Raw genomic sequence first — 52,700 nt, 5'->3', positions numbered from 1 at the left:
ATTCCTCGGGGAGCCTGTGCGTGGCGATCGTCGCCAGGGCGACGATCGCCGCTCACGAGGGGCGGGCGGGGAGCAGGTTCGCGGTGGATCTCGGGGGATCCCCCGCGACGGGGCGCGGTCGGGGCCGGGTGGGGAGCCCGGCCGGGTGGGCTAGCGGAATCGGTGCCGACCGGGGCCCGCGGTGGGCCCGGACGGCGGTCGGGTGGTGATCGGGGAACCGAGCGGAGGTTCGGGGGCCTCCGGGTTCTCGGGGTTCCGGGGGTGCGCGGGGGCCTGGGGGGCGTCGAGCCGCGGGATGGTCTGCGTCGGCGCCTCGGCGGCGGGAGCGCTGTAGGGGCTGGCTCCGACGGCGGTGGCGCGCTGCGGGGTCTCCGGCTGCTGCGACCGCAGGATGGCCTCCTGCGCGGCGGGCGGCAGGGTGTGCATCATGTCCCGCACCCGCGCCTGCCTGCGCTGCACCGCCTTGCGCTCCGGCAGCCCCGCCGTCGCCTCCAGCTGCGGCTTGACCGGCGGCAGGCCCTCCAGCTCCTCGATCTCGGCCATCTCCCGGGCCGCCTGCGCGGTGTCCTTCTCCTCCGACATCCCGATCGGACCCTGCCGACGGCCGTTGAGGAACTGCGCGACCACCGGGTCCTCGCTGGTCAGCAGCACCTCGCGCGGGCCGAACATGGCCAGGTGCTTGCGGTAGAGCATGCCGATGTTGTCCGGCACGGTCTGCGCGGTGTTGATGTCGTGGGTGACGATCAGGAACGTCGAGTCGGTCTGCGCGTTCAGGTCGATGATCAACTGGTTCAGGTACGCCGTGCGGACCGGGTCCAGACCGGAGTCCGGCTCGTCGAACAGGATGATCTCCGGGTCCAGCACCAGCGCCCGGGCCAACCCGGCCCGCTTGCGCATCCCGCCGGAGATCTCCCCCGGCAGCTTCCCCTCGTCGCCCTTGAGGCCCACCATGTCCATCTTCTCCGCCACGATGTCGCGGATCTGTGCCTCGGACTTCTTGGTGTGCTCCCGCAGCGGGAACGCGATGTTGTCGTAGAGGTTCATCGAGCCGAACAGCGCGCCGTCCTGGAACAGCACCCCGAACAGCTTGCGGATCTCGTACAGCTTCGACTCGCTGCACCGCACCAGGTCGGTGTCGTGGATGACGATCGAGCCCCGCTCGGGCTTGAGCAGCCCGATCAGCGACTTCAAGAACACCGACTTCCCGGTGCCCGACGGGCCGAGCAGCACGCTGACCTCACCCGGCGGCAGCGTCAGCGTGACGTCCGACCAGATGTTGGCGCGCCCGAAGGACTTGGTCAGCCCCTCGACCTTCACCTCGACACCAGGCACGTCGCCTCCTTGCGCGTTCCGGGCGCCCGACCGTGGGCGCACCCGTCCTGGAGCGTCCAACGACGCCGACCCAGTCTGGTTACTCCTCGGTATCCCCGTCTCACCAGGGGGTCGGTTCGCGACCTGAGAACGCCGGCGACGGGCCGTGACGGCGACGCGGCGGTCCGTCGCCGTGTGCGCACGCAACGACCCGTCGCTACTCCGTCCGGCCCCATGCCGGTACAACCGGGTTCTCAGGTTGCGGATGGAGTGACAGGGCTCGAGTTCACTCGATCGGAGTACGTGTCGTGCGGGACCGGGCAGCCCCGCGGGAAGGTCCCGAGCTGTCGGACGTCGTAGCCGTTCGGGTAGCTCCGGATGTTCGGCGAGTCCTTCACGAAGTGGGGACGGGTGCGGACCGGGAACCGGCGCAGCAGCCGACCGCGCGCCCGCAGCGCGCCCCGCGACAGTGCCTGGAACCACCGCGGCGGAGCCGGGTAGCGGAACGCCTCGCGCAGCGGGGCGTCCATCAGGGACCGGGAGAAGGCGTCGATCAGCGCCGCGGGCGCCTTGTCGTTCGGCGGGAACGTGCAGAGCAGCGCCAGGGTGGAGTCCGCGACGGCGCGCCCGCCCGGGTCGAACGCGAAGTGCGCGCGCTCGTACTCGTCGTGGATCGTGCAGAACTCCTGCCAGGTGTCCGGGATGCCCTTGATCCCCATGTGCCTGCCGAGCTCGCGGTAGTAGTTCGCGCTCGCGACCTTCTCGGTCTCGGAGAAGGGCCGCCAGCCGTAGGCGTCCATCCAGCGGATGGGGCTCACGACGAACGTGGACAGGGTGTAGAGCAGGTCCCCGTTGCTGATCGGGTAGCTGCGGTGCATCTGGTTCATGCGCCGGATGGCGTCGGTCCCGGTGCCCTGGAAGCCGTGCTCGAGCACGGCCTCGAGGATCAGCCCGGTGTCGTCGTAGCGCTTCTGCACGCGCTCGGTGAACTCGCCGGTCTCCGCCAGCAGCTTCCCGATCGTGGGCACGGCGTACGTGCGGAACAGCGCGAAGGACAGCGCCTGGTTGATGTCCCACGGGAACTCGTAGAGGGTCATCAGGCGGTTGATCTCGACGTAGTCGGTGTGCGGGTCGAGCTGCTCGATCTCCCGCAGCCGGGCGTAGCGGGAGCTCATACCGCCGCCAGCTCCTTCTGGTCCTCGGCGTGGAAGCGCTCCTCCAGGGCCTCCGGCGAGGCGTCGACGTCGATCGCGAGGAGGTCGGCTCCGCGGGCCGACTCGATGGCGCCGAGCCTGCGGCCCAGCTTGTCCATCGCGTACTCGGCCATCTCCGAGATGTCGATGCCGAAGGGCGCGGTGTCGGACTGCTCGAAGGTCGCGGTGACGACCCCCATCGCCGGGACGAGGAGCTCCTGCATGCGCTCGTCGACGGCGTCGAACAGGCTGTCGTCGGCGGCGACGTGGCGGCGGCAGGTGAAGGTGCCCCACGCCATGTGGCGGCGCTCGTCGTCTCCGATGTGCTTGATCACCTGCTGGATGCCGGGCAGGATGCCGCGGCTCGCACAGACCTTCTGCCAGGCGAAGTAGCCGGTCAGCGCCAGGGTGCCCTCGACGATGTGGTTGTAGGTGACCGAGGCCCGGATCTGGTTGCGCGGGCTCGGGTCGTGCGCGAGGGCGTAGAGCGAGTCCGGGAGCTGCTTGGTGAAGATCTCCAGGTACGCGTCGTTGAACGAGATGAACTCGTGGAGATCGGTGGTCATGCCGACGGCGTCGAACCAGAGCCGGAAGGCCTGCGTGTGCTTGGCCTCCTCGTAGACGAACTGGGTCAGGTACATCTCGTCGGCGAACCGGCCCTCGGCCGCCATCGCGGCGACGAAGGGCTGCAGGTCCTGGGTCACCGACTCCTCGCCCGCGAGGAACTGGGCGGCCAGCGCGCAGGTCCACCACCGCTCGTCGTCGGTCATGGCCGCGAAGTCCTCGGCGTCCTGGCTGAAGTCGATGCTCGCCGGGTCCCAGTGCTTCCCGTTCCCCTTGCGGAACAACCGCATCGGGAACGACTCGTGCTTCAGGCCGCCTGCTGACAAGCTGGCGAACCCCTGACGGTTTCCGTGTTCGATCATGTCGGCTCCCTTGCCGTCAGAATCGGATGAGGCCTCGGATGTTGCGTCCGGCCCGCATGTCCGCATACCCCTCGTTCACCTGGTCGAGGGTGTACTCCCTGGTGATCAGCTCGCGGAGCTTGAGCCTGCCGAGGTTGTGCAGCTCGAGCAGGCGCGGCACGTCGTGCTGGCCGTTCGAGCTGCCGAACAGCGCACCCCGGATCTGCTTCTCGTAGAGGGTCAGCTCGAGCAGGGACAGGCTCGCGGTCTCCTGCTCGGCCTTGCCCAGCGCGGTCACGACCACCCGCCCCCGCTTGCCGACGAGCTGCAGCGCAGGCTGGAGGTCGTCTCCCTCGGCGACGCCCGTGGTGAGGATGGCGGCGTCCGCCAGCTGACCCCGGGTCAGCTCGGAGACGATCGGCCAGGCCTCGTCGATGCTGCGCGCCACGTGGGTGGCGCCGAGCTCGATCGCCTTGTCCCGCTTGAACTCCACCGGGTCCACGGCCACCACGTACCGGCAGCCCGCGTTCACCGCACCCTGGATCGCGTTGGCCCCGATCCCGCCGATCCCGATGACGACGCACGCGTCCCCCGCCCGCAGGTCGGCCGTGCGGACCGCGGAGCCGAACCCGGTGGTGACGCCGCAGCCGACGAGCGCGGCGAGGTCGAGCGGGAAGCCCTCGTCGATCTTCACCACCGACTTCACCGGCACCACGGTGTGCTGCGCGAACGTCCCCAGCAGGCACATCTGCCCGATGTCCTCGCCGCGGGCGTGCACCCGGTAGGTCCCGTCCAGCTGGGGGCCGAGGGTGGCGCCGGCCCCGTCGTCGCAGAGCGAGGTCATGCCGCGCACGCAGTACGAGCAGCGGCCGCAGCTGGGCAGGAAGGTCATCACGACGGGGTCGCCGACGGCCACCTCGGTCACGCCGGGGCCCACCTCACGGACGCGGCCCGCGCCCTCGTGCCCGCCCACCATGGGGTAGGCGACCGGGAGGTCGCCGGTCACGAGGTGCTCGTCGGAATGGCACAGGCCGGAGGCCGTCAGCTCGACGAGGACCTCACCGGGGCCGGGTGGGTCGAGCTCGACCTCCTCGACCTCCCACTTGCCGCCGAGTTCCCACAGCACCGCTGCTCGGGTCTTCATGGACGCCGAGCATGACGGCGATCACGTCCCGGGGCACCGGCCCACGGGTTCCGCGCCTGACCCGCGGGGGCCGGCCCGTCAGGCGGGATCGAGCGGGAGCGTCAGGTGGGCGACCAGGCCGCCGCCCGCGCGCGGCCGCAGCTCGAGCTCGCCGTTCATGGCCCCGACCAGCGCCTCCACGATCCACAGCCCGAGCCCGGCGGTGCCGCGGCGTTCCCCGATGGCCACCCCCTTCGACGTCACCACCCCCTCCTGGCCCGGCGGCAGACCGGGCCCGCGGTCGCGCACCTGCGCGGTCAGGATCCCGTCCACGTGGGACAGGGCCAGCTCGACGGGCGCGTCCCCACTGTGGCGCGCGGCGTTCTCGGCCAGGTTCGTCAGCACCCGGCGGAGCCGCTGGGGGTCGCAGCGGACCACGGCGCCCGCGGGCTCCACCGTGATCCGTCTGCGTGCGGGGGCGACCGCGGCCGCGTCGAGCACCGCTTCGGCCAGCTCGGCCAGTACCACCGGCCGGTCGGTGACCCGGCCGAGGGGGCTGCCGTCCCGCACCGCGAGGTCGGCCAGCCCCTCCAACATGTCCCGCAGGTGCACGGCGTGCTCGGCCAGCAGCCGGATCGCGGAGTCCGCGGCGGACGGCGAGAGCTTGCCCGCGGCGAGGTCCGCGGTGAGCGCGGTGAGGGAGGCGACGGGCGTCCGGAACTCGTGCAGGACCACGCGGACACCGTCGAGCCGGGCCCGCTGCGCGGCGACCAGACGCGCCCGCAGCTCCCGCTCCGACACCAGCTTCTCGTGCTCGGCCACCGCCCGGGCCCGCGACTCCGCCGCGACGACGAGCTGGCGCTCGAGCATCCGCGCCAACACCCCGACCAGCACCGCCGCCGCCACGAGGAACCCGCTCCACCACGCCCCGGTGAGGAGCCGCTCGGCCGGCGGGACGTCCGCGTCCGAGCCGACCACGCACGCGACCGTGAACCCGAGCCCGACGCCGAGCGCCCCCAGCCTGCCGACCACCGGGCCCGCCCGCAGCGACATCGCGATGGCGATCAGGGGCAGCACCGCCACGAAGATGCTGTCCGCTCCCCCGGTCAGCCCGCAGGCGACCAGGACCAGCAGGCCGTCGATGACGGTGAGCACCGCGGGCCGCACGGGCAACGGGCGCTCGGCCCACTCGGTGACCAGCAGGGCCGCGGCGTAGAGCGCGGTGCCGGCGACGATCGTCCACACCACCCCCGGCCGACCCCGCGCCAGCTCCGGCCCGATGACCAGCGCCAACCCGACGGCCGCCACCACGGCCGCCCGGATGACCACCGCCGCGCGCTCCTCGGCCGAGTCCGACCGGCGGGTCCAGGGCCCGTAGACCTCCACGCGACTCCCTCCACCGCACCGACGGCACCGCACGGACAGCACCGCAGGCGCCGATGCGGGCAGGGTAGCCGGCCCGCGCGCCCGTTCCCGCTCCGGCGGACGGCGCGAGAGTGATCGCCGGCGCGCCCCAGCGGGGGGTGACGGCACGGCACCGCCTACGCTCGCCCCGTGCCGGAGGGCCCCTACACCGTCGTCATCGTGGACGACCACGCCCTGTTCGCCCAGGGTCTCGCCCTGCTGCTGGAGTCCCGGGCCGGTGAGACCTTCCAGGTCGCGGGCTCGACGACCGCGGGCGAGGAGGCCGTGGCACTCGTCGGGAAGAACCGGGCGGACGTCGCCGTCGTCGATCTCGCCCTGCCGCCGCTCGGCGGGGTGGAGACGATCCGGCGGATCAAGGCGGCCTACCCGACCACGCGGGTACTCGCCCTGTCCGGGACCGAGGACCTGGACCTCGCCGCCGCCGCGCTGCGCGCCGGTGCGGACGGCTACCTGGCCAAGTCCGCCGACCCGGAGGTCCTGGTCGCGCCGCTGCTGTCGGTGCTCGCCGGGGTCCGCGTGGTGCGCGCCGAACTGCTCGACGCGCTGCTCGTGTCCGCCGACCGCACCGCCGACGGGCTGCTGGACCGGCTCTCCGAACGAGACGTCGAGCTGTGGCGGCTGCTCGCCCGCGGGCTCGAGACCAGCGAGATCGCCCGGCCGATGCTGGTCAGTGAGCGGACCGCCAAGCGGATGATCGCCTCGTTGCTGCACAAGCTCGGCGCGGCCAACCGGATCGAGGCCGCCGCCCTCGCCGGGCGGGCCGGGCTGCTCGACTGAGCCCGAGCGGCTCGCGGGGCTCGAGGGGTTTCCGGGCGGGTGTCACCCGTGGGCCGGCCGTGGCCCCCTCGGAGAGTCGCCCCGCAGGCCCGGGCGGGCCAGACTCGGCCGCAACCGAGCGGAGAGGGGCTGCATCGTGGCGGCATTCACGGGCGAGGCCGAGGTGTACGAGTACCTGGGCGGGGTGTTCCGGATGGGCATGGAGGACACCGCGCTCGTCGAGAAGCTCAAGCCGTCCGGGGTGGTCCTGCGGATCACCTACACCGATCCGGACGCGGTGCTCACCGTGGACATGCCGAACTCGCAGATCTTCGAGGGCGCGGGCAACGGGCCGGACCCGAACGTCGAGCTGTTCATGACCGCGGACACCGGCAACCGGTTCTGGCTGGGCAAGGTCGTGCTGCCGGTCGCTCTGGCGAAGGGCCAGGTCCGCGCGAAGGGTCCGGTCGCGAAGCTGCTCAAGGTGCTCCCGCTCGCCAAGGGACTCTTCGGGCCGTACAAGGCGAGCCTGGAGGAGAAGGGGCGCACCGACCTGCTGGCCGCCTGATCGGGTGATCCCGCAGGCGACCGAACGGGCGTGAGCTGATACTCCGTCCGTGGACCTGCCGGAGACCGTGACCATCGACGTGCAGATGTGGACGTCGTTGCGCGGGCGGCTGCACGACTTCACCGTCGTCGTCGCGGACACCCCGGATCCGGCACCCCGCGACCCCGACGAGTGGCATCGGTGGACCGAGGCCGTGCTCGCCGATGTCGCGGACCGGGACGGGTGGCAGTCCGGCCGCTACTACTTCACGACCGAAGGGGACGGGCTCGGGACGCTGACCCGAGACCACTGGGAGTACCGGGCCTGAGTCGTGGTGGCCGTTCCGCCGCGGAGCGCAGCCGCGACCAGGCGGCCTGCACGTCGCCCCACGGGGTGTGGGCGCGGCGCGCGGCACCGTGGGGCGAGCGGCTGTCCACGCCGTAGCGCGGTGCCGCGAGGGCGATGAGGACGAGGACCGAGAGCAGGACCGTGGCTGTCATGACTCCAGTCTGCGTAAGATTGGCCCCTCCCGGGATAGCCAATCATGCAGAGGTGGATTGATGGCTCGTCGGATCGGCAGTGCGAGCTTCAGCCGGCTCCTCGGCACCTGGCGCCCGCCCGACGACCGCGGCCTGGCCGTGGCCCTCGCCGACCGCGTCCGCCTGCTCATCCTGGACGGCAGGCTGGCGCTCGGCACCCGGATTCCCGCGGAGCGGGAGCTCGCCGCCGCGCTCGACGTCAGCCGGACGACCGTCGCCGCCGCCTACGAGACGCTGCGCACCGACGGCTACCTCGACAGCAGGCGGGGGTCGGGCAGCGTCACGCGCGTCCCCACCCCCGCGGGCGGCGATCCGCTCGAACCGGAGACCCCCTTCTCCCCGCTGGTCGGCGGCACCCTGCTCGACCTGGCCCACGCGGCCCTCTCCGCGCCCACCGACGCCCTCCGCCGGGCCGCTGCGGACGCCGTCGTCGAGCTCGACGGCCATCTCGGCGGCCACGGCTACTCCCTCGCGGGGACCCCGGAGCTGCGCCGCGCCGTGGCGCACCGGTTCACCGCGCGCGGCGTGCCGACCACACCCGACCAGATCCTCGTCACCACCGGCGCGCAGAACGCGATCGCGCTGCTCATGAGCCTGTTCACCAACCCCGGCGACCGGGTGCTCGTGGAGCACCCGACCTATCCCAACGCCCTCGATGCGATCCGGGCCCGCGGCGCTCGCCCGGTCCCCGTGCCGCTCACGAGCACCGGCTGGGACCTGGAGCTGCTGCGCGAGACCGTCCGGGACGCCAACCCCGCGCTGATCTACCTGGTCCCGGACTTCCACAACCCGACGGGGGCGGTGATGGCCCCCGCCGACCGCGCCGCCGTCGTCGACCTCGCCCGGCGGACCCGCACCCCGCTCGTCGTCGACGAGACGCTCACCGAGCTCCCCCTCGACGTCCCCCCGCCGACGCCGGTGGCGGCGGGCGCCCCGGAGTCGCCGCTGGTGATCACCATCGGGTCCGCCAGCAAGGTGTTCTGGGGCGGCCTGCGGATCGGCTGGATCCGGGCCGCGGCGCCGCTCGTGCGCCGGTTGGCCGGGCTGCGCCCCGCCGTCGACCTGGGTGGGGCGGTGCTGGACCAGCTCGTGACCGCCCGCCTGCTCGACGACGTCGAGAGCGTGGTCGCCGAGCGGCAGCAGGATCTGCGCGCGGCGCGGGCGGACCTGCGCGCGGGCCTGGCCCGAGCCTTCCCCGACTGGCGGCCCAACCACCCGTCCGGCGGCCTGTCCCTCTGGGTCGACCTGGGCGAACCGGTCTCCAGCAGGCTGGCGGGCGCGGCGCGGCGGCACGGTCTGCTGCTCGCCGCCGGACCGCGGTTCGGGGTGGACGGCGCATTCGAACGCCACCTCCGGCTGCCGTTCACCCTGCGGCCCGACCGGATGGCCGAGGCGCTGGATCAGCTCACCGCGGCCTGGCAGGGTCTGGACCACCAGCCGGAGACGGGTGCCGACGAGGCCATCGCGGTCGCGTGACCCGCCCCGTACAGTACCGGCAGTACTGAACGATCGATCGATTATGCAAGGGTGGTACAGGTGGCACCTCGGAGCGGACCCCTCGCCGGCGTACGGGTCGTCGAGCTCGCCGGAATCGGGCCCGGCCCGCACGCGGCGATGATCTTGGGCGATCTCGGCGCCGAGGTCGTACGCATCGACCGGCCCGGCGGTCTGCAGATCGGCGGGCCCGTCGACCCGACGCTGCGCGGGCGGCGGCGGGTCGCGGCCGACCTCAAGACCGCGGAGGGCCGCGAGACCGTGCTGCGGCTGGTCGAGCAGGCCGACGTGCTGCTGGAGGGCTACCGCCCCGGCGTGACCGAGCGGCTCGGCGTGGGACCGGCGGAGTGCCACGCGCGCAACCCGAAGCTCGTCTACGGCCGGATGACCGGCTGGGGCCAGGACGGCCCGATGGCCGACCGCGCGGGCCACGACATCAACTACATCTCGCTGACCGGCGCGCTGCACGCGATCGGCCGCGGGAACGGCGAGCGCCCGGTGCCGCCGCTGAACCTGGTCGGCGACTTCGGCGGCGGCTCGATGCTGCTGGTCATCGGTGTCCTCGCCGCACTGTTCGAGGCGCGCGGGTCCGGCGAGGGCCAGGTCGTGGACGCCGCGATGGTCGACGGGGCCAGCCTGCTGGTGCAGATGGTGTGGTCGATGCTGAGCGTGGGCGCCTGGCAGGACGCGCCGGGTGCCAACCTGCTGGACGGGTACGCGCCGTTCTACGACACCTACGCCTGCGCGGACGGCGGGTTCATGGCCGTGGGGGCCATCGAGCCACAGTTCTACGCGCAGCTGCTCGAGGGCCTGCAGATCGACCCGGCCGACCTGCCCCCGCAGATGGACCCGACGTCCTGGCCGACGATCAAGGCGCGCTTCACCGAGGTCTTCGCCACGAAGTCTCGGGACGAGTGGGCCGCGATCTTCGACGGGACGGACGCCTGCACCACGCCGGTGCTGGCCTTCGGGGAGGTCGCGAACCACCCGCACATGGCCGCGCGGAGCACGATCGTCACGCAGGACGACGTGCCGCAGGCCGCACCCGCCCCGCGCTTCTCCCGGACGGCGACCCGGGTGCTGGGCAAGGCCTCGGAGCTCGAGTCGGTCGACGACGTGCTGGCCGACTGGACCTGAGCGTCCGACTCGCGTGGCCCGAGTGCGGGACTCGCGGGGCCGGTGCTCCCCGGAACGACGAACGCCCCCTCCCGGCCGGGAGGGGGCGTTCGGGTCGCGTCGAGACTCAGACGGTCTCGTCCACCAGCAGGTTGCGGGTGCGGTTCGGGTCGACCGGGATGCCCGGGCCCGTGGTCGTGGAGACCGTGATCTTCTTGATGTAGCGGCCCTTGGCGGCCGACGGCTTGGCCCGCAGGATCTCGTCCAGCGCGGCGCCGTAGTTCTCCACCAGCTTCTCGGTGTCGAACGAGGCCTTGCCGATGACCAGGTGCAGGTTGGCCTGCTTGTCGACCCGGAAGTTGATCTTGCCGCCCTTGATGTCGGCGACGGCGCGGGTCACGTCCGGGGTGACGGTGCCGGTCTTCGGGTTCGGCATCAGGCCACGCGGGCCCAGGATGCGCGCGATCCGACCGACCTTGGCCATCTGGTCCGGGGTGGCGATGGCGGCGTCGAAGTCCAGCCAGCCGCCCTGGATCCGCTCGATCAGGTCCTCGGCGCCGACGACGTCGGCACCCGCGGCCTCGGCCTCGGCGGCCTTGTCGCCGACGGCGAAGACGATGACCCGGGCGGTCTTACCGGTCCCGTGGGGCAGGTTCACGGTCCCGCGGACCATCTGGTCCGCCTTGCGGGGGTCGACGCCCAGCCGCATGGCGACCTCGACGGTCGCGTCCATCTTGGTGCTCGCGGTCTCCTTGGCCAGCGTGGCGGCCTGGAGGGGCGAGTACAGGGTGTCGCGGTCGATCTTGGCCGCGGCCTGCTCGTAGATCTTGCTGCGCTTTGCCATCTTCAGTCCTTCAGAAGAAGAGTCGTGGTCCGAGCCGCGCCCGGCTCTCCCACGCGAACGGTGGTCAGTTGACCGTGATGCCCATCGACCGGGCGGTGCCGGCGATGATCTTCGCGGCGCCGTCGAGGTCGTTGGCGTTGAGGTCGCGCATCTTGAGCTGCGCGATCTCCCGCACCTGGTCCATGGTCACGGACGCGACCTTGGTGGTGTGCGGGGTGCCGGAGCCCTTCTCGACGCCCGCCGCCTTGAGCAGCAGCTTCGCCGCGGGCGGGGTCTTGAGCTCGAAGGTGAACGAGCGGTCCTCGTACACCGAGATCTCGACCGGCACCACGTCGCCGCGCTGGGCCTCGGTGGCGGCGTTGTACGCCTTGCAGAACTCCATGATGTTCACGCCGTGCTGACCCAGCGCGGGGCCGACCGGCGGGGCGGGCGTCGCGGCGCCCGCCTTGATCTGGAGCTTGATGATCGCGGAGAGCTTCCGCTTCTTGGGAGGCATTCTGTGTTCCTTGAGTGTCGACTTCTCCCGCGCGGACCTGCCCCGCGCGTGAAGCTTAGATCTTGGAGACCTGGCTGAAGGCCAGCTCGACCGGCGTCTCTCGGCCGAAGATGCTGACCAGCACCTTCAGCTTCTGCGCGTCGACGTTGACCTCGTTGATCGTGGCCGGGAGGGTGGCGAACGGGCCGTCCATGACGGTGACCGACTCGCCGACCTCGAAGTCGACCTCGACCGCCGCGGAACCGCCGGACGACGACGTCGACGCGCCACCCCCGGCCGCCGCGGCCGCCTTCTCCTTGGGCGCCTCCTGCTTCGGCAGCAGGAACTTGAGCACCTCGTTCAGGGTCAGGGGCGACGGCTTGTTCGTCGCACCCACGAACCCGGTGACGCCCGGGGTGTTGCGGACGGCGCCCCACGACTGGTCGTTGAGCTCCATCCGGACCAGGATGTAGCCGGGCAGCACCTTGCGCTGCACCTGCTTGCGCTGGCCGTTCTTGATCTCGGTGACCTCCTCGGTGGGCACCTCGACCTGGAAGATGTAGTCCTCGACGTCCAGCGTCTGCACGCGCGTCTCGAGGTTGGTCTTGACCTTGTTCTCGTAGCCGGCGTAGGAGTGCACGACGTACCAGTCACCCGGTGCGCGGCGCAGGGCCTCGGTCATCGCGGCGACCGGGTCCTCCTCCTCGGCGGGCTCCTCGGCGAGTGCCTCGTCCGCCGCGGTCTCGTCCGCGATCTCGGCGACGGTCTCGTCGGTGTCGACGCCGTCGGCGTCCTCGAGGTCGGCGTCCTCGGCCGCGGACTGCGCCTCGAGCGTCTCGGCCGCGGCACCCGCGGTCTCGACGTCCTCGGGGTCGGTGTAGGAGTCGGACGCCGCGTCCTCGCCGTGGGCCAGCTCGACGTCGGTCTCCTGGACCGGCGTCTCGTCCTCGGCCGGGCGGCCGTCTGGGGAGGTCACGTGCTTCTCGCTTCCGTCGTCAGCTTCTCGGGTGGGTCCGGTACCCGGCTAGGCCCCGAACAGGGCCTCGACGCCCAGTCCGAACACCCAGTCCAGCAGCGACACCAGCGCGACCATGAAGGCGACGAACACCAGGACGACGATCGTGTAGGTGACCAGCTGCTTGCGCGTGGGCCAGATGACCTTGCGCAGCTCCGCCACGACCTCGCGGAGGAACCGGACCAGCCGCGCGAAGATCGACGCCTTCTTGGGCGCGCTCTCGCCGCGGGAGCGGGTGGGACGACCCTTGCCCGCCGTCACCGCACCGGAGGCTTCGGACCCGGATGACGACGCGCGGCGTCCGCGGCGGTCTGCCGCGGACCTGGGGCGCTCGCGCCCCGCCTCCTCGTCGCTCACCTGTTCGTCCTCACCGACGGGCGCACGCCCGCCTTCGCCTCACGTTCGGATGGTCCTGTCCCGGTGTGGCAGGGGTGACAGGACTTGAACCTGCAACCTGCGGTTTTGGAGACCGCTGCTCTGCCAGTTGAGCTACACCCCTTCGCCACTCCGCACCGCCCGGGGACGGGCGCGGAGCAGGCGCACCGAAAGATCCGGTGCGCCCGGCGGAACGAGTCTACGACACCCGCTGCGGTGCCCCGCACCGGGCCGGAAACCCACTCGCACGAGGGTACCCGTCGTGCGCGAGGATGAGGGCCATGTCCGCACCGACTGGATCTGCACAGACAGGATCGGCACCGAAGCCGCGGGTCTCCGCACGGATCGGCGGGATCGCCGAGTCCGCCACGCTCGCCGTCGACGCGAAGGCGAAGGCGCTCAAGGCCGAGGGCCGCCCGGTGATCGGCTTCGGCGCGGGCGAGCCGGACTTCCCGACGCCCCCGGCGATCGTCGAGGCGGCGCAGGCGGCCGCGGCCGACCCGAAGAACCACCGCTACTCCCCCGCGGGCGGGCTCCCCGAGCTCAAGGCCGCGATCGTCGCGAAGACCAAGCGGGACAGCGGCTACGAGATCGCCGCGAACCAGGTGCTCGTGACCAACGGCGGCAAGCAGGCCGTCTACCAGACCTTCGCCACCCTGCTGGACCCGGGCGACGAGGTCATCCTCCCGGCCCCGTACTGGACCACCTACCCGGAGGCGATCACCCTCGCGGGCGGCACCCCCGCGGTCGTGGTGACCGGGCCGGAGACCGACTACCTGCCCAGCGTCGAGCAGCTCGAGGCCGCGCGCACCGAGAAGACCAAGGTGCTGCTGTGGTGCTCGCCCTCGAACCCGACCGGCGCGGTCGCGTCCCGTGAGCTGACCGAGGCCGTGGGCCGCTGGGCCGTCGACAACGGCGTGTGGGTCGTCACCGACGAGATCTACGAGCACCTCACCTACGACGGCGCCGAGGCCGTCTCCATGCCCGTCGCCGTGCCCGAGCTCGCGGACACCTGCGTGGTGCTCAACGGCGTCGCGAAGACCTACGCGATGACCGGCTGGCGGGTGGGCTGGATGGTCGGCCCCACGGACGTCATCAAGGCGGCGACGAACCTGCAGAGCCACCTGTCGTCGAACGTGGCGAACGTGTCGCAGCGCGCCGCGATCGAGGCCCTCACCGGCTCGCTGGACGCGGTGGACGAGATGAAGCGCGCCTTCGACCGGCGCCGCCGGACGATCGTGGAGCTGCTGTCCGCGATCCCGGGCGTCGAGTGCCCCACCCCGAAGGGCGCGTTCTACGCCTACCCGGACGTGCGCGGCCTGCTGGGCAAGGAGATCCGCGGCCGGCACATCGAGACCAGCCTCGACCTCGCCGCCGTGGTGCTGGAGGAGGCCGAGGTCGCGGTGGTCCCGGGCGAGGCCTTCGGTACCCCCGGCTACTTCCGGCTCTCCTACGCCCTGAGCGACGACGACCTGAAGACCGGCGTCACGCGGATGGGTGAGCTGCTGGCCGAGGCGAAGTAGCGACCGCACGCGAAGGGCGGGCGACCCGAGGGTCGCCCGCCCTTCGGCGTTCTACTTGTCGGTGTCGGCGAGGTCCGCCAGTGCGGCGGCGCGCTTCGCGTACTTCCACTTCGCGAGGTCACCGACGGTCTTGATGCCGAAGGCGGCCAGCTGCTCGTCGTGCTTCTCGGTGAGGCCCTCGAGCGCGGACGGCGGCGCCTTGAGGATCTCGTCCGCGGTCTTCTCTTCCCAGGCCTTGTCCACGAGCTTGCCGAACTTCACCGTGCTGCTCCTCACGTCGACGGATCGTCGGGACGCAGACTGGCCCTCCCGCGCCATCGGAGCAACAGGACACACCTACTCGGGGAGCAGAACCTCGGCCTGCGCGCGCCCGAGAACGCCCTTGCCGTCGTAGACGGCCTTGATGTCCACTTTCGCGATCCCGTCGGAGACGCCGGTGACCCTCGCGGTGACGAGCACGGTGGCCCCCTCGTCGTCGTCCGGGACCAGGACGGGGCGGGTGAAGCGGGCGCCGTAGCTGCGGATCCGGGCGGGGTCGCCGACCCAGTCGGTGACGATCCGACCGGCGGCGCCGAGGGTCAACATGCCGTGCGCGATCACGCCCGGCAGGCCCGCGATCCCGGCGACGCGGTCGCTCCAGTGGATGGGGTTCAGGTCGCCGGAGGCGCCCGCGTAGCGGACGAGGTCCGCGCGGGTGAACCGCAGCTCCAGCGGCGGCAGCTCGGTGCCCGCGACGACGGGGTCCGGCTCGCTCATGCCTGGGTCACCAGCAGGCTCGTCGTCGTGGCGACGGGCTCGTCCGCGGTGGCCACCTCGCAGCGCAGGGTCAGCATGTGGCTGCCCGCGCGCGTGCTGAGGGAGTCCACGTGGATCGTGGTGAACAGCTCGTCTCCCGCGACGATGGGCCGGTGGAACACGATGCGCTGGTCGCCGTGGACCATGCGGGTGTAGTCCCAGCCGAACGCCGGGTCCTTCAGGAACGCCTCGATCAGCGGCATGGTGAAGGTCGTGGAGAACGTCGGGGGCGCCACGACATCACGATGCCCCGCTGCGCGCGCGACCTCGGGGTCGTGGCACAACGGGGACGTGTCACCGATCGCGGTGGCGAACTCGCGGACCTTCTCCCGGCCGACCTGGAAGGGGCCGGTGGTGGGGAGAGCCCGCCCGACGAAGGACTCGTCGGGCACGGATCAGCGGGTCTCGCGGTGCGCGCGGTGGGTGCCGCAGTTCGGGCAGAACTTCTTCACCTCGAGCCGGTCGGGGTCGTTCCGCCGGTTCTTCTTGGTGATGTAGTTGCGGTGCTTGCACTCCTCGCACGCAAGAGTGATCTTCGGACGGACGTCCGTCGCCTTGCCCATGGGAGTGCCTCTTCCTGCTGACCAGCTGTTGTTCGTCGAATGTGTAGCGGTGGCCGGACTTGAACCGGCGACACAGCGATTATGAGCCGCTTGCTCTACCACCTGAGCTACACCGCCTTGCGAGCCTCGTCACCGAGTCCCGCTCGGAGCCCCTTTACGGAATCGAACCGTAGACCTTCTCCTTACCATGGAGACGCTCTGCCGACTGAGCTAAAGGGGCGGCGCGGTCTTGCAGGGTTTCCCCTGCGAGCCGTGGAGAACTCTACACAACGCCGCGCGGGACCCCCTGCACGGGGGTCCCGCACCGCGTTCACCAGCTGGACTTGGTGACTCCCGGCAGCATCCCGGCGTGGGCGAGCTCGCGCAGCCGCACCCGCGAGACGCCGAACTTGCCGAGGTAGCCGCGCGGGCGGCCGTCGGTCGAGTCCCGGTTGCGGACGCGCGTGGCGCTCGCGTCCCGCGGCTGGCGGTTCAGCTCGCGCTGCGCCTCCGCGCGCCGCGCGGGATCGGTGCGGATGATCTCCTTGAGCTCGCGGCGGCGCTCGGCGTGGCGGGCCACGATCTTCTTGCGCCGCTCGTTCGCGGCGATCTTCGCCGTGCTCGCCATCAGACCTTCTCCCCCCGCGCGCGGATCCGGGCGACGGCCGCCTCGATCCCGATCTTGTCCACGGTCTTGATGCCCTTCGCCGAGAGCCGCAGCCGCACCCGCCGCCCCTCCGACGCCAACCAGTACGACTTGACCTGGACGTTCGGGTCCCAGCGCCGACTCGTGCGGACGTGCGAGTGCGAGACCTGCTTCCCGAAGCCCGGCTCGCGACCGGTGAGCTGACACCTCACCGGCCGGTCCCCGGGTAGGGCAGCAGCGCCATCTCGCGGGCGTTGCGGATGGCGACCGCGACCCGCTTCTGCTGCTGCGGGGTCAGCCCGGTCACCCGGCGCGCCCGGATCTTGCCCCGGTCGGAGATGAAGGTGCGCAGCAGTGCGGTGTCCTTCCAGTCGATCTCCTGACCCTTCTTGAGCGGGTTCCGCTTCTTGCGCACCGGGCGGTCGGGGCGCGGCATCAGCGCTCCTCCCTGAACTCGACGTGCGCGCGCACGCGCGGGTCGTACTTCTTGAGCACCAGCCGGTCCGGGTCGTTCCGGCGGTTCTTGCGGGTCACGTAGGTCGTGCCCGTTCCAGCGGTCGAACGCAGCTTCACGATCGGCCGCACGGCGGCGGACTTGCCTGCCACGCCACCCTCCTCTCGATATGGAAACGGTTGTCGTTTACAGTAACACCTCGCCCCCCGAACCCCTTCCCGAGGAGGAGCCGTGACCGAGCTGCTGGTCGTGACCGGTCTGGAACCCGTCGGCGTCGAGCGGGTGATCGACCGCGTCCGCACCGCCGACCCGGACGCCGTGGTGATCCACCACGCGCTCGACGACGTCGGGGCCGGGATCGTGCGCCGGCGCATCCGCGACCGGCACCGGGACGACCGGGAGACGCTGCGGCTCGCGCACGGCTGCGTGTCCTGCACGCTGCGCCTCGACCTGCTGCCGCTGGTGCGCTCCCTGGCCGGGCGGGTCGAGCGGATCGTGCTGCACCTCGACCCGGTGCTCGAACCCGAGCAGGTGTGCTGGGCGCTGCAGCACGTCGTGATCGGCGACGGCCCCCTCGCCGACGCGGTGGACGTCCGCGGCGTCGTCACCGCGCTCGACGCCCGGACCTGGCTGGACGACGCGAGCGGGGACGAGCAGGTCGGGGAGCGGGGGCTCGCCGACCTGCCGGACGACGACCGCACCGTCGCCCAGGTCGTCGTCGCGCAGGCGGAGTTCGCCGACCTGATCGTGCACACCGGCGCCGTCGACGCCTGGGAGCAGGCGCGCACCGACGCGGTGCTGGCCCGGCTGGCCCCGACCGCGATCCGGGCGCACCTGGCGGCCCTGGACGACGACCTGGTGCTGCTGCGCCGGGCCCACGCCGAGGCCCGCCGGGGCGACCCCGACGACGTGCACGCCTCCCTGCTGCGCGGCTCCCCGCCGCTGGAGGCGGACTGCGGCGTCCGGCTGCTGGCGTTCTCGGCGCGGCGACCGTTCCACCCCGACCGGCTCCACGCGGCGATCGACCTGCTGCTGGAGGGGATCGTGCGGGTGCGCGGACGGATCTGGCTGGCCACCCGGCCTGCGGAGGTCCTCTGGCTGGAGTCGGCGGGCGGCGGGCTGCGGATCGGCGGGGCGGGCACGTGGCTGGCCGAGCAGTCGCCGGACGCCTGGGAGTCCGTGCCGCCGGAGCGGGCGGCGATCGCCGCGCTCGGCTGGCACCCGCGCTTCGGCGACCGGGCACAGGACGTGGTGGTGCTGGCCCACGCCCTGGACGCCGAGGGCCTCGACGCCGTGCGGGCGGCCCTGGAGGGCGCCCTGCTGACCGATGCGGAGCTGGCGGGGCCGTGGGAGTTCCCCGACCCGTTCGGCTTCGCCCACACCGACCCGTGCGACGAGCGCGTCCGCGCCGACGACACGGTCGCCGAGTCCGGGCTCGCCCGGGGAGAGGAGCACTGACATGGCGGTGCCGAAGCGGAGGACGTCCCGGAGCAACACGCGATCGCGGCGGGCGCAGTGGAAGGCCCAGGCGCCGGACCTGGTGGAGATCACGGTCGACGGGCGCCGCCTGCGGGTGCCGCGCAGGCTGGTCCCGGCGTACCGGCGCGGCCTGCTGCGGGACTGAGGGCGGCCCTGACGTCGGCCCTGACGTCGGGACTGAGGTCTCACCCCTTACCCCGCACCCGGCCGCGGGCCCCAGGAGTACGTGATCGCCCGATGTCCGGGCGGGGGCCTCAGGCGGAGTGTTCTCGTCATGAGTACCGACGTGACCTTCCTGCAGACCCTGGTGGACGAGCGGCGCGGCGAGCTGCTGGCCGAGGCCCGCACCGCCCGCCTGGCGACCCTCGCCCGGCGGTGGCGGCGCAGCGAGCGGGCGCCCGCACCACCCGCACCACCCCACCCGCCCGAGTCCACACCGCCGCAGCGCCGGGTGCCCGCCGCCGCCCGCTGAGCCCGATCCCGCGGACCTGTGGACAACCCGGGCGGTGGGGCCGAGACGGGGCGGTTCCGTCGGGGGGCCGTGCGAGCATGACCACCATGCCGAGACCGGGAGTGGGGATCGGGCTGGTCGGCCGCCGGGCCGAGCGGTCCGTCCTCCTGGCCGCCCTGGAGCGGGCCAGGGCGGGTCGGGCGGGCGGCGTGCTGGTCTCCGGGGACGCGGGGGTCGGCAAGTCGCGGCTGGTCGCGGAGCTGACCGCCGCGGCGGGAGACGCGCTGGTGCTGGTCGGGCGTTGCCTCGACACGGCGGGGGCCGAGCTGCCCTACCTGCCGTTCACGGAGATCGTCGGCCAGCTCGGCCCCGAGCCGGTCGCCGCGCACCCCGGCCTGCGCAGGCTCACCCCGGACGGGTCGGACACCGAGCGCGGGGGGCGGGAGCTGGGCCAGCTCCAGGTCTTCGAGGCACTGCTCTCGGCGCTCGGCACCCTGGACCGGCCGGTGGTGGCGGTGGTCGAGGACCTGCACTGGGCGGACCGCTCCAGCCGGGACCTGCTGGTGTTCCTGCTGTCCCGGCTGGCCGAGCAGCGGCTCCTGGTGGTCGCGACCTACCGGGCGGACGACCTGCACCGCAGGCACCCGCTGCGGCCGGTGCTCGCCGAGCTCGTGCGGCTCCCGACGATCGAGCGGCTCGACCTCGCACCACTTCCACCCTCGGACGCGTTCGCGCTGGTCAGCTCGCTGGCCGCGGATCTGGGACTCGGTGAGGCGGAGCTCCGCGGCCTGGCCGAGCGCAGCGAGGGGAACGCGTTCTTCGCCGAGGAGCTGGTGTCGGCCGCGGGCGGCGGGGGGCTGCCGGAGGGGCTGGCGGACGTGTTGCTCACCCGCTTCGAGCGGCTGCCCGCCCCCGCGCGCCAGGTGCTGCGGGTGGCCGCGGTCGCCGGGCGCAGCGTCGCGGAGGACACCCTCGCCGAGGTGAGCGACCTGGATCCGGGCGCGTTCACCGACGCGGTGCGCGAGGCGGTGGCCCACCAGGTGCTGGTGGCGGACACCCACGGCGAGCTCGCCTTCCGCCACGCCCTGCTCCGGGAGGCGGTCTACGCCGATCTCCTGCCCGGCGAGCGGGGCCGCCTCCACGCCCGCTACGCCGACCTGATCACCGCGCGGATGGCCCGCCCGGGGGGCCGGGACACCCGGCTGGGGCCCTCGCCCGCCGCGGCGCTCGCACACCACGCCCTGGCCGCGCACGATCTGCCCCGCGCCCTGGCGGCGGGCGTGCAGGCCGCGCGGGACGCGGACCGCCTCGGCGCCCCCGCGGAGGTCCTGCGCCACGCCGAACGCGCGGTCGAGCTCTGGCCCGCCGTGCCGGACGCGGAGGCCGTGGCCGGCGTGGACGAGCTCACGGTCACGCTGTGGGCCGCCTGGTCGGCGAGCGCGACCGGGGACCCCGAGCGCGGTCTGGCCCTGAGCGGGCGTGCCCTCGAGCTGGCCGACGGGCTGGACGATCCCGAGCGCGCGGCGGACGTCCGGGTGCGCCACGCGATCCGGCTCCTCGAGCGCATGGACGGCGGAACGGGCGCGATCGCCGCCGCGCGCGAGGCGATCGCCCTGCTGGAGGGGCGACCGCCCGGGGCCGAGCTGGCCTGGGCGCACGCCATCCTCGCCCGGGCACTGTGGCGGACGGACGAGGTTGCGGGTCTGCGGGAGCACGGCGAGGAGGCGCTGCGCGTGGCCCGCGCCGCCCGCGAGGCGCTGCGCGGGTCGGCCGGAGTGGGGGCAGCGGTCGTCGGGGTCGTCGGGGTCGCCGGGGTGTGGGAGTCGGGTGCGGGCCGGGCGGACGTGGCGCTCACCGAGGCCCTGCAGGACGTGGCGGCGGTGGAGGCGGACGCGCTGATCAGCCTGGCGGTGCTCGAGGAGTTCGAGGGCAGGCCCACCCGCAGCCGGGAGCTGTTGACCGAGGCGCTGCCGCAGGCCCGCGGGTCCGGGAACACCGGCGTCGAGCTGCGGATCTTCTACAACCGCGGGATGTCGTTCCTGGAGGAGGGGTCGCTGGCCGAGGCGGCCGCGGAGTTCGCGGCGGGCGGCGCGCGGGCCACCGAGACGGGCACGACCTGGAGCGCCTACGGCATGGACATGCGGGTCGCCCAGCTCGTCAGCGAGTTCATGGCGGGGCAGTGGGCGGCCGCCGAACGCACGGCCCGGCTCGGCGGCGCCCGGGTGGGGCCCGCGATCGCGGGGCGGCTCGCCGCGGCCGGGCTGCTCGTGGCCGTGGGACGCGGGCGGCTGGCCGAGGCGGAGGCACGCTGGCATGCGCTGGACTCAAGGGACCAGCAGGACGACCAGGTCGTCCTGCTGCTGGGGCAGGCGGGCGCGGAGGCGGCCCGGCTGCGCGGGGACACCGCCGAGGCGATCCGCCGGGTGGAGACGGCACTCGCCGACCTGGACCGGCTGGTCCCGCACCACCTGGCCTCGATCTCGCTCGCCGCGCTCGGGATCGCCGCGCTGCCCGTCGGCGGGGCCGCGGGTCCCGCCGAGACCCTGCTCGGCACCGCCGAGGCGGCGGCGGCGCACGGCACCCCCCGCAGCGGGGTGGTCGGGGTGGAGGGCCGGGCCTGGCTCGCCCGGGCCCGCGCGGAGGCCGCCCGGGTGCGCGGGGAGGACGATCCGGCCGTCTGGAGCGAGGTCGTCGAGGCCTTCGGCTACGGCGAGGTGTACCGCCAGGCCGAGGCCCTGCTGCGCCGGGCCGAGGCGGCGCTGCGGCTCGCGGGCGGCCAGGTCGACCGGGGACGCACCGACCGGGCGCGGGTCGACCGGGCAGCGGCGGGCAGGCTGCGCGAGGAGGCCGCCGCGGACCTCGCGGCCGCACTGGAGATCGCCGACCGGATCGGCGCCGAGCCCCTCGCCGCCGCGGTGCGGGCCGCCGCCGAGCGGGCGGGCGCCGCGGTCGCGACCGCTCGGGCCCCGTCGGCGGGCGTCTCTGCGGCCGAGGCCGCGACCGGCGGGGCGAGCGGGGCGGGTCCGCTGACCCCGCGGGAGCACGCGGTGCTGAAGCTGGTCGCCGAGGGCCGCACCAACCGCCAGGTGGGCGAGGCGCTCTACATCTCCGAGAAGACCGTGTCGGTGCACCTGTCCCGGGTCATGGCCAAGCTCGGCGCCTCCAGCCGCACCGAGGCCGTGGCGATCGGGTACGAACGTGGCGTCATCCCTCCCCGAGCGACCGTTCAGTAACTAGACTGTTGTGGTGCCGGTCACCGTCGACCGGCAGGGAGGACCGCACGGATGCCGCTCACCCACCAGCGCCCGGACCTGTCGGACATCGAGGGCTTCTGGACCCGCCCCGTCGAGGAGCGGGCGGCCGCCTTCGCCTGGCTCCGCGACCACGATCCCGTCGCGTTCTACGCCGAGCCGGACTTCGGCTATCTGGCACCCGGGCCCGGCTTCTACGCGGTGACCCGCCTGGACGACGTCGTGACGGCCAGCCGGACCCCGCAGGTGTTCACCTCGGGGGCAGGCGCCACCTCGGTGGTGGACCAGCCGCCGGAGTTCCGCGAGTTCTTCGGCTCCATGATCAATCTCGACGACCCGCGGCACGCCCGGCTGCGCCGCATCGTGTCCCGGGGCTTCACCCCGCGCCGGCTGGGGATGCTCGTCGAGGACGTGGAACGGGCCGCCACCCGGATCGTGGACGACGTGATCGACCGCGGCGAGTGCGACGCGGTCACCGAGATCTCCGCGGTCCTGCCGCTCACCATCGTGTGCGACCTGATGGGCATCCCGGAGTCCCAGCACCGCTTCGTGTTCGACCGCACGAACGTCATCCTCGGCGCGCAGGACCCGGAGTACCGGACCGAGGGCACGGACGTCGTGACCGCGCTGCTCACCGCGGGCGGCGAGCTGTCCGCGCTGATGACGGACCTCGGGGCGGTGCGCAGGCGCAACCCGACGGACGACCTCACCTCCGCCCTGGTGACCGCCGAGCTCGACGGCGAGCGGCTCACCCCGGAGGAGCTGGCGAGCTTCTTCATCCTGCTCGTGGTGGCGGGCAACGAGACCACCCGCAACGGGATCAGCTGGGGCCTGCAGCTGCTCACCGAGAACCCGGACCAGCGCGCGGTGTGGCTCGCGGACGTCGACGGCGTCACCCCGACCGCCGTCGACGAGATCGTCCGCCTGGCCTCGCCGGTGATCTACATGCGGCGCACGCTCGCGGAGCCCGCCGTCCTCGGCGAGACCACGCTCGAGGCGGGCGCCAAGGTCGCGCTGTTCTACTGGGCCGCGAACCGGGACCCCGCCCACTTCCCGGACCCGGACCGGTTCGACGTGCGGCGCTCCCCCAACCCGCACGTCGGGTTCGGCGGCCCCGGCCCGCACTTCTGCCTCGGCGCCCACCTCGCCCGCCGCGAGATGTCGGTGATGTTCCGCGAGCTGCTGACCCGGATCCCGGACATCGCGGTCACCGGTGAGCCCCGGCGGCTGCAGTCCATGTTCATCAACGGGATCAAGCACCTGCCCGTCTCCTTCACCCCCGGCGGTTCCCGATGAGCTACCCCGAGGTCCCGGTGGGAGCGGTGCTCGCGGGCTCGGCGCGGCGCTGGCAGGACCGCGTCGCCCTGCACTACGGCACGCGCGAGCTGACCTACACGCAGCTGTACGAGCGGGCGTGCGCGTTCGCGAACGCCCTGCGCGAGGCGGGGATCCGTCCCCGGGACGTCGTCGCGATCCACCTGCCCAACTGCCCGCAGTACGCGATCGCCTACTACGGGATCCTGCTCGCGGGCGGCACGTTCACGCCCGCGAACCCGTTGCTCCCGCCCGCGGACCTGGCCGCGCAGCTCGCCGACGCGGGTGCCGTGGCGATCGTCAGCTGGGCGCAGGCGTTCCCCGCGGTGCCCGCGCAGACGCTGCGGTTCGCGCTGGTCACGAACCGCGAGCAGGGCCTGGACCCGGCGGTCCGCCTGGCCGAGCACGGGTCCGCCGACCACGCCGCGATCGACTTCGAGGCCTTCCACGCGGACGCGCCCACCACGGCGCCCGAGATCGACATCGACCTGGACGGGCTCGCGCACCTGGCCTACACGGGTGGGACCACGGGCCGCTCGAAGGGCGTGATGCTGCCGCACCGCAACGTCGTCACGAACGTCCTGCAGTACGGCTGCCTGGGCAGCGGCACCCGCTGGGACCTCGACTCGGACGGCGGGATCGTGCTCGCCGACCAGGGCCCGCCCGAGGAGTACCCGGTGCGGCTGGGCCAGTCCGTCGTCGTCAACGTGACCCCCTGGTTCCACGCGATGGGGACCATCGGCGGGCTGAACATCCCGCTGCTCTCGGGCACCACCAGCGTCCTGCACGAGCGGTTCGACCCGGCGGCCTACCTCGCGGACGTCGAACGCTTCCGGGCCACCTCGATGGGGGGCGCTCCCCCGCTGTACGCGGCGCTGCTGCGCCATCCGGACTTCGCGAAACGGGACCTCTCCAGCGTCCGAGCGCTGAACTCGGGGGCCGCGCCGCTGCCCGTCGAGATGATCGCGGCACTGCACCGCAGGCTGGGGGAGGACGTCGCGATCATCGAGGGCTACGGCCTCACCGAGGTCACGATGGGGGCGACGGCCAACCCGTCGAACCGGTCCGGGCTGCGCAGACAGGGCACGGTCGGGGTGCCGGTGCCGGACACCGAGGTCCGGGTCGTGGACCCGGAGGGCGAGCCGGTGCCGGTCGGCGAGACCGGCGAGGTGGTGATCCGCGGGCCGCAGGTCATGGTCGGCTACAAGGACCGGCCCGAGGAGACCGCGGCGACCCTGCGGGGCGGCTGGCTGCACACCGGGGACGTCGGCGTGCTCGATGAGGACGGCTACCTGCGGATCGTCGACCGCACGAAGGACATGCTGCTCTACAAGGGCTACAACGTGTACCCCCGCGAGCTGGAGGAGCTGCTCTTCCGCGAGGACGGCGTGGTGGGGGCGGCCGTGGTCGGGCGGCCCGATCCGGAGGTCGGCGAGCTCGCCGTGGCGTTCGTCGTGGCGCCGGGTCGCACCCAGGAGGAGGCCGAGGCGATCCGCGCCGCCGTGAACGCCCAGGTCCTGCCCTACAAGCGCATCCGGGAGATCCGGTTGGTCGACGAGATCCCGGTGTCCGCCGCGGGCAAGGTGTTGAAGCGGGAGCTGAGGGAGCGGCTGCGGTGAACGGCGGTGTCGGTGACCTGCGCGCGTCGTCAGCGCTGACGACACCGATCGGGTGAGCGGGCCGCACACCGCTAACGACTGTGCATGACGGCTCGATCACATCCACGTGACCGTCCTGCCCGTGACCCCCACCGCGCCCACCGTCTCCACGGTGCGGCCGCCGGTGGCGGTCCCGCGGCAGTCGCGGGGAGCTCACCGGGCCGCACCGTCCGCGGTGCGCCTGCCGGAGCGCTCGCGTGTGCCGGTCGCCTCGCCGCTGCGACCGGTCGAGCCCGTGCAGTACTCACGGGTCAGCCCCGCGGTGCGCGGAGCCGGGGCCGCCGCCTACGCCGTGGTGGCGCGGACGGGCAGCCTCGTCACGCTCGCGGCGATGCTCGTCCTGGGCGGCGCCGTGGCCGGTGCGACGGACGGCCCTGCTCCGCCGCAGACGACGCCGATGACCCTGCAGGTCCCGTGAGGGAGGCTCAGGCGGCCACGCCGCTCTGTCCGTCCGCGTTGAGCGGGGTCTTGAGCACGTGGTCGACCAGGCGCATGACCAGCTGCCCGCCACCGAGGCGGTAGCCGAACTCCTCCCAGGTCAGGAGCTCGCGAGAGAGCACCTCGCCGACCGGGCCGGGGTAGAGCCGGGTGACCCGGAACGCCGCTGCGCGCAGCCGCATCTTCTCGTGATGGTCCATGGGAACGGGACTCATTGCACTCACCTCCACAGGCGATGGACGTGCGGGCCGGTTGCGCGCCCTCTGCGCTGAGTCGCCATCCGGGATGCTTCATCGTGACCCACCCCGTTTACCGGCAGATGTCATCGTAACCGAAGAGTGACTGACCTCTCACTCAACGCACACGAATCGTGCAAGATCCACTACAAAGGGCGTCGACGTCGACAGCGGGTCAGCACACGATCACGCACCGCGACACCGATTAGGGTCGAGATCATGCGCACGACCGACGTCCTCTGGGCCGACGCCTCCGAGATCTACGAGGCGATCCTCGCCCACCCGTTCGTCACCGGCCTGACCGACGGCACGCTCCCCCACTCGGCGTTCCGTCACTACATCGTCCAGGACGCCCACTACCTGCGCGGATACGCCCGCGCGCTGGCGCTGTGCGCCGCGAAGGCCCCGGACGAGCACGCCCTGACGATGTTCTGCGCGCACGCGGGCGGCGCCATCGCCGCCGAACAGGAGCTGCACACCGAGCTGCTCGGGGCGCTCGACCTGACCGCCGAGGCCGCCGCGGCCCTGCCCGTGGCGCCCGCGACCCAGGCCTACGTCTCCTACCTGCTGGCCGCCGCGTACTCGGGCTCGTACGCCGAAGCCGTCGCGGCGGTGCTGCCCTGCTACTGGATCTACGCGCGGGTCGGTGAGCACCTCGTCGAGGCGGGCTCCCCCGACCCGCTCTACGCCCGCTGGATCGCGACCTACGGCGGCGCGGAGTTCCAGCAGGTCGTCGACGACGTGCTGGCGGCGACCGACGCGATCGGCGAGACCGTCTCCGCCGCCGAGCTGGCCCGCATGCGCCACCACTTCACCACGACCAGCCGCTACGAGTGGATGTTCTGGGACGGCGGCTACCGCGAGGAGACCTGGCCCGTCTAGAACGACGCGGGGTCAGCGGCGGTCGATGCCGTCCGGGATGATCAGGTGCAGCACGAAGCCGACGACGGCGACCACGATGGCGCCCCAGAAGCCCGGCCAGAAGCCCTCGACCACGAACGGCAGCCCGACGCCGCTGGACAGCGTGCCGACCAGCCAGAACAGCAGGGCGTTCACGACCAGGCCGAACAGGCCCAGGGTCAGCACGTAGAGCGGGCAGCCGATCACCTTGATGATCGGCTTGAGCACCGCGTTCACGATGCCGAAGATCAGCGCCACCACGAGCAGCGTGCCGATCTTGCCGCCGGTGGAGGTGGCGCCGAGCTCGATGCCGTTGACCAGCCACACGGCGACGGCGAGGGCGATCGCGACCACGACGACCCGGACGACGAACGCCACGACGGCGTTCCCTCGGGGTTGGACCGGAACAGTCACGAGACCACCGCCTGGGAGACGAGCGTCCGCAGCTGCGGACGGATCGGGTAGGTGCTGGAGGGCATCAGCTGGGTCAGGAAGACGACCGTGAGGTCCTCCTCCGGGAACACGGTGAACGTGGTGCTGGCCAGGCCGCCCCACCCGTACTCGCCGGGCGACTGCAGCTGCTTGCCCGCCGCCGGGTCGACGACCACGGAGAACCCGAGCCCGAACCCGGTGCCGAGGTAGGTGGACTCGGCGAAGATCGGCCGGCCGAAGGTCTGCAGGTCCGCGTTGTCGGGCAGGTGGTTGCGGGTGGCGTAGGCCAGCGTGCGCGGGCCGAGCAGCCGGACGCCGTCGAGCTCGCCACCTCCTGCCAGCATCTGGGTGAAGCGGTGGTAGTCGTACAGGGTCGAGGCCAGCCCCCCGCCGCCGGAGAGCATCGTGGGCTCGGCGGTGATCGCGTCCCCCATCGCGGCGGAGCGGACCAGCCCGCCGCCGGGCTTCGGCAGGTACAGGGTGGCCAGCCGGGAGACGTCCCGGGCCTGGAACCCGGTGTCGACCATGCCGAGCGGGTCGAAGATCCGCTCCTGGAAGAACACGTCGAGGGACTGCCCGGACGCCACCTCGACGACGCGGCCGAGCACGTCGGTGTTGACGCCGTAGTTCCACTCGGTGCCCGGCTGGAACAGCAGCGGCAGGCTCGCCCAGACGTCACACGCCGCGGCGAGGTCCTGCCCGCGCGGGGCGCCGAACTCGTGGCCCTTGGCGCGGTACATCTCGTCCACGGCGTGGGCGTGGTGGAAGCCGTAGGTGAGCCCCGCGGTGTGGGTCAGCAGGTGCCAGATCCGCACCGGCTCGGTCGCGGGCACCGTGCCCGGGTTGGCCGCCGACCCGCCGGTGTAGACCCGCATGTCCGCGAAGGACGGGATGTAGCGGGACACCGGGTCGGTGAGCTCGAGCAGCCCCTCCTCCCACAGCATCAGCGCGGCGACCGAGGTGATCGGCTTGGTCATCGAGTAGATGCGCCAGACCGTGTCGTCGGTGACGGGGAGGTCCTCCTCCACGTCCCGCCTGCCGTAGTGCGCGACGTGCGCCAGCCGACCCCGCCGGGCGACCGCGAGGGACCAGCCCGCGAGCCTCCCGTCGTCGACGTACTTCGCGAAGTGGGAGTCGATCCTGGACAGACGGGCGGCGTCGAACCCCAGCTCGGCGGGGTCGACCTCGACCTTGCAGACGCTCACGGATCCACCCTACCGAGAAGTAAGCACCGCGCGCCCGAGTCGACGGCAGGCGTGCAGCGCCAGCTCGATGTCCATCCGCGCGTCGGCGAGCGGGCGGCCGAGCTCGCGCTCCGCGCGCCCGACCCGGTAACGCACCGAGTTGCGGTGCAGCATCAGCTGTTCGGCGGCCGCCGTGTAGCTGCCGCCGGTGTCCAGGAAGATCAACAGGGTCTCGCGCAGCCGGGCGTGGGCCACGGTGTCGACGGCGAGCCCGCCCAGGGTGTCCGCGACCCACGAGCGCGCCGCGGCGAGGTCGGTGGTCAGCAGCGACACCGACGCGACGTCCGCGAACAGGGTGACCGCGGCGGCGTCCGGTCCCGCGGCGAGCGCCACCGCCTGGGCCCGGAGCGCCTGCCGGTGGCTCTCCCGGAACCCCTCGAGCCCGGAGCCGGGCTCGCCCACGGCGAGCCGCACCCCCGCGGGCGGCTCGGCGGCGAGGGCGGCGACGTCCGACGCCCGGGTGCCCCGCCCGACCGGGAGCCACGCCCAGGTGGTGCCGTGGTCGTAGGCGATGCTCAGGGCCCGCCTGCCCAGCCCGTCGGCCAGCCCGCCCACGGCCCGTCCGGCGGCGGCGCCGTCGGTGGACCAGGCCACGAGGGCCAGGTGCGGGCCGCGCAACGCGTACCCCAGCGTGGCCTCGGCGGCCTCCAGGTCGGTCGAGTCGCCGTCGAGCAGCGCGCGGACCCGCCCGGCCCGCACGGTGTCCCGGTTGGCGAGCCAGCGCTCGCGCTCCTCCTCGTAGACCTCGGTGACCTGCCCGCAGATCCAGTCCACGTAGCGGAAGGTGTCCGCGACCAGCCTGCGCGCGGCGGCGAGCGCGACCCGGGGGTCCGAGCACACCCGGTCGAGCTCGGCGAACAGGAAGTCCAGCAGCCGGTCGTGGCCGATCCGGTAGGCCCGGAGCAGGGCGTTGGCGGGGACCCCACGCTGGGCCAGCCTGCGGGCGTACTCGAAGGCGGCCGAGGGCGGTTCGACCCGCTCGGTCGGGATCTCGTGCGCGAGCATGTGCACGATCGTCTCGACGTTGCCCTCGACGGACGCCCCCAGCAGCTCGAGGATGCGCGGATCGCCGTCGAGCTCGTCGATCTCGGTCGCCATGAACGTGCTCAGCGCGTCGGAGGTCTCCACGACGCGGCGCCCCAGGGCCCCCGCGACGGCACGGACGACGGCCCCGACCGTGGCCTCCGACGTCGTTGTGGGCACCTCTCCACTCTCGGTGCCGGAGGCACGGGTGACAAGTGTCCGGCCGGGCGCGACGACGATGGCGCGCCCGGCCGGAGCCGCGCCCGCCTCAGGCCTTCCGGACGGCGTCGGCGACCTCGTCGAGGATCGGCGCGCCGACCGGGGTGGCGCCGAGGGTCCACAGGAAGTCGTGCAGCAGGCCCTCGAAGCGCTTCCGCGTGACCGGCACACCCGCGGCCTCGAGCTTCGTGGCGTAGGCCTCCCCCTCGTCCCGCAGCGGGTCGTACTCCGCGGTGGCGACGTAGGCGGGGGGCAGCCCGGAGAGGTCCGCGCGCCGGCCGGGGCACAGGTACTCGATGTCGTCGGACTGCGCGCCGAGGTAGTGGGCCCAGAACCACTCCATCGCGCCGCGGGTGAGCAGCTTGCCGTCCGCGTTCTCGGAGTAGCTCGGGGTGGTGAAGGCGAAGTCGGTGACCGGGAACAGCAGGACCTGCGCCGCGATCGCGGGGCCGCCGCGGTCCAGCGCCGCCTGCGCCACGGACGCGGCGAGGTGACCGCCCGCGGAGTCCCCCGCCACGACGAGCCTCGACGCGTCCGCCCCCAGCTCCGCCGCGTGCTCGGCGGCCCAGACCGTGGCCGCGTAGCAGTCGTCGAACGCGGCGGGCGCGACGTGCTCGGGGGCCAGCCGGTAGTCCACGGAGACCACGACGGCACCGGAGCGGTTGGCGATGGACCGCAGCGGCCGGTCGACGATGTCCAGGTCCCCGATGACCCAGCCGCCGCCGTGGAAGTAGACGACGAGCGGGCGGGGGCCCGCACCGTCCGGCGTGTAGATGCGGACGGGGAGCTGCGAGGCCGGGCCGGGGATCCGCCGCTCCTCGACGGCGATCGGCTCGGGCTCGCCCTGCAGGTCGAGGAAGCCCTTGGTCGCGGCGCGGGCCGTCGGGACGGTCATCTGCGGGAACGGCGGCATGCCCTGCGCCTCGAGCGCGTCGAGCAGGGCCTGGGCTTGGGGGTGGACCGGCAACGCTGCCTCCTCCGGAACGGGGTGTCGCGCCCACCGTGACATCGGTCACGGATCCGACCTTCGTGCCGAGGATACGAAAACCGTGGACGCGTTCGTACCGGGAGGATGACGGGGATGACTGCTCCGGATCCGTGGGGTGACGCCTGGGGTGACCAGGAGGTCCTGCGTGCCCTGCTACGCAGGCGGGAGGCGGGCAGCAGGCCCGGCGAGCGCCGGGACGGGCACCGGATCGCACTGGTGGTGGGCGGCGGCGGGATGCGCGGCGCCTACGCGGGTGGGATGGTCTGGGCCCTGGAGCAGGCCGGGCTCACCGCGGGCTTCGACCTCGCCTACGGCGCGTCCGCGGGGGCCTTCGTGGCGACGGCGGCGCTGCTGGGCCACGGGTACGACGCCTCCCGGATCTTCCCCGACGACATGGCCCGCCCGGAGTTCGTCGACCCGCGGCGGCTCGGCCGGGCGCCGATGGTGTCGCTGGACCACCTGATCCACGAGATCCTCGTGCACACCAAGCCGACGGACTGGGACGCGCTGCGGGACCATCCGGCCCCCCTGCACGTCGTGGTCACCGACGCGGCCGACATGACCCCGCACACCCTGACCGGGCTGCGGGACGCCGCGGAGTGGCGGCTGGCCATGCGCGCCACCGCCGCGATCCCCTACCTGACCGGTCCGCCCGTCGAGGTGCGCGGCCGACGCTGGGTGGACGGGTCCATCGGCGACCCGCTGCCCGTCGGGCGGGCGCTGCGCGAGGGCGCGACCCACGTCCTCGCCCTGCTCACGCGCACCCTCCCCGAGCTGCGCAGGCCCGCGCCCGCGCACCCGTGGTGGGCCCGCGGGATCGACCGCCTCGTGCCCGGGCTCGGCGCGATGACCCAGGACGTCGCGCGGCACGCGGACAGCATCGCGCTGCTCGCCGACGCCGCCCACCCCGACCGCGACGGCAGGCACGTGTGCGCCCTCAGCCCGCTGACCAGCGCGGACATCCGGGGTCTGACCGTCGACCCGGTGCGGGTGGAGCGGGCGAGCCACCTGGGGCACGCCGCGGCGGCGGCCGCGATCCGGGCCGTCGACCCCGGTTTCCGCCTCGGCCCCGATGAGTTCCCGGCCGGACGGCGGTCTCCCCTTCCGTAACCCGATCCGGGGGAGGGGTGGTGGACCGCTTCGACAGACGACACATCACGATCGAGGCGGGCACGTCCCGGCCGCACGACGAGGACGAGTGGCGAGGGGTACTCGTCCTCGTCGAGGCCGGGGAGATCGAGCTGCGCTGCGCGTTTGGCGGGCGGCGCCGCTTCCGCGCCGGGGCGGTCCTGTGGTTCTCGGGGCTGAACCTGCGCGAGGTGCACAACCCGGGCATCGACCCGGCGGTGATCGTGGCCGTGTCACGAACCCGTAGCACCGGGTGAGCACGGTCGACACGTGTGTGGACGACCATGAACCCATGAGCATCGACGTGCCCGTCGCGCAGGCGGAGAACACGCGGTCGGCCGCGATCGGTGAGCTCCTGGACGCGCTGCAGGAGCTGAGCGCCACGTACCTCGACCTGCCCGAATCCGAACGCATCGCGCGGTGCACCGCGGAGGCGGACCGGATCACCGCGGAGGTGGCCCGCCACCTCTTCGGCGCCCGCACGCGGCTGTCCAGCTCCTACAGCCGCCGCTGAACCGTCCGCTCGGCGAAGCCCCGGACCCAGCGCCGCTGCCACGGGGTCTCGACGGCCCGCGGCCGGTAGTGCGCACGGGTCCAGGCCACGGCGTCCGCGGCCGGGTGTCCGGCGAGGACGGCCATGCAGGCCAGCACGGTGCCGGTGCGCCCGGTGCCGCCGGTGCAGCTGACCTCGACGAGCACACCCGACCGGGCGCGCTCGTAGGCGTCCACGATCGCGGCCGTCGCGCCCGCCCGGTCGCGCGGCACGCGGAAGTCCGGCCAGTCGATCCACGCGGCGGCCCACTCCGGCTCGTCGTCGTGGCCCGGCCTGCCCAGACACAGCGAGAACGCGGGCCGCGGGCCGTCCGGGAGGGGATCGCGCCGCCCCCGCCCGCGGACCGCGGTGCCGTCGGGGAGCAGGACGGCGCCGTCCAGCTGGGTCATGGGGCCATACTGCCCCGTCGTGACCCTGGACGGGATCGTGGACACCCTGCGCGCCGCGGGGTGTGTGTTCGCCGAGGAGGAGGCCGCGGTGCTCCGCTCGGTCGCGTCCGGCGCCGGGCTCGACGCGCTGGTCGCGGCCCGGGCCGCGGGCGCGCCGCTGGAGCACCTGGTCGGGTGGGTGGAGTTCGCGGGTCTGCGGGTCGCCGTCGGGCCCGGGGTGTTCGTGCCGCGGCGCCGGACCGAGCTGCTCGTGGACCAGGTGGTCGCCGCGGCGCCCACCGTCGTCGTCGAGCTGTTCTGCGGGGCGGCGGCCGTCGCGGCGGCCGTCGCGGCGGCGCTGCCGTCCGCCGAGGTGCACGCCGCGGACGTCTCGCCCGAGGCGCTGGTCCACGCACGTCTCAACCTGCGCGCGGACCGGGTCCACGGCGGCGACCTGGATGCCGGGCTGCCGCCGGACCTGCGCGGGCGGGTGGACGTCCTGGTGGCGAACGCCCCCTACGTCCCCACCGGGGCCATCGCGACGATGCCGCCCGAGGCGCGCGACCACGAGCCCCGCGCCGCGCTCGACGGCGGCGCGGACGGCCTCGACCACCATCGCCGCCTCGCCGCGCGGGCACCGCGCTGGCTGCGCCCGGGCGGTCTCCTCGTCGTGGAGACCTCCCGCGGGCAGGCGGCGGGCACCGCGGCGGCGATGGTCGGCTTCGCGACCACCGTGGTGCGAGACGACGACCGGGACGCGACCGCCGTCGTCGGGCGGCTCACCTCCGGGGCGTCTCCACCACCACGTTCGTCGACTTGATCACGGCGACGGCCAGCGACCCGGGCGCCAGCCCCAGCTCCGCGACGGCCTCGCTGCTCATCAGCGACACCACCCGGTGCGGGCCGCACTGCATCTCCACCTGGGCCATCACGGTGTCCGCGACGACCGACGTGACCAGCCCGACCATCCGGTTCCGGGCCGACGACGCCACCGAGGACGTCTCCGGCGCGGCGCTCGCGTGGTCGCGGGTGAACGCGGCCAGCGCGGCCCCGTCCACCACCTTGCGCCGCGACGCGTCCAGGTGCACGGGCAGGGTGCCGGCGTCGATCCACCGGCGCACGGTGTCGTCGCTGACACCCAGGAGGTTCGCCACCTCCGAGATCCGGTACTCCGCCACCTACCGGATCCTAGCCACGGCCAGGTCGCCCGGTTCGGCGCCCGCCCGGACCGGCGCGGACCCGTCCGCGGGCCAGATCCCGGAGCGCCCCGCGGTGCGGTCGTAGCCGAAGCCGGTCGGGGCGGCGCAGCTCGCGATCACCACGGCCACGCCGTGGTCCGCCACGACCCGCCGGGCCCGCTCCTCCTGCACGGCCGCGTCCTCGGGCCGGTCGACGACGCCGGCGACGTAGACGTCGATCCCCAGCGCCGCGGTGTCCGCGGCGTGCCGCGGGATCCCGGTGTCGCGGCAGACCGCGAGGCCCAGCCGCCACCCGTCGACCTCGACGACGGCCGGGGCGTCGCCCGCGCGGTGGTGGGCGGTCTCCTCCGCACCCAGGTAGATCTTGCGGTAGGCGACGCGCACCCCGTCCCCGTCGACGGCCAGCACGCCGATCGACGGGCCCGCCACCGGCGCCCCGGCCAGGGCGAGCGTCCCGGTCTCGGCGCACGCCGCGACCAGCGGGGCGAGGTCGACCGGGTCGACCGGGGGCGCGTCGAGCTCGTAGCCGGTCAGCGACAGCTCCGGGAACACGACGACCCGCGCCCCCGCCGCCCGGACGACCTGCGCGTGCAGCCGGGCATTGGCCCGGACGTCCCGCGCCACGCACGGCGGTTGGGCCGCGGCGATGCACAGCTCGGTGCGCACGATTCCTCCTCGCCGTGACGAGAACGCCCGCCGGGGCCCGACGTCCGCCACCGATGACTTCCGACTCCCCCGGAGGTCTACCCTTCCATGCTGATCATCGCCGGGTACCTGCGCACCGAGCCCACGGATCGAGACGCCTTCGTGGCAGACGGAGCGAAGGCGGTCTCCCTGGCGCGCAGTGCCCCCGGCTGCCTGGACTTCTCCCTCACGGCCGACACCGTCGATCCGGCGCGCATCAACGTCTTCGAGCGTTGGGAGTCCGAGGACGAGTTCCTGGCGTTCCGCGGCTCCGGGCCGGACGCGGACACCGCGACGCGGATCCTGGGCGCGGACGTGAAGCGCTACGTCATCGCGTCCGTCGAGGAGCCGTGAGCGGAGCGCGTCCGGATCGGACCCCGGCGCACCGAGTCGTCAGGAGGCCCCCGCACCGCTCACCAGGCGCCCGAACGACCTTCGGCACCCACCCTCTCCCGACACGAGAACGGCCCCCGACCCGCGTCTCCGCTGGTCAGGGGCCGTCACCCGAGGGTGTGGCAGGTGAAGGATTCGAACCTTCGTAGGCTAAGCCGACGGATTTACAGTCCGCTCCCTTTGGCCACTCGGGCAACCTGCCGAGGTGCAGTCGGCGTGCCGACGTGCGGGGAGAAGGATACGACAGCGGTGATCGACCTCCGACGAGGGGGTGCCGTGCCGCAGCGAGGAGGAGCCATGGCCGACCCGTCGTTCGACGTCGTCAGCAAGGTCGACCGCCAGGAGGTGGACAACGCGCTGAACCAGGCGGCGAAGGAGCTGTCGCAGCGCTTCGACTTCCGCGGCACCGGAACGTCCATCGACTGGTCCGGCGAGGAGGCGATCAGCCTCGAGTCGGAGACCGAGGAGCGGCTCAAGGCCGCGGTCGAGGTCTTCAAGGAGAAGCTGATCAAGCGGAACATCTCGCTGAAGGCCTTCGAGGTCGGCGAGCCCGCCGTGTCCGGCAAGACCTACAAGGTCACGGGCAAGATCCTGCAGGGCATCGCCTCGGACAAGGCCAAGGAGATCAGCAAGGCGATCCGGGACGAGAAGCTCAAGGGCGTCCAGGCCCAGATCCAGGGCGACCAGCTGCGCGTCTCGGGCAAGAAGAAGGACGATCTCCAGGCGGTCATCGCGCTGCTCAAGGGCAAGGACTTCGGCATCGCCCTGCAGTTCACGAACTACCGGTAGCCGGGCGGGGCCGGGGGCCCGGACCACGTGACCGCCCTCACAGTCCGGTTGGGCGCCGCCCGTCCGATTCTGCGATGACTGAGCAGATGTTCATGCTTGAAGTCGTCCTCGGTCGCCTGCTGGCATGGACCCCGTGCCCCGCATCCGTTCGCGCCTCACCCCCGCCGAGAGACGAGGTGCGACGGCGATGGCCGCCGTCCTCGTCGTGCTCACCGTCGCCGGATGGGGCGTCCTCGTCCTCCTGGTCGTCCCCCACCACTACGACCTCGGCAGCACGGGGGCGTTCGGCGTCGGGCTGGGGCTGACCGCCTTCCTGCTCGGGATGCGCCACGCCTTCGACGCCGACCACATCGCCGCCATCGACAACACCACCCGCAAGCTGCTCGCCGAGCGCGAGACCGGCTCCCCGCGGCCGCTCTCGGTCGGGTTCTGGTTCGCCCTGGGCCACTCCAGCGTCGTGCTCGTGCTCGTCGCCCTGGTCGCGCTCGGGGTGCGGGTGATCGCCGGGGAGATCTCCGACGACGGCTCGTCGCTCAAGCAGGTCGGCGGGCTCATCAGCACCAGCGTCTCCGGTCTGTTCCTGGTCCTGCTCGGGCTGGTCAACCTCGTCATCCTGGTCCAGATCCTCAAGGTCTTCCGCGACATGCGCCGCGGCCGCTACGACGAGGCCACCCTCGAGGAGCACCTCGCCAAGCGCGGCCTCATGAACCGCGTCCTCGGCCGCGCCACCCGCGCCGTCCGCCGCCCGTGGCACATGTTCCCCGTCGGCCTGCTGTTCGGCCTCGGCTTCGACACCGCCACAGAGGTCACCCTGCTGGTCATCGCCGGGGGCGCCGCCGCGGGCGCCCTGCCCTGGTACGCCGTCCTCGTCCTGCCGGTGCTCTTCGCCGCGGGCATGAGCCTGTTCGACACCCTCGACGGCGCCTTCATGTGCTTCGCCTACGACTGGGCCTTCCGCGGGCCCGTCCGGAAGGTCTTCTACAACGTCACCATCACCGCCCTGTCCGTCGCGGTCGCCCTCGTCATCGGCACGATCGAGCTGCTGTCGCTGCTCGCGGACAAGCTCGGCGTGGACTCCGGCCCGCTCGGCTGGGTCGCCTCGCTGGACCTGGACGACGTCGGGTTCGTCGTCGTCGGGCTGTTCTGCCTGACCTGGGTGGTCGCCCTCGCCGTCTGGCGGTTCGGCCGCATCGAGGACCGCTGGAACGCGGCCCTCGCCGACGCCGACGCCGCCGGCTGAACCCGCTCCCGACGAGGTCGGTCAGCGGTCCCGGCGGCGGTCCACGAGCGTCTGCGCGACGTCGGTGAGCTTGACGTTCATCCGCTGGGAGGCGGAGCGGAGCATCGCGAAGGCCTCGTCCGCGCCGATGCCCTGGCGCTCCATCAGGATGCCCTTGGCCTGCCCGATGACGTCCCGGGTCGCGAGCGCCGTCTCCAGGTGGGCCGACCTCGCCTCGGCGGCGGAGGTCGCCCGGGCCATCACCAGCGCCGCCCCGACGTGCGCGGCGAGGATCACCGCGACGTCCCGGTCGGCGGAGTCCAGTCCGTGGGCACGATGGGAGTAGAAGGTCAACGCCCCCGCCCGGGGCGGGGCGCTGTGCGGGAAGAGACCGACGGCCAGGGCCGCGTGGACCCCCGCCCGGGCCGCGGCGGGCCCCCACCGGCCCAGCAGCGGGTCGGCGTGCACGTCCGGGGAGTACACGATGCCCGGCCCCGTCGCCCGGGTCGCCGCCACGCACGGACCGTCGCCGAACCGGCGCTGCAGCTCGTCCAGCCGCTCGACGAGCGGGCCACCCCGGACCGGCGAGTGGAACCCGCCCTCGGCGTCGGCGAGGGACACGCCCACCAGGTCCGCCGTCGGCACCAGCGCGCCCGCGGCGCCGAGGACCCGCTGCAGGATCTCCACCACACTCGTCGTGTCGGACATCGACTCGGCGAGGGCGGAGAACACCAGACTCCGGTCGTTCGCCGCCCGTTCGGGACGGGGCGGATGATCGTGCTGCGGCACGCGGGGACCTTTCCACCCACGCCCTGGTCGAGGGCTCCAACCGGTCGCGGCTGGAGGTTCAACCGATCTTCACCCTAACCCGTCGCCCCTCCCGTCCCGGGGACCGGGCAGGCCTGAGCGTGCGGCCTCGAACGGGAACAGGGGGACGGGGGCCGGGACGGCGACCGCGGGCGTCGTGTCCAGAGTGGGCACGGCGGCGGTGCCGCCGCCGGACAGCCCGATCCCGACGATCGCCGCGACGGACAGGACGACGACCACGCCCGCCGAGAAGGCGGGCCCCAGGATCCGCCGGTCGTCCGGGGCTCCGGCGGCGGAGAACGTGCTGGTCATCCGGGCTCCTCGGGACGGGGCACGGGTCGAGACACCGTGCGACGCGCCCGACTACCCGCGGCCCGACCCGCCAAACCCCGAGGCGCTAGCGGCGCCGTTCCGGGAGGTCTCCGGTGTCGATGACCTGCTCGGCGATGTCGCGGAGCTTGACGTTGAGCAGCTGCGAGGCGCGCCGGAGCAGGTCGAAGGCCTGCTCCTCGGCGACCAGCCCGCGGCCCATCAGCACCCCCATCGCCATCCCGATGCGCCGGTTGCTCTGCAGGGCGTCGCCGAGGTCCTGGGCGTGGCGGCGTTCGCGCGCGGCGTCCATGGCGACGGCGGCGTGCGCGGCGAGGACCGCGCCGACCGCGTGATCGTCCTGCCCGAAGGCCGCGACCTCGCGGGAGTAGAGGTTCAGCGCCCCCATCGTGTCCTCGCGGACGAACAACCGGTACGACAGCATGCTGTGCACCCCGGTCTCGGCGGCGGCCCGGCGGCTGAAGGCGGGCCATCGGCTCTCGGTGGCGAGGTCGTCGCTGAGGAACACCTCGTGCTCGTCGATGGCACCCAGGCACGGACCCTCGCCCGCGGCGTACTGGATGCGGTCGACCTGCCCGGGCACGTCGTCCGTCGCGCCGACCGTGTCGATCGCGCCGCTGCGCGTGACCAGGGAGATGGCGGCGTGGTCGCACCCGTCGACGACGTCCACGGCGGCCTTCGTGACCCGCGACCGGGTCTCGTCCGGTCCGGACTCGGCCTGCAGCTCGCGGGCGAGGGACGCGAACGTCTCGGCGAGGCCGTGCTCGTTCTCCTGCGTACCCATGTCCCGACCGTAGCCCTCGCCGCCGCTCCCGAGGTGGCGGAATCGTCGGCCGGTGCCGGTCCACGCAGACGGTCGACGGGGACGACCGGGCCGCGGCCGAGGGGTCCGACGAGCCTCCCCGACCCGTGAGCGGCGATCGTCGCCAGGGCGACTATCGCCGCTCACGGCCAGGGGAGAGGGCCTCTCACCTGCAACGACGCGGCAACAGGAATGTCCTGGGGAGAGCGCCGAACCCGTTCCGCCGGGGCGCCGCGGGGCCTACCGTCTGCCGTCATGAGCGTTCACACCCACGAGCACAGCCACGGCGACACCGCGCACACCCACGAGCACGGGGCGCACGAGCACCAGCACGTCGAGCACAGCCACACCCACAGCCACGACGGCGACTCCCACGAGCACACCCACGCGCACGACGCCGCGGCCGAGCAGGTCCACGAGCACGCGCACTAGACAGCACCGGTCACCACCCGTCACCACCCCGGGTGCGCGGTCGTTGGACCGGTGAGTCGCGAGTGACACCGGGCTCGAACGATGCGTTCTCGCGGTGAGTCCTCGGGTGTGGGCCTTCGGTCTCCTGTGACGGCGCTGCGGCCGGTCGGTTGCCGGTATGGAGTGCAACCGATCGGCCGCTCCCCGCGGTGAACGCGACCGCCGTCGGCTCCGTATATCCGACAAATCGGATGGACGAGCTGAGGGAGACACCCATGACGAGCGTTCTGCACCGCACTCTGCGGGCCGCCACGGTGGCCACCGTGGTCGCAGGCCTGGCCGCCCTCGGGGCGGGCACCGCGAGCGCCCAGGACGGCGAGGTGGCCGAGCCCGCCGAGTTCACCAGCATGGTCACCGCGATGGCCACCCCGGACATGGTCGTGAACAACGACGGCGTCGCCACGCCGGGCGAGCCCGGCGCGACCGGGACCTTCCACTACCGGCTCAACAGCGAGCTCGAGGTGATCTGCTACGACATCACCCTCGACGGCGTCACCCCGCCCTACCAGAGCCCCGCCCGCACGGCGACGCACATCCACGAGGGGGACGCCGGGTCCGCGGGCCCGCCGCGCATCGCCTTCCCCAACCCCGAGGACGCGGGGGACGGCACCCTGCGCAGCGCGGGCTGCCTGCAGGGACCGTTCACCACGGGCGTCATGGTGAACGGCCAGGACACCGGCACCGGGTTCACCCTGGACCGGATCGAGGCCGACCCGGCGGCGTTCTTCACCGACACCCACACCGCGACGTTCACCGCGGGTGCGGTGCGCGGTCAGCTGACCGAGGTGCCCATGGGCGGGGTCGCGACGGGCGCGGGCGGCGCCGCGACCGAGACCGGCACCGGGACCGCTGCGATCGCGCTCGGGGCGGGCGCGGTGCTCGCCGCCGGCGCAGGCGGCGCGGTCTGGCTCCGCCGCCGTGCGTCGGCGTGACCTGGTCCCGCTCGCGGTCGCCGCGCTCCTGACCGTCGGCTGCTCCGCGGCCCCGACACCGCAGCCCGCGGTGTCGGGGCCGCCGCCCGCGAGCACGGGAACCGCCCCGCCGGGCCCGCCCACCGCCGTGCGGATCCCGGCCCTCGGGATCGACACGGCGCCGATCCCCCTCGGCGTGGCCCCGGACGGGACGGCCGAGGTGCCCGCCGACTACGCGCGGGTCGGCTGGTTCGCCGGAGGCGGCCGCAGCGCGGCGACGGTCCTGCTCGGCCACGTCGACTCCCGCAGCGGACCGGCGGTCTTCCACCGCCTGCGCGACCTGGCGCCGGGTGACCGCGTGGAGGTCGAGCGCGGCGGACAGCGCGCGGTCTACGCCGTCGAGCGGGTGGAGCAGGTCGCCAAGGACGCGTTCCCGACGTTCGCGGTGTTCGGCGCGACCGGCGAGGACGTCCTGCGGCTGGTCACCTGCGCGGGCGCGTTCGACCGGGGCGCGCGCAGCTACACCGACAACCTCGTGGTCCACGCCGTGCGCACCGGATGAACGATCCGGCGCCCGCGCACGTACGTCCTCCCGGAGGGATGTCCATGGGAGTGGTCCGACGGGCGGCCCCGGTCGCCGGCCCGGCACCGGGAGCGCTCGACACCGAGGTCGGGCTGCGCCGGGCCTACACCGCGTACGGCGCGGAGCTCTACCGCTTCGCGCTGCGGCAGCTGGGCGACGAGGGCGCGGCGCAGGAGGTGGTGCAGGAGGTGTTCCTGCGTGCGTGGCGCCGCGCCGACACCTACGACCCGGAGATCGCGAGCCTGCGCTCGTGGCTGTTCTCGATCGCGCGCAACGCCGTGGTCGACGAGGCCCGCCGGGTCGCCGCCCGCCCCTGGCGGCGCACGCTGACCGACGCACCCCAGGACTCCCCCACCGCCCCGGTCACCGAGGGGCTGGACCGGGCGGTCGTCGACACCTGGGTCGTCGAGGAGGCGCTGCGCCGCATCCGCCCGGAGCACCGGGACGCGATCGCCCAGACCCACCTGCGCGGCCGTCCGCACGCCGAGGTGGCCGCCGAGCTCGGCATTCCGATCGGCACCCTGCGCAGCAGGATCTTCTACGGGCTGAAGGCCCTGCGTCTGGCCATGGACGAGATGGGGGTGGAGCGGTGAACGACAGCCACCGCACGATCCGCGAACAGCTCGGCGCGTACCTCCTCGGCGGTCTGACCGCACCGGAGGAGACGGCGCTGCGCGCCCACCTGGACGGCTGCCCCGACTGCCGCGCCGAGCTGGACGACCTACGCCCGGTCGCGGACGCGCTCGCCGGCGTCGCCCCCCAGGACCTCGCCCACGCCCCGGCCCCGCCGCCGTTCCTGATCGAACGGGTCCTCGACGAGGTCCGCCGCACCCCGCGCCCGGCCGCCGCGCCGCCGCGGCGCCGGGCCCCGCTGCTGGTCGCGGCCGCCGTGGTGGTCGCGGCGCTCGTCGGCGGGGGCGTCGGGTTCCTCGCCGGGACCGGGCCGGACGCGCCCCGCGAGGCCGTCGCCGTGCGCACCCTCGCGGGCGGGGTCCAGGCCTCGGCCACGGTCATCCCGCACACCTGGGGCATCGAGATCACCCTCGACGCCGACGGGTTCACCGCGGGCACCCCCTACCGGGTCGTCGTCACCGACGACGCGGGCCGCACCGTCGGCGCAGGCGAGTTCCTCGGGACCGGGGCGGACCCGATGGTGTGCAACCTGAACACCTCGGTCCTGCGGGCCCAGGCCGCCGGGTTCGACGTCCTCGACCCCGACGGCCGCGTCGTCGTCCACGGCGAGCTGTGAGTGAACCGCGGGCGGGCCGGCTCCGAACACAGAGCTGTGTACCGACCTGAACCCGCGGCACCGCCCGGGGTGAGCGCGGGTCCCGGCCCGCTCACCGAGGAGGACCTCCTCGACGCCCTGGCCGCGGGCGACCGGAGCGCGCTCGCCGGCCTCTACGACCGCTACGGCCGCCAGGCCTGGGCCCTCGCCCGGCGGATCTGCGCCGACGACGCCCACGCCGAGGACGCCGTCCAGGAGGCGTTCCTCGCCGTCTGGCGGGGCGCCGCCCGGTTCGACGCCACCCGGGGACGAGTGGGGACCTGGGTGATGACCCTCGTGCACCACAAGGCAGTCGATCTCGTCCGGCGCGAGGAGGGGGTCCGCCGCCGCACCACCACCCTCGACGAGCAGCAGCCCCTCCCCGCCACACCCGGCGCGGACGGCGCGGCGCTCGCCTCGGTCACCGCGGCGGCGGTGCGGCGGGCCCTGGCCGCCCTGCCCGAGGAGCAGCGCCACGCGCTCTCCCTGGCCTACTTCGGCGGCTACACCCAGCGCGAGGTCGCCTCGCTGACCGACAGCCCGCTGGGCACGGTGAAGTCCCGGATGTTCGCCGGGCTGGCCCGGCTGCGGACCGCGCTCGGCCCGGTGCTCGCCGAGGGGGATTTCCGATGAGGACCACCACGCCGTGCCCGATGAGCCGCGAGCTCGTCGGCTTCGCGCTGCACGCCCTGGAGCCCGCGGACGAGCTGGCCGTCCAGCGCCACGTCGCGGGGTGCGCCGAGTGCACCGCCGCGCTGCCCGACTACCAGTCCCTGCTGGCCGCGCTCGGGCGCGCCATCCCCGAGGCGCGCCCGCCCGCCGACCTGCGGGCCCGGATCCTGGACCGGGCGGCGCCGCCGACCACGGCGGGTCCCCGCCCGCACCCGCCGGTCCGGCCGCTCCGGCCGACGACCCTCCCCCGCCACGCGGTCGCGCGGCGCCGGCCGCGCCGGCTCGTCGGGACCGTCCTGGCCGTGGCCTGCGCGATCGCCGTCGGTGGGCTGGCGGGCGCCGCGGTGGACCGGACCGGTTCGACGCTCGACCGGGCCGTCGCCGCCGTCGCCACGCCGGGTGACGCGCGCTCGACGCTGCACGACGAGGCGGGCACCGCGGTCGCGGCGGTCGTCGCGGGCGACGGGACGACCCGTCTGGTCGTCGCCGCGCTGCCCGCGAACGACGCCACGAACTCGGTGTACGTGCTGTGGGGCATCGGCTCGGGGCAACCGCGCCCCCTGGGGACGTTCGACGCCCGCTCGGCAGGCACCGAGGTCGTCACGCTGGCCGCGGACCCGGGCGCCGTCGGCTACGCGGTGTCCCTGGAACCGGGCCGCACCGCCCCGACCACACCGAGCCGCGTCGTCGCGAGCGGGCAGGTCTGAGCCCGCAGCCGCATTATGGAACCATGATGTCGGTTTCGGGCCCCGAAAACGGCATTATGGTTCCATAATGCGTTCGGTGGGGGTCGTCGGTTGCAGGACCGCCTCGACCAGCGCTTCCGTGCGCAGGTGGGTGCCCTTCTGGTACTCGGGGTCCCGCACCATGTCCGAGAAGGCGCGCCTGCTGGGGTAGCGCACCAGCAGCACCGCGTCCCACGCCTGCCCGTCCTCCGCGACGACCGGGGCGCCGCCGTAGCCGTAGTAGACGACCTCGGCGCCGAACCGGCCGGACGTCCGCCGGAAGTGTGCGATGTACTCGTCGTAGCGGGCCCGGCCGCCCTCGACGAAGCGCAGCAGGTTCAGCATCGTCACGGGCTCGTCCGGGTCGACGGAGAGATAGGCCTTGAGATCCGCGCCGGTGGGGTCGATCGCCATGCTGCGCAGTCTGCCTACTCGGCGGCCGGGGCGTCGAGGGCGTCGAGGGCCTCCCCGGACGTGGCGAACACGCTGCCCGGTTCGAGCGCGTCGGTGATGCCGTAGCGCTGCAGCAGGTCCGCGACGGGCGGGATGACGTTGGACAGCACCAGCCGGATCCCGGCCGCCCGCAGGCGGGCGCGGACCTGGTCGAGGACGGCGCCCGCGGTGTAGTCGACGTCCCCGATCGCGGCGGCGTCGAGGCAGAACCAGCGCAGCGGCGGACCGCTCCCGGTCAGCGTGGTGACGTCCTCGACGAGGCGGGAGGCGTTGGCGAAGTAGAGGCCGCTGCCGAAGCGGTAGACCACCAGCCCGGGCGCGGTGCGGGCGCCGGGCGTCACGGCGAGGGACTCCCAGTGCCCGGCGGGGGACTTGCGCAGCACGCTGGAGTGCGGCGAGTAGCTGTGCCGCAGGTGGTCGGCGATCGACAGCGCGACGGCCACGAGGATCCCGGTCTGCACCCCGAGCCCGACGACCGCGGCGGCGGTGGCCACGGCCAGCGCGAACTCCGCGCGCCGGACCCGCCACAACCGACGCAGGCCTGCCAGGTCCACGAGCTCGATCCCGATCACGAACACCACGGCCGCGAGCGCGGCGAGCGGCAGGATCTCCAGCGGCGGGGTCAGGAACAGCACCACGACCACCGTGACGACGGCGGCGCTGACCTGGGCCAGCTGGCTGCGCCCGCCCGCGGAGGCCACCAGCTGGGTCTTGGTGGGGCTGCCGTTGACCACGAACGTGCCGGTGAACGCGGCGGCGAGGTTCGCCCCGGCGAGCCCGACGACGTCCTGGTCGATGTCCGCGGCCTCGCCGTCCCGGGCGGCGTAGGACCGCGCGGTCGCGGCGCTCTGGGCCAGGATGACCACGATCATCGACAGCGCGACGGGGAACACGGCCCGCACGTCGTCGAGCGACAGCGCGGGCAGCACGAGCACCGGCAGCCCGGCCGGGACCGGCCCGACCTGCGGCACGTCCAGCCCCACCGTGGCCGACACGACGATGGCGGCGACGACCGCGACCAACGCGCCGGGGATCCGGCGATCGACCCGCCGCAGCACCAGGACCAGCACGACCACGGCGGCGGCGACGCCGAGGGCGACCCCGTCGACCTCGCCGATCCGGCGCCCGATCTCGACCACCCGCGCCGGCACCTCGCGCGCGGTGATCTCCAGGCCGAGCATCTCCCCGAGCTGCCCCACCGCGACGGAGAGCCCCACCCCGGTCAGGAACCCGACCAGCACGGTGCGGGACAGGAAGTTCGCCAGCGCCCCGAGGCGGACGACCCGGGCGAGGACCAGCAGCACGGCGACCACCAGTGCCGTGGTGCCCGCGAGGGCGACCCAGCGGTCGCTGCCGACCGCGGCCAGCCCGACCAGGCCCGCCGCGAGCATGGCCGCGGTGGCCGAGTCGGCGCCGACGACGAGGTGGCGCGAGGCCCCGAGCAGGGCGAACACGACCGCGGGCGCGAGCAGCGTGTACAGGCCCGTCTCGACCGGCATCCCCGCGATCCGCGCGTACCCCAACACCTCGGGCACGGCCAGCGCGGCGAGGGAGGCCCCCGCGACGGCGTCGGGCAGCAGCCGGGCACGGCGGAGGTCGAGCCCACGGCCGATCCAGCGCAACCGACGACCCCCTCCCGCCCGGCGAGGGGAGAGTACTCAGGCGGCCGCCACGGGGAGCTGGGCCCACACCGTCTTGCCGTCCGCCGGGTCGCGCACGATCCCCCAGGAGGCCAACGCCTCGACCAGGATGAGGCCGCGCCCGCGCAGCCGCCCCAGCCGCGACCGCCCGACGGTCACCGCGGCGGCCCCGTCCGCGTCGTCCACCTCGACCCGCACCGTCGCCCGCACCGTCACCGCGAGGCGCACCTCGTACGGCGGGGCGCCGTGCTCGAGGGCGTTGGTCACCAGCTCGGTGCAGACCAGCTGCGCGTCCGTCTCGAGATCGCCCGGGGGCAGCGCGTCACGCAGCCACCGGCGCAGCTCGGGCAGACAGGTCGGGTTGGCGAAGCGGCGGCACAGTCGGACGACCGGCTGCACACCCATGGGACGACCTCCCGCGGCAGGCGAGTGACCTCACGACGTGGCGGAGGTACCCGTCACGCACCGTGTCCAATCGGATTCGGCCGCGACGGTCGAGTCGGTGACCACGGCGCGCAGGTCCCCGGTCCGCGCGTACACCGCCTGCTGCCGGTCCGCCCCCGTGCCCCGCGCGGTCAGCGCCGCCACCAGCTCGCGGACCACGGCCAGGTCACCGGCCGCGTCCAGGGCCTCGGCCACGTGCGCGACGAGCCGGTCGACGACCGCCGCCGCGGGCGCCGGACGCCCGGTGACCGGGTCGACGAGCGCACCTGCCAGGCCGCTGCGGGCCGCCCGCCACAGGTGCAGGCGCAGCTCCTCGGTCCGCACCGGTTCCGGCGCCCGACCCGCCCGCCAGTCCCGCGCCGCCGTCTCCACGAGCCCCCGCGCCAACGCGGCGACCAGCACGGCGTCCTCCCGGTCGCGGCAGACGTCCGTCACCCGGATCTCCACCGTGGGATGCCGCACGGACAGGCGGGCGTCGAAGTAGAGCATCCCGTCGTCGACGAGGGTCTCGGTGTCGAGCATCGCCGCGGTCACCCGCTCGTACTCCGCCACCGACCCGAAGATCCCGTACGGCCCGGCCGAGGGCCATCGCGACCACACCTGGTTGCGGAAGCTCGCGTAGCCCGAGGCCTCCCCCGCCCAGAACGGCGAGTTCGCCGACAGCGCGAGCAGCGGGGCGAGCCACGGCCGGATCCGGTCCAGCACGGCGACGCCCTCCTCCGCGTCCGCCACCCCGACGTGCACGTGGCAGCCGCAGGTCAGCTGCTCCCGACCGGTCAGCGCGAACCGTTCGAGGACGTGCAGGTTGCGCTCCTTCGGGAACGCCGTGGGCTCGACGGGCAGCGGGTAGGTGCCCAGCGGCGCCACGGCCGCGCCCCGCCGCGCCGCGGCGCGGGCCGCCTGCGCGCGGGTGCGCCCGAGCTCGGCGGCGAGGTCGGCGAGCGCGACACAGGGCCGGGTCCCGGTCTCGAGCTGCTCGGCGTGGAGCTCCGCCTCCAGCCCGGAGCCGTCCGACGATTCCGCGCCGGATCCCCCGTCCTGCAGCCGCAGGACGGTCGCCGCGACCGCGCGCGCCGCCCCGTCGGCGGGGTCGACGAGCAGGAACTCCTCCTCCACGCCCACGCTGCGCGGTTCACCGGCCATGGTGTTCCGCCTGCCGCACCGAGTCCCCGATCAGCCAGATGGTCGAGGGCCAGAGCCCGACGAACAGGGCCCGCCGCTCGGCGTTCCCCCGCTCCTCCTGGCTGACGGTCTTGGCCCGCACCCACAGCCCGATGCAGAGCCCGACCGAGCCGAGCGAGGCCGCCTGCAGGTGCACGGGCCGCACCCCGACGCGGTGCAGCAGAGTTCCGATGGTCACGCCGGTAGGTTCCCGGTCCGCCGGGTATCCATGCCGGTGCGTGCACCCCGGTTCTCCCGCCCGAGCGGCGATCGCCGCCGCGTCGCCGCCGTCCTGCGGTGGCCGATCGGCATCGCGGTCGTGTCCTGGCAGTACCTCTGGCGCACGACGGCGATCCGGCGCGTCGAGGAGGAGGGCGACGACTCCGACCTGCCCGATCCCGTGCCGCCGGACCGGCTCGACGACCGGATCCAGCAGGTCCAGGACGGCTACGGCCCGCTGCTGCACCGGCGCTACCGCGTGCGGATCGTGGACGGCTGCCCGGCCGAGGAGCTGATGGCGCGCCTGGCCGCCGACCCGAACCGCTGGGCGCCGTCGGGGATGTCGGTGTTCCGGCGCACCCGCGGCGAGTCGGGGTCGATGAGCGTGGGCGACGAGCTCGTCGTCCGGCTGCCGGGGCCCTGGGACGGCCCGGTGCGGGTGATCGCCTCCGGCCCGCGCGGGTTCCGGCTCGCGACGCTGCGCGGGCACCTCGAGGCCGGGCAGATCGAGTTCCGGGTGCGGCCGGACGGCGCGGCCGTCGACTTCGAGATCGAGTCGTGGGCGCGGCCGGGCGACCGGCTCTCCCACCTGCTCTACAACCGCCTGCTGCTGGCCAAGGAGGTCCAGCTGGTGATGTGGACGCAGTCCTGTCTCGGCGTCGCCGCGCTGTCCGGCGGCCGGCGCGACGGGCCCCTGTCCGTGCACACCCGCAGGCTCACCGACCCGGAGTAGCGCCGGCGTCGACGAGTCGCACGGTCCAGGCCTCGAACCGGCCGGGCCTGCTTCCCGTGGGGGCCCGGACGATCCCGTCGGGCCCCGGTCGCGGGGCCGTCGCGGGCTCGCGGACCAGCACCTGCAGCCTGCGCAGGGCGTTGCGGTAGAAGCGCTGCTGGGTGTGCCTGCCGAACACCCGGAACCCCAGCCGCAGGACCGGGTTCGCGATCGGGGCCCGCCGGGAGTGCGCGATGATCCGGAACTCCACCCGGCCCGTGTCCAGCAGCTTGGCCACCTCGTAGGTCAGTCGGCCCTGCTCGATGTGCCCGTCCAGGGTCTGGTACGACCAGCCCACCCGACGCTCCGGCCCCTCCGGACCTTCGACCAGCTCGTCGTGCCGGTCGGTGACCCGCACCCCCATCAGCAGGCGCAGCAGCAGGAACCGGCCCTCCAGCACCATCGCCCGCCCGAGCAGGTCGCCGGGCGAGCGGTAGGCGGCCCGGACGATCGCGGGGTCGCTGAACTCGTAGCTGTTCACCAGGTCGACGGCGCGGGCGAACACCCCGTCTGCGGCCGGTTCCCCCGGGGCCTCCCGCCCGAGCACCGCGACGCGGCGGTCCTGGTGCCAGCCCACGGTCACCGCCGGCGGGGCCGCCGCCTCGTCGTAGTTCACGGGCCGGTCGGCCAGCGCGTCGAGCAGGCCGACGACGGGGTCGGCCCGTCGTCCGGGGCGGCGGGGAGTCGGGAGCACACCGGGCCTGTACCCCGTCCGGCGCGCGCGGTCACGCCCCGTCCGGGTCCGGGCGGGTCTGGTAGACGTCCGGGACGCCGTCCGCGTCGTCGTCCCGGGCCTCCTCGGCCGCGATGCGCCGGTAGTGGGCGTTGCGGATGCGCAGCACGACGGCGGCGAGCAGCGCCGCGATCAGCGAGGCGGTCAGCACGCCGATCGTCGCGTGGTCGGCGGCCGCCGTGCCGCCGCCGAAGGCGAGCTCGCCGATGAGCAGGGACACGGTGAAGCCGATCCCGGCCAACAACGACACGCCGAACACGTCCCACCAGCTCAGCCCGTCCGCCAACCGGGCCCGGGTGAACCGCTGGGTCAGCCAGGTCCCGCCGAGCACCCCGACGACCTTGCCGACGACGAGCCCGAGCACGACGCCCACCGTGACCCGCTCGGTCAACGACGCGAGGCCGCCCGAGTCCGCGAGGGACACCCCGGCGGCGAAGAACGCGAAGACGGGCACCGCGAACCCCGCGGAGAGCGGGCGGATCCGGTGCTCGAAGCCCTCCGCCAGGCCGGGCTGCACCCGACCGTCCCGGCGGGTGCGGTCGCGCACCGGCACGGTGAAGCCCAGCAGCACCCCGGCGACGGTGGCGTGCACCCCGGACTCGTGCACCAGGAACCAGGTCAGCGCGGCGAGGGGCAGCAGCACCCACCAGGCCCGCACCCGCCGCTGCACCAGGAACCCGAACAGCGCCAGCGGGAGCAGCGCGAGCAGCAGCGCCGCCGGGTCGAGGGAGTCGGTGTAGAAGAGGGCGATGATCGTGATCGCCAGCAGGTCGTCGACCACGGCGAGGGTCAGCAGGAACAGCCGCAGCGCCGTCGGCAGGTGGGTGCCCAGGACCGCGAGGACCGCCACGGCGAAGGCGATGTCGGTGGCCGTGGGAACGGCCCAACCCACCACGGCGTCGGTCCCGGCGTTGACCAGCACGAAGATCACCGCGGGTGCGGTCATCCCGCCGACGGCGGCCACGATCGGCAGCGCGGCGCGCCGCGGGTCACGCAGGTCGCCCGCGACGAACTCGCGCTTGAGCTCGACCCCGACCACGAAGAAGAAGATCGCCAGCAGCCCGTCCGCGGCCCACGTGGCGAGGTCCAGGTGCAGGGCGCCCGGGCCCACCTGCAGCGCGCCCAGTGCGAAGTAGGCCTCCCGCCACGGCGTGTTGGCCCACACCAGCGCGACGAGCGCCGCTCCCACCAGCAGGAGCCCACCCACCGTCTCGGTCCGCAGCACGTCCGCGATCCGGCGGGCCTCCGGCCACGATCCACGGCCGAACAGGGGCAGGCGGGAGAGGGCGGGGCGCACGGGAGACCTCCACGGGAGCAGGACGGATCATCACGCCGACCAGACTTCCCGGCACACCTGTCGCCAAGGGTAGAGCAGCGGGCGCGCGTCAGCCCGTCGGGGCCGCCCGCCGGATCCGGTGGACCGCGACGTCCGGCGAGGCCGTGGCGGTCGCGGTGACCACACCCCAGCGGCGACAGCCCTCCAGGAAGGCCCGCGCGGGCGGGCGGTGCTGGTCGGCGAGCCACACCTCGCCCGTGTCCCCGACCAGGCGGGGCAACAGGTCCGCGAGCGCCGGGAGGGAGGCGTGGTCGTAGAGCACGTCCGCGGCCAGGACCAGGTCCCACGGGGCGCCGGCGAGCGCGCACCACGGGTCGTCCCAGTCGCAGCGGGCCACCTCGAGCCGCAGCCCGTTGTGGCGGGCGTTGTGCGCCGCGTAGCGCAGCGCCCCCTCCGCCTGGTCGGTGGCGAGCACGCGGGCCCCGCGCTGGGCGGCGACGAGGCTGGGCAGGGCCAGCCCGCAGCCGAGCTCGAGCACCCGGACGCCCGCGAGGTCCGCGCCGCCCACGAGCGCGGCCAGCTCGATGCCGCTGGGCCACGGCTGGGCCCAGTAGGGCGGGTCGCCCGCGTCCCCGTCGTCACCGGTGCCGTGCTCGTAGATGCGCGCCAGGGCGTCCCGGGGGTGGGCGAGCTCGATCCGGCCGGTGGGCAGGTCGAGCACGGTGCGTCCGACGCCGCTCGGGTCGGAGTCGTGCTCCGCGCTCGGGGCGTCGCCGTACAGGGTCAGGCCGCGGAAGGCGGACCGCATGGATGCCTCGGGTTCTCTCGCGGACGTGCCCGCGTTCGGGGTGGGACCTGCGGTGGCGGACCGGTCAGAGCCGGAACACGCCGGTGACGGCGGGCCCGGTGTCCGCCTCGTGCAGGTCGAACTGCACCCGGTCGTGGGGGCTGAGGCTCTGGCTCCCGCCGCCGTCGATCTGGGCGCGGTGGACCGGGACCTCGCGGCCGTCGTCCAGCACGATGAGGCCGGTCCCCCGCTGCGGGTCGAACCAGCGGACCACTCCGGTGGCCATGACGGCCTCCTCTGCGCCCCGGCTCGACCGACGTCATCGGGCGGCAGGGCGGCGCGCCACGACAGGATGTCGTGACCGACCCTACGCGACCGTGTGGAGCGCCCGAACCGGGTCAGGGCAGGGGACGGTCCGCAGTCTCGATCCCGAGCATGTCCAGCAGCTCGCGGCAGTCCCGGGCGTTGTGCGCCTGGCCTGCCACCACTCGGGCGGCCCGGTCGTTCTGCACCTGGCAGGCGACGTCGTAGGCCTCGGCCTGGGCGGCCCACCCCTTCGGCTCCTGAGACGGACCATCGGACGCGAGCCGGACCATGTGGTGCTCCTTGGATCGACCAGCAGTCCCCGACCGCGGCGCGAGCGACGGTCCCGGGACGAGAACCTGTGCGACGAGTGCCGCGCATGGTCACCGGTGCTGTCCGATCAGACCGGTTCAGCCTACGCGGCACCGGCACGATTTCGGGGAGTCGGGAACCTTCGGGCCGGTTCGGCCGTTGAGCAGTGCAGGTCGTTCGGTTTTCGAGGTCCGTGTGCACTGCACGCTCGCGAGAACACGCGGTGGAGCAGTGGGTCGGCGTCATGAGGGCGCTCGGGACCTGTTCCGCCTGGGTCGGCCGGGCCCCGCAGTTCGCGGACGCGCCCAAGACCTGCGAGGAGCAGCACATGGCACAGGGAACCGTGAAGTGGTTCAACGGCGAGAAGGGCTTCGGCTTCATCCAGCAGGACGGTGGCGGCGCCGACGTGTTCGTCCACTACTCCGAGATCGCGGCGGACGGGTTCCGCAGCCTCGACGAGGGCCAGCGCGTGGAGTTCGAGGTGGGCCAGGGCAAGAAGGGCCCGCAGGCCACCGCCGTCCGCCTCGTCTGACGGCGAGCCCGCCTCCCCCTGCGGGAGGCGGGCTCCCGCCTGCGCGTCCCGCTCTGCAGTCACACGGTCTGGAAGCGTCCCGGCTCGAGCTCGGTGACGGTGCCCAGCCGGACCAGCCGCGCCAGGTGCTGCTCGGCGGTGCGGGCCTCCACGGTCTCCACGTGCGGCGCCGCCACGTGCGGCCGGTAGACGAACCGGCGCGCGACGACCTCGGCGAGGGTACGGGGCTCGGCCAGGAACTCGACCAGGGCCGCGTCCCGCCGCACGATCACGTCCCGGTAGGCGCCCAGCTTCGCGCGGAACTCCGCCGCGCCCTCCACCACGCCCTTCTGGTGGAACGTGCCGAACCAGCGCGCCTCCACCCGGCCGCAGAGCTCCAGCGAGCGCTCGAAGCCCTCCAGGCTGCTGACCCGGTCGCCGTAGTACGGCCCGAAGCCCGTCAGGTCGATGTCGGCG

The 52,700-nt window shown here is 73.8% G+C and carries 69 protein-coding genes and 4 tRNA genes (1 of these 73 running past the window's edge); 30 read left to right on the top strand and 43 right to left on the bottom strand.

What is annotated here, in order from left to right:
• Positions 1–150: 150 nt before the first annotated feature.
• The 5 genes from L3X23_RS30495 to L3X23_RS36395 form a co-directional block, all read right to left on the bottom strand.
• The gene (locus L3X23_RS30495) at positions 151–1,332 is read right to left on the bottom strand and encodes an ABC transporter ATP-binding protein (RefSeq protein ID WP_237196612.1); all 1,182 of its coding nucleotides are present in this window, start codon (positions 1,330–1,332) and stop codon (positions 151–153) included.
• Positions 1,333–1,565: 233 nt separating this feature from the next.
• On the bottom strand, positions 1,566–2,486 hold the full coding sequence (locus tag L3X23_RS30490) for an oxygenase MpaB family protein (RefSeq protein ID WP_237196610.1): 921 nt from the start codon (positions 2,484–2,486) through the stop codon (positions 1,566–1,568).
• On the bottom strand, positions 2,483–3,430 hold the full coding sequence (locus tag L3X23_RS30485; protein ID WP_237196609.1) for a R2-like ligand-binding oxidase: 948 nt from the start codon (positions 3,428–3,430) through the stop codon (positions 2,483–2,485). Before L3X23_RS30485 ends, L3X23_RS30490 begins: the two co-directional genes overlap by 4 nt.
• Before the next feature lie 16 nt (positions 3,431–3,446).
• Positions 3,447–4,553: an NDMA-dependent alcohol dehydrogenase gene (locus tag L3X23_RS30480; protein WP_237196607.1), complete on the bottom strand. Its 1,107-nt coding sequence runs from the start codon at positions 4,551–4,553 to the stop codon at positions 3,447–3,449.
• A gap of 78 nt (positions 4,554–4,631) precedes the next feature.
• Positions 4,632–5,918 (bottom strand): sensor histidine kinase KdpD, encoded by a 1,287-nt coding sequence (locus tag L3X23_RS36395; protein WP_237196605.1) that lies wholly within the window; start codon positions 5,916–5,918, stop codon positions 4,632–4,634.
• A 168-nt stretch (positions 5,919–6,086) separates the two neighbouring features.
• Between L3X23_RS36395 and L3X23_RS30470 the strand changes: the two genes are divergently transcribed.
• The 5 genes from L3X23_RS30470 to L3X23_RS30450 all read left to right on the top strand — a co-directional run bounded on the left by L3X23_RS30470 (position 6,087) and on the right by L3X23_RS30450 (position 10,430).
• Positions 6,087–6,734 (top strand): response regulator transcription factor, encoded by a 648-nt coding sequence (locus L3X23_RS30470; protein ID WP_237196603.1) that lies wholly within the window; start codon positions 6,087–6,089, stop codon positions 6,732–6,734.
• Positions 6,735–6,870: 136 nt separating this feature from the next.
• A complete protein-coding gene (locus L3X23_RS30465) occupies positions 6,871–7,281 on the top strand; it encodes a sterol carrier protein (protein WP_093076891.1) in 411 nt (136 codons plus the stop codon).
• Positions 7,282–7,330: 49 nt separating this feature from the next.
• Positions 7,331–7,588 (top strand): hypothetical protein, encoded by a 258-nt coding sequence (locus L3X23_RS30460; protein ID WP_237196601.1) that lies wholly within the window; start codon positions 7,331–7,333, stop codon positions 7,586–7,588.
• Between the two features lie 232 nt (positions 7,589–7,820).
• Positions 7,821–9,275, top strand: coding sequence for a PLP-dependent aminotransferase family protein (locus L3X23_RS30455; protein WP_237196599.1), 1,455 nt, complete (start codon positions 7,821–7,823; stop codon positions 9,273–9,275).
• A 60-nt stretch (positions 9,276–9,335) separates the two neighbouring features.
• Positions 9,336–10,430, top strand: a complete 1,095-nt coding sequence (locus L3X23_RS30450; RefSeq protein ID WP_237196597.1) for a CaiB/BaiF CoA-transferase family protein — start codon at positions 9,336–9,338, stop codon at positions 10,428–10,430.
• Between the two features lie 106 nt (positions 10,431–10,536).
• On the opposite strand, the gene rplA is transcribed toward L3X23_RS30450, so the two are convergent.
• The 5 genes from rplA to L3X23_RS30425 form a co-directional block, all read right to left on the bottom strand.
• The gene (gene rplA / locus L3X23_RS30445) at positions 10,537–11,253 is read right to left on the bottom strand and encodes a 50S ribosomal protein L1 (protein WP_093076880.1); all 717 of its coding nucleotides are present in this window, start codon (positions 11,251–11,253) and stop codon (positions 10,537–10,539) included.
• Positions 11,254–11,317: 64 nt separating this feature from the next.
• Positions 11,318–11,749: a 50S ribosomal protein L11 gene (rplK, locus tag L3X23_RS30440; protein WP_093076877.1), complete on the bottom strand. Its 432-nt coding sequence runs from the start codon at positions 11,747–11,749 to the stop codon at positions 11,318–11,320.
• Between the two features lie 55 nt (positions 11,750–11,804).
• Positions 11,805–12,704, bottom strand: coding sequence for a transcription termination/antitermination protein NusG (gene nusG / locus L3X23_RS30435; RefSeq protein WP_237196595.1), 900 nt, complete (start codon positions 12,702–12,704; stop codon positions 11,805–11,807).
• Between the two features lie 48 nt (positions 12,705–12,752).
• On the bottom strand, positions 12,753–13,100 hold the full coding sequence (secE, locus tag L3X23_RS30430; RefSeq protein ID WP_093076874.1) for a preprotein translocase subunit SecE: 348 nt from the start codon (positions 13,098–13,100) through the stop codon (positions 12,753–12,755).
• 66 nt (positions 13,101–13,166) lie between these two features.
• Positions 13,167–13,242, bottom strand: a tRNA-Trp gene (locus tag L3X23_RS30425).
• Positions 13,243–13,399: 157 nt separating this feature from the next.
• Here L3X23_RS30425 and L3X23_RS30420 point away from each other — a divergent pair.
• A complete protein-coding gene (locus tag L3X23_RS30420; RefSeq protein ID WP_093076871.1) occupies positions 13,400–14,641 on the top strand; it encodes a pyridoxal phosphate-dependent aminotransferase in 1,242 nt (413 codons plus the stop codon).
• 51 nt (positions 14,642–14,692) lie between these two features.
• On the opposite strand, the gene L3X23_RS30415 is transcribed toward L3X23_RS30420, so the two are convergent.
• From L3X23_RS30415 to rpmG (L3X23_RS30370), 10 genes are all read right to left on the bottom strand, one after another.
• Positions 14,693–14,917 carry a hypothetical protein gene (locus L3X23_RS30415; protein WP_237196592.1) on the bottom strand — a complete coding sequence of 75 codons (225 nt, stop codon included), beginning with the start codon at positions 14,915–14,917 and terminating at the stop codon, positions 14,693–14,695.
• A gap of 60 nt (positions 14,918–14,977) precedes the next feature.
• Positions 14,978–15,397 carry a MaoC/PaaZ C-terminal domain-containing protein gene (locus L3X23_RS30410; RefSeq protein ID WP_237196590.1) on the bottom strand — a complete coding sequence of 140 codons (420 nt, stop codon included), beginning with the start codon at positions 15,395–15,397 and terminating at the stop codon, positions 14,978–14,980.
• Positions 15,394–15,828 carry a MaoC family dehydratase N-terminal domain-containing protein gene (locus L3X23_RS30405; RefSeq protein WP_237196588.1) on the bottom strand — a complete coding sequence of 145 codons (435 nt, stop codon included), beginning with the start codon at positions 15,826–15,828 and terminating at the stop codon, positions 15,394–15,396. Before L3X23_RS30405 ends, L3X23_RS30410 begins: the two co-directional genes overlap by 4 nt.
• Positions 15,829–15,831: 3 nt before the next feature.
• Complete coding sequence (gene rpmG, locus L3X23_RS30400) at positions 15,832–15,999, bottom strand: 50S ribosomal protein L33 (RefSeq protein ID WP_093076862.1); 168 nt, start codon at positions 15,997–15,999, stop codon at positions 15,832–15,834.
• 44 nt (positions 16,000–16,043) lie between these two features.
• Positions 16,044–16,116 (bottom strand) — tRNA-Met (locus tag L3X23_RS30395).
• Between the two features lie 30 nt (positions 16,117–16,146).
• Positions 16,147–16,219 (bottom strand) — tRNA-Thr (locus L3X23_RS30390).
• Between the two features lie 90 nt (positions 16,220–16,309).
• On the bottom strand, positions 16,310–16,606 hold the full coding sequence (rpsN, locus tag L3X23_RS30385; RefSeq protein ID WP_237196586.1) for a 30S ribosomal protein S14: 297 nt from the start codon (positions 16,604–16,606) through the stop codon (positions 16,310–16,312).
• Complete coding sequence (gene rpmB, locus L3X23_RS30380) at positions 16,606–16,836, bottom strand: 50S ribosomal protein L28 (RefSeq protein WP_237196584.1); 231 nt, start codon at positions 16,834–16,836, stop codon at positions 16,606–16,608. Before rpmB ends, rpsN begins: the two co-directional genes overlap by 1 nt.
• The gene (gene rpsR, locus L3X23_RS30375) at positions 16,833–17,060 is read right to left on the bottom strand and encodes a 30S ribosomal protein S18 (RefSeq protein WP_237196581.1); all 228 of its coding nucleotides are present in this window, start codon (positions 17,058–17,060) and stop codon (positions 16,833–16,835) included. The genes rpmB and rpsR overlap by 4 nt, the downstream gene beginning before the upstream one ends.
• Positions 17,060–17,209, bottom strand: a complete 150-nt coding sequence (gene rpmG, locus L3X23_RS30370; protein WP_237198161.1) for a 50S ribosomal protein L33 — start codon at positions 17,207–17,209, stop codon at positions 17,060–17,062. The genes rpsR and rpmG (L3X23_RS30370) overlap by 1 nt, the downstream gene beginning before the upstream one ends.
• Positions 17,210–17,309: 100 nt before the next feature.
• Here rpmG (L3X23_RS30370) and mrf point away from each other — a divergent pair, with 100 nt between their 5' ends.
• From mrf to L3X23_RS30335, 7 genes are all read left to right on the top strand, one after another.
• Positions 17,310–18,536 carry a ribosome hibernation factor-recruiting GTPase MRF gene (mrf, locus tag L3X23_RS30365; protein WP_237196579.1) on the top strand — a complete coding sequence of 409 codons (1,227 nt, stop codon included), beginning with the start codon at positions 17,310–17,312 and terminating at the stop codon, positions 18,534–18,536.
• 1 nt (position 18,537) lies between these two features.
• Positions 18,538–18,702, top strand: a complete 165-nt coding sequence (gene rpmF / locus L3X23_RS30360) for a 50S ribosomal protein L32 (protein WP_093076844.1) — start codon at positions 18,538–18,540, stop codon at positions 18,700–18,702.
• A 129-nt stretch (positions 18,703–18,831) separates the two neighbouring features.
• Complete coding sequence (locus L3X23_RS30355; RefSeq protein ID WP_237196577.1) at positions 18,832–19,029, top strand: hypothetical protein; 198 nt, start codon at positions 18,832–18,834, stop codon at positions 19,027–19,029.
• An 86-nt stretch (positions 19,030–19,115) separates the two neighbouring features.
• Positions 19,116–22,241 (top strand): LuxR family transcriptional regulator, encoded by a 3,126-nt coding sequence (locus L3X23_RS30350; RefSeq protein WP_237196575.1) that lies wholly within the window; start codon positions 19,116–19,118, stop codon positions 22,239–22,241.
• Positions 22,242–22,292: 51 nt separating this feature from the next.
• Positions 22,293–23,555 (top strand): cytochrome P450, encoded by a 1,263-nt coding sequence (locus tag L3X23_RS30345; protein WP_237196573.1) that lies wholly within the window; start codon positions 22,293–22,295, stop codon positions 23,553–23,555.
• Positions 23,552–25,192 carry a class I adenylate-forming enzyme family protein gene (locus L3X23_RS30340; RefSeq protein ID WP_237196571.1) on the top strand — a complete coding sequence of 547 codons (1,641 nt, stop codon included), beginning with the start codon at positions 23,552–23,554 and terminating at the stop codon, positions 25,190–25,192. The genes L3X23_RS30345 and L3X23_RS30340 overlap by 4 nt, the downstream gene beginning before the upstream one ends.
• A gap of 106 nt (positions 25,193–25,298) precedes the next feature.
• On the top strand, positions 25,299–25,649 hold the full coding sequence (locus L3X23_RS30335) for a hypothetical protein (protein ID WP_237196569.1): 351 nt from the start codon (positions 25,299–25,301) through the stop codon (positions 25,647–25,649).
• A 7-nt stretch (positions 25,650–25,656) separates the two neighbouring features.
• On the opposite strand, the gene L3X23_RS30330 is transcribed toward L3X23_RS30335, so the two are convergent.
• Positions 25,657–25,884: a hypothetical protein gene (locus L3X23_RS30330; protein ID WP_093076826.1), complete on the bottom strand. Its 228-nt coding sequence runs from the start codon at positions 25,882–25,884 to the stop codon at positions 25,657–25,659.
• 240 nt (positions 25,885–26,124) lie between these two features.
• Here L3X23_RS30330 and tenA point away from each other — a divergent pair, with 240 nt between their 5' ends.
• Entirely contained in the window at positions 26,125–26,787 is a 663-nt protein-coding gene (tenA, locus tag L3X23_RS30325) for a thiaminase II (RefSeq protein WP_237196567.1), read from the top strand.
• Positions 26,788–26,799: 12 nt separating this feature from the next.
• On the opposite strand, the gene L3X23_RS30320 is transcribed toward tenA, so the two are convergent.
• From L3X23_RS30320 to L3X23_RS30305, 4 genes are all read right to left on the bottom strand, one after another.
• Positions 26,800–27,219 carry a phage holin family protein gene (locus L3X23_RS30320; protein WP_237196565.1) on the bottom strand — a complete coding sequence of 140 codons (420 nt, stop codon included), beginning with the start codon at positions 27,217–27,219 and terminating at the stop codon, positions 26,800–26,802.
• On the bottom strand, positions 27,216–28,442 hold the full coding sequence (locus L3X23_RS30315; protein WP_237196562.1) for a serine hydrolase: 1,227 nt from the start codon (positions 28,440–28,442) through the stop codon (positions 27,216–27,218). Before L3X23_RS30315 ends, L3X23_RS30320 begins: the two co-directional genes overlap by 4 nt.
• A 9-nt stretch (positions 28,443–28,451) precedes the next feature.
• Positions 28,452–29,684: a CdaR family transcriptional regulator gene (locus L3X23_RS30310; protein WP_237196560.1), complete on the bottom strand. Its 1,233-nt coding sequence runs from the start codon at positions 29,682–29,684 to the stop codon at positions 28,452–28,454.
• Between the two features lie 88 nt (positions 29,685–29,772).
• Positions 29,773–30,690 carry an alpha/beta hydrolase gene (locus tag L3X23_RS30305; RefSeq protein ID WP_237196558.1) on the bottom strand — a complete coding sequence of 306 codons (918 nt, stop codon included), beginning with the start codon at positions 30,688–30,690 and terminating at the stop codon, positions 29,773–29,775.
• A 114-nt stretch (positions 30,691–30,804) separates the two neighbouring features.
• Here L3X23_RS30305 and L3X23_RS30300 point away from each other — a divergent pair, with 114 nt between their 5' ends.
• From L3X23_RS30300 to L3X23_RS30290, 3 genes are read left to right on the top strand one after another with little or no spacing between them, the layout of a single operon-like run.
• A complete protein-coding gene (locus tag L3X23_RS30300; RefSeq protein ID WP_237196556.1) occupies positions 30,805–31,821 on the top strand; it encodes a patatin family protein in 1,017 nt (338 codons plus the stop codon).
• A gap of 20 nt (positions 31,822–31,841) precedes the next feature.
• The gene (locus tag L3X23_RS30295) at positions 31,842–32,096 is read left to right on the top strand and encodes a hypothetical protein (RefSeq protein WP_237196554.1); all 255 of its coding nucleotides are present in this window, start codon (positions 31,842–31,844) and stop codon (positions 32,094–32,096) included.
• Positions 32,097–32,131: 35 nt separating this feature from the next.
• Positions 32,132–32,353, top strand: a complete 222-nt coding sequence (locus L3X23_RS30290) for a hypothetical protein (protein ID WP_143029932.1) — start codon at positions 32,132–32,134, stop codon at positions 32,351–32,353.
• Here L3X23_RS30290 and L3X23_RS30285 read toward each other — a convergent pair.
• A complete protein-coding gene (locus tag L3X23_RS30285) occupies positions 32,338–32,781 on the bottom strand; it encodes a protein-tyrosine phosphatase family protein (protein WP_237196552.1) in 444 nt (147 codons plus the stop codon). The genes L3X23_RS30290 and L3X23_RS30285 overlap by 16 nt on opposite strands.
• 19 nt (positions 32,782–32,800) lie before the next feature.
• Between L3X23_RS30285 and L3X23_RS30280 the strand changes: the two genes are divergently transcribed.
• The gene (locus L3X23_RS30280) at positions 32,801–33,580 is read left to right on the top strand and encodes a putative protein N(5)-glutamine methyltransferase (protein ID WP_237196550.1); all 780 of its coding nucleotides are present in this window, start codon (positions 32,801–32,803) and stop codon (positions 33,578–33,580) included.
• Here the strand turns inward: L3X23_RS30280 and L3X23_RS30275 are convergent.
• On the bottom strand, positions 33,540–33,938 hold the full coding sequence (locus L3X23_RS30275) for a molybdopterin-binding protein (protein WP_093076803.1): 399 nt from the start codon (positions 33,936–33,938) through the stop codon (positions 33,540–33,542). The genes L3X23_RS30280 and L3X23_RS30275 overlap by 41 nt on opposite strands.
• Entirely contained in the window at positions 33,939–34,625 is a 687-nt protein-coding gene (locus L3X23_RS30270) for a carbon-nitrogen hydrolase family protein (protein ID WP_237196548.1), read from the bottom strand.
• Between the two features lie 87 nt (positions 34,626–34,712).
• Here L3X23_RS30270 and L3X23_RS30265 point away from each other — a divergent pair, with 87 nt between their 5' ends.
• Positions 34,713–34,997: a putative quinol monooxygenase gene (locus L3X23_RS30265; RefSeq protein WP_237196546.1), complete on the top strand. Its 285-nt coding sequence runs from the start codon at positions 34,713–34,715 to the stop codon at positions 34,995–34,997.
• A 159-nt stretch (positions 34,998–35,156) separates the two neighbouring features.
• Here L3X23_RS30265 and L3X23_RS30260 read toward each other — a convergent pair.
• Positions 35,157–35,238, bottom strand: a tRNA-Tyr gene (locus L3X23_RS30260).
• A gap of 95 nt (positions 35,239–35,333) precedes the next feature.
• On the opposite strand from L3X23_RS30260, the gene L3X23_RS30255 reads away from it, so the two are divergent.
• Together L3X23_RS30255 and L3X23_RS30250 are read left to right on the top strand one after the other, a co-directional pair.
• Entirely contained in the window at positions 35,334–35,825 is a 492-nt protein-coding gene (locus tag L3X23_RS30255; protein WP_093076794.1) for a YajQ family cyclic di-GMP-binding protein, read from the top strand.
• A gap of 187 nt (positions 35,826–36,012) precedes the next feature.
• Positions 36,013–37,065, top strand: a complete 1,053-nt coding sequence (locus tag L3X23_RS30250) for a HoxN/HupN/NixA family nickel/cobalt transporter (protein WP_237196544.1) — start codon at positions 36,013–36,015, stop codon at positions 37,063–37,065.
• Positions 37,066–37,086: 21 nt separating this feature from the next.
• On the opposite strand, the gene L3X23_RS30245 is transcribed toward L3X23_RS30250, so the two are convergent.
• The 3 genes from L3X23_RS30245 to L3X23_RS30235 form a co-directional block, all read right to left on the bottom strand.
• Positions 37,087–37,833: a GAF and ANTAR domain-containing protein gene (locus L3X23_RS30245; protein ID WP_237196542.1), complete on the bottom strand. Its 747-nt coding sequence runs from the start codon at positions 37,831–37,833 to the stop codon at positions 37,087–37,089.
• Between the two features lie 69 nt (positions 37,834–37,902).
• Positions 37,903–38,163: a hypothetical protein gene (locus tag L3X23_RS30240; RefSeq protein WP_237196540.1), complete on the bottom strand. Its 261-nt coding sequence runs from the start codon at positions 38,161–38,163 to the stop codon at positions 37,903–37,905.
• An 85-nt stretch (positions 38,164–38,248) separates the two neighbouring features.
• A complete protein-coding gene (locus tag L3X23_RS30235) occupies positions 38,249–38,965 on the bottom strand; it encodes a GAF and ANTAR domain-containing protein (RefSeq protein ID WP_237196537.1) in 717 nt (238 codons plus the stop codon).
• A gap of 273 nt (positions 38,966–39,238) precedes the next feature.
• Between L3X23_RS30235 and L3X23_RS30230 the strand changes: the two genes are divergently transcribed.
• The 7 genes from L3X23_RS30230 to L3X23_RS30200 all read left to right on the top strand — a co-directional run bounded on the left by L3X23_RS30230 (position 39,239) and on the right by L3X23_RS30200 (position 43,594).
• On the top strand, positions 39,239–39,415 hold the full coding sequence (locus L3X23_RS30230) for a zinc transporter Slc39a7 (RefSeq protein WP_093076757.1): 177 nt from the start codon (positions 39,239–39,241) through the stop codon (positions 39,413–39,415).
• 254 nt (positions 39,416–39,669) lie between these two features.
• Complete coding sequence (locus tag L3X23_RS30225) at positions 39,670–40,386, top strand: CHRD domain-containing protein (RefSeq protein ID WP_237196535.1); 717 nt, start codon at positions 39,670–39,672, stop codon at positions 40,384–40,386.
• Positions 40,373–40,927, top strand: coding sequence for a class F sortase (locus tag L3X23_RS30220; RefSeq protein ID WP_237196534.1), 555 nt, complete (start codon positions 40,373–40,375; stop codon positions 40,925–40,927). The genes L3X23_RS30225 and L3X23_RS30220 overlap by 14 nt, the downstream gene beginning before the upstream one ends.
• 44 nt (positions 40,928–40,971) lie before the next feature.
• Entirely contained in the window at positions 40,972–41,541 is a 570-nt protein-coding gene (locus L3X23_RS30215) for a sigma-70 family RNA polymerase sigma factor (RefSeq protein WP_237196533.1), read from the top strand.
• Positions 41,538–42,197 carry an anti-sigma factor gene (locus L3X23_RS30210; protein ID WP_237196531.1) on the top strand — a complete coding sequence of 220 codons (660 nt, stop codon included), beginning with the start codon at positions 41,538–41,540 and terminating at the stop codon, positions 42,195–42,197. Before L3X23_RS30215 ends, L3X23_RS30210 begins: the two co-directional genes overlap by 4 nt.
• A 69-nt stretch (positions 42,198–42,266) precedes the next feature.
• Positions 42,267–42,848 carry an RNA polymerase sigma factor gene (locus L3X23_RS30205; protein ID WP_237196529.1) on the top strand — a complete coding sequence of 194 codons (582 nt, stop codon included), beginning with the start codon at positions 42,267–42,269 and terminating at the stop codon, positions 42,846–42,848.
• Positions 42,845–43,594, top strand: coding sequence for an anti-sigma factor domain-containing protein (locus L3X23_RS30200; protein ID WP_237196527.1), 750 nt, complete (start codon positions 42,845–42,847; stop codon positions 43,592–43,594). Before L3X23_RS30205 ends, L3X23_RS30200 begins: the two co-directional genes overlap by 4 nt.
• A gap of 54 nt (positions 43,595–43,648) precedes the next feature.
• Here L3X23_RS30200 and L3X23_RS30195 read toward each other — a convergent pair whose 3' ends face one another.
• From L3X23_RS30195 to L3X23_RS30175, 5 genes are read right to left on the bottom strand one after another with little or no spacing between them, the layout of a single operon-like run.
• Complete coding sequence (locus tag L3X23_RS30195; protein WP_237196525.1) at positions 43,649–44,026, bottom strand: DUF1330 domain-containing protein; 378 nt, start codon at positions 44,024–44,026, stop codon at positions 43,649–43,651.
• A 14-nt stretch (positions 44,027–44,040) separates the two neighbouring features.
• Entirely contained in the window at positions 44,041–45,687 is a 1,647-nt protein-coding gene (locus L3X23_RS30190) for a SulP family inorganic anion transporter (RefSeq protein ID WP_237196523.1), read from the bottom strand.
• Between the two features lie 36 nt (positions 45,688–45,723).
• The gene (locus tag L3X23_RS30185) at positions 45,724–46,110 is read right to left on the bottom strand and encodes an ATP-binding protein (protein ID WP_237196522.1); all 387 of its coding nucleotides are present in this window, start codon (positions 46,108–46,110) and stop codon (positions 45,724–45,726) included.
• A 30-nt stretch (positions 46,111–46,140) separates the two neighbouring features.
• Positions 46,141–47,292 carry a glutamate--cysteine ligase gene (locus L3X23_RS30180; RefSeq protein ID WP_237196520.1) on the bottom strand — a complete coding sequence of 384 codons (1,152 nt, stop codon included), beginning with the start codon at positions 47,290–47,292 and terminating at the stop codon, positions 46,141–46,143.
• A complete protein-coding gene (locus L3X23_RS30175) occupies positions 47,282–47,509 on the bottom strand; it encodes a hypothetical protein (protein ID WP_237196519.1) in 228 nt (75 codons plus the stop codon). Before L3X23_RS30175 ends, L3X23_RS30180 begins: the two co-directional genes overlap by 11 nt.
• A gap of 30 nt (positions 47,510–47,539) precedes the next feature.
• Here L3X23_RS30175 and L3X23_RS30170 point away from each other — a divergent pair, with 30 nt between their 5' ends.
• Positions 47,540–48,262, top strand: coding sequence for a DUF1990 family protein (locus L3X23_RS30170; protein WP_237196516.1), 723 nt, complete (start codon positions 47,540–47,542; stop codon positions 48,260–48,262).
• Here the strand turns inward: L3X23_RS30170 and L3X23_RS30165 are convergent.
• The 5 genes from L3X23_RS30165 to L3X23_RS30145 form a co-directional block, all read right to left on the bottom strand.
• A complete protein-coding gene (locus L3X23_RS30165) occupies positions 48,246–48,995 on the bottom strand; it encodes a DUF1990 family protein (RefSeq protein ID WP_237196514.1) in 750 nt (249 codons plus the stop codon). The genes L3X23_RS30170 and L3X23_RS30165 overlap by 17 nt on opposite strands.
• A gap of 31 nt (positions 48,996–49,026) precedes the next feature.
• Complete coding sequence (gene nhaA, locus L3X23_RS30160) at positions 49,027–50,331, bottom strand: Na+/H+ antiporter NhaA (protein WP_237196512.1); 1,305 nt, start codon at positions 50,329–50,331, stop codon at positions 49,027–49,029.
• 88 nt (positions 50,332–50,419) lie between these two features.
• Positions 50,420–51,118 (bottom strand): methyltransferase, encoded by a 699-nt coding sequence (locus L3X23_RS30155; protein WP_237196510.1) that lies wholly within the window; start codon positions 51,116–51,118, stop codon positions 50,420–50,422.
• Between the two features lie 64 nt (positions 51,119–51,182).
• A complete protein-coding gene (locus L3X23_RS30150) occupies positions 51,183–51,383 on the bottom strand; it encodes a cold-shock protein (protein ID WP_237196508.1) in 201 nt (66 codons plus the stop codon).
• 112 nt (positions 51,384–51,495) lie between these two features.
• The gene (locus L3X23_RS30145) at positions 51,496–51,693 is read right to left on the bottom strand and encodes a hypothetical protein (protein ID WP_143029929.1); all 198 of its coding nucleotides are present in this window, start codon (positions 51,691–51,693) and stop codon (positions 51,496–51,498) included.
• A gap of 347 nt (positions 51,694–52,040) precedes the next feature.
• On the opposite strand from L3X23_RS30145, the gene L3X23_RS30140 reads away from it, so the two are divergent.
• Positions 52,041–52,244: a cold-shock protein gene (locus L3X23_RS30140; protein WP_093077443.1), complete on the top strand. Its 204-nt coding sequence runs from the start codon at positions 52,041–52,043 to the stop codon at positions 52,242–52,244.
• A gap of 59 nt (positions 52,245–52,303) precedes the next feature.
• Here L3X23_RS30140 and L3X23_RS30135 read toward each other — a convergent pair whose 3' ends face one another.
• Positions 52,304–52,700, bottom strand: the final stretch of a protein-coding gene (locus L3X23_RS30135) for an MBL fold metallo-hydrolase (RefSeq protein ID WP_237196506.1). Its footprint extends 494 nt past the window's final position; the window shows 397 of its 891 coding nt (coding positions 495–891); its start codon lies beyond the right edge, outside the window — the gene reads right to left on this strand; its stop codon occupies positions 52,304–52,306.

Source organism: Pseudonocardia sp. WMMC193, from assembly GCF_021728735.1.
Classification (GTDB): Bacteria; Actinomycetota; Actinomycetes; order Mycobacteriales; family Pseudonocardiaceae; genus Pseudonocardia; species Pseudonocardia oroxyli.
Note: the sequence above shows the minus strand (reverse complement) of the source record. Positions and strands in the feature narration are given on the sequence as shown.

Excerpts from the sequence above, each read along its gene's own strand:
- rplK (WP_093076877.1), bottom strand. The coding sequence starts at position 11,749 with ATGCCTCCCAAGAAGCGGAAGCTCTCCGCGATCATCAAGCTCCAGATC.
- L3X23_RS30355 (WP_237196577.1), top strand. The coding sequence starts at position 18,832 with ATGAGTACCGACGTGACCTTCCTGCAGACCCTGGTGGACGAGCGGCGC.
- L3X23_RS30185 (WP_237196522.1), bottom strand. The coding sequence starts at position 46,110 with ATGGGTGTGCAGCCGGTCGTCCGACTGTGCCGCCGCTTCGCCAACCCG.
- L3X23_RS30230 (WP_093076757.1), top strand. The coding sequence starts at position 39,239 with ATGAGCGTTCACACCCACGAGCACAGCCACGGCGACACCGCGCACACC.
- L3X23_RS30195 (WP_237196525.1), bottom strand. The coding sequence starts at position 44,026 with ATGGCGATCGACCCCACCGGCGCGGATCTCAAGGCCTATCTCTCCGTC.
- L3X23_RS30300 (WP_237196556.1), top strand. The coding sequence starts at position 30,805 with ATGACTGCTCCGGATCCGTGGGGTGACGCCTGGGGTGACCAGGAGGTC.
- L3X23_RS30180 (WP_237196520.1), bottom strand. The coding sequence starts at position 47,292 with ATGGCCGGTGAACCGCGCAGCGTGGGCGTGGAGGAGGAGTTCCTGCTC.
- rpmF (WP_093076844.1), top strand. The coding sequence starts at position 18,538 with ATGGCGGTGCCGAAGCGGAGGACGTCCCGGAGCAACACGCGATCGCGG.
- L3X23_RS30350 (WP_237196575.1), top strand. The coding sequence starts at position 19,116 with ATGCCGAGACCGGGAGTGGGGATCGGGCTGGTCGGCCGCCGGGCCGAG.
- L3X23_RS30155 (WP_237196510.1), bottom strand. The coding sequence starts at position 51,118 with ATGCGGTCCGCCTTCCGCGGCCTGACCCTGTACGGCGACGCCCCGAGC.
- L3X23_RS30255 (WP_093076794.1), top strand. The coding sequence starts at position 35,334 with ATGGCCGACCCGTCGTTCGACGTCGTCAGCAAGGTCGACCGCCAGGAG.
- L3X23_RS30140 (WP_093077443.1), top strand. The coding sequence starts at position 52,041 with ATGGCACAGGGAACCGTGAAGTGGTTCAACGGCGAGAAGGGCTTCGGC.
- rpsN (WP_237196586.1), bottom strand. The coding sequence starts at position 16,606 with ATGGCGAGCACGGCGAAGATCGCCGCGAACGAGCGGCGCAAGAAGATC.
- L3X23_RS30200 (WP_237196527.1), top strand. The coding sequence starts at position 42,845 with ATGAGGACCACCACGCCGTGCCCGATGAGCCGCGAGCTCGTCGGCTTC.
- rplA (WP_093076880.1), bottom strand. The coding sequence starts at position 11,253 with ATGGCAAAGCGCAGCAAGATCTACGAGCAGGCCGCGGCCAAGATCGAC.
- L3X23_RS30150 (WP_237196508.1), bottom strand. The coding sequence starts at position 51,383 with ATGGCCACCGGAGTGGTCCGCTGGTTCGACCCGCAGCGGGGGACCGGC.
- L3X23_RS30285 (WP_237196552.1), bottom strand. The coding sequence starts at position 32,781 with ATGACCCAGCTGGACGGCGCCGTCCTGCTCCCCGACGGCACCGCGGTC.
- L3X23_RS30490 (WP_237196610.1), bottom strand. The coding sequence starts at position 2,486 with ATGAGCTCCCGCTACGCCCGGCTGCGGGAGATCGAGCAGCTCGACCCG.
- L3X23_RS30240 (WP_237196540.1), bottom strand. The coding sequence starts at position 38,163 with ATGACCAGCACGTTCTCCGCCGCCGGAGCCCCGGACGACCGGCGGATC.
- L3X23_RS30170 (WP_237196516.1), top strand. The coding sequence starts at position 47,540 with ATGCCGGTGCGTGCACCCCGGTTCTCCCGCCCGAGCGGCGATCGCCGC.
- L3X23_RS30480 (WP_237196607.1), bottom strand. The coding sequence starts at position 4,553 with ATGAAGACCCGAGCAGCGGTGCTGTGGGAACTCGGCGGCAAGTGGGAG.
- L3X23_RS30225 (WP_237196535.1), top strand. The coding sequence starts at position 39,670 with ATGACGAGCGTTCTGCACCGCACTCTGCGGGCCGCCACGGTGGCCACC.
- L3X23_RS30145 (WP_143029929.1), bottom strand. The coding sequence starts at position 51,693 with ATGGTCCGGCTCGCGTCCGATGGTCCGTCTCAGGAGCCGAAGGGGTGG.
- L3X23_RS30485 (WP_237196609.1), bottom strand. The coding sequence starts at position 3,430 with ATGATCGAACACGGAAACCGTCAGGGGTTCGCCAGCTTGTCAGCAGGC.
- L3X23_RS30455 (WP_237196599.1), top strand. The coding sequence starts at position 7,821 with ATGGCTCGTCGGATCGGCAGTGCGAGCTTCAGCCGGCTCCTCGGCACC.
- L3X23_RS30235 (WP_237196537.1), bottom strand. The coding sequence starts at position 38,965 with ATGGGTACGCAGGAGAACGAGCACGGCCTCGCCGAGACGTTCGCGTCC.
- L3X23_RS30250 (WP_237196544.1), top strand. The coding sequence starts at position 36,013 with ATGGCCGCCGTCCTCGTCGTGCTCACCGTCGCCGGATGGGGCGTCCTC.
- L3X23_RS30330 (WP_093076826.1), bottom strand. The coding sequence starts at position 25,884 with ATGAGTCCCGTTCCCATGGACCATCACGAGAAGATGCGGCTGCGCGCA.
- L3X23_RS30420 (WP_093076871.1), top strand. The coding sequence starts at position 13,400 with ATGTCCGCACCGACTGGATCTGCACAGACAGGATCGGCACCGAAGCCG.
- tenA (WP_237196567.1), top strand. The coding sequence starts at position 26,125 with ATGCGCACGACCGACGTCCTCTGGGCCGACGCCTCCGAGATCTACGAG.
- rpsR (WP_237196581.1), bottom strand. The coding sequence starts at position 17,060 with ATGCCGCGCCCCGACCGCCCGGTGCGCAAGAAGCGGAACCCGCTCAAG.
- L3X23_RS30340 (WP_237196571.1), top strand. The coding sequence starts at position 23,552 with ATGAGCTACCCCGAGGTCCCGGTGGGAGCGGTGCTCGCGGGCTCGGCG.
- L3X23_RS30290 (WP_143029932.1), top strand. The coding sequence starts at position 32,132 with ATGAGCATCGACGTGCCCGTCGCGCAGGCGGAGAACACGCGGTCGGCC.
- L3X23_RS30345 (WP_237196573.1), top strand. The coding sequence starts at position 22,293 with ATGCCGCTCACCCACCAGCGCCCGGACCTGTCGGACATCGAGGGCTTC.
- L3X23_RS30410 (WP_237196590.1), bottom strand. The coding sequence starts at position 15,397 with ATGAGCGAGCCGGACCCCGTCGTCGCGGGCACCGAGCTGCCGCCGCTG.
- rpmG (WP_093076862.1), bottom strand. The coding sequence starts at position 15,999 with ATGGGCAAGGCGACGGACGTCCGTCCGAAGATCACTCTTGCGTGCGAG.
- L3X23_RS30265 (WP_237196546.1), top strand. The coding sequence starts at position 34,713 with ATGCTGATCATCGCCGGGTACCTGCGCACCGAGCCCACGGATCGAGAC.
- L3X23_RS30215 (WP_237196533.1), top strand. The coding sequence starts at position 40,972 with ATGGGAGTGGTCCGACGGGCGGCCCCGGTCGCCGGCCCGGCACCGGGA.